Origin of the sequence: Rhizobium leguminosarum (assembly GCF_010668065.1) — a bacterium.
In the GTDB taxonomy this organism is placed as follows: Bacteria; Pseudomonadota; Alphaproteobacteria; order Rhizobiales; family Rhizobiaceae; genus Rhizobium; species Rhizobium leguminosarum_S.
This window is the reverse complement of the sequence record NZ_WUEN01000017.1, coordinates 57,102-112,252: the sequence shown is the minus strand read 5'-3', so window position 1 is coordinate 112,252 and position 55,151 is coordinate 57,102. Positions and strand designations below refer to the sequence as shown.

Genomic DNA, 55,151 nt, shown 5'->3' with positions numbered 1-55,151 from the left:
GTCGTAGCCTCGCAAAAGGCCCCTCCCCAACCCCTCCCCACAAGGGGGAGGGACTTATTGCGGCACCGCCTCGCTTATCTGAAATGTCGAAAAGTTGGCAGACGGCGCAACAGGTTAAGCCCCTCCCCCTTGTGGGGAGGGGTTTGGGGCGGGGTCTTTGCCCCACTCATCAAATAATAACGTGCGAGCCCAGTTCCACCACGCGGTTGGCCGGCAAGCGGAAGTAATCCGAGGGATTGGCGGCGGCGTTGGCGAGCGCGATGTAAAGCCGGTCCTGCCAATAGGGCATGCCCGACTTGGCGTCCGGCACCAGCTTGCGGCGGCCGAGATAGAAGGAGGTCGACATGATGTCGAACTTCAGTCCGGTCTTGCGCAGTGTCGCCAAGGCCTGCGAGACGTTCTGCGATTCCATGAAGCCGAAGAGCAGTTCGACCCGGGAGAAACGCTCGGAAATCTGCTCGACCCTGTAGCGGTCTTGGCTCGGGACGCGCGGTTTGTTGATCGTGCGGATGGTCAGGATGACGTTGCGGTCGTGAAGCACATGGTTGTGCTTGAGATTGTGCAGCAAGGCGGCGGGGGCCGATTCCGGATCGCTGGTCAGGAAGATCGCCGTGCCTGGAACCTGGGCCGGCGAATGTTCGCTCTTGCGCTCGATCGAGCTGACGAAGGAGGCGAGCGGAATATCGGTGTGGCGGGTCTTTTCCATCAGGATCGCCGAGCCGCGACGCCAGGTCCACATGACGACGGTAAAGGCCGTGGCGATCATGATCGGGATATAGCCGCCGTCGTGGATCTTCAAAAGGTTGGCGCCGAGGAAGATCAATTCGAGCACGACCAACGGCGCAAGCGCGATCACCGCGACGGGAAGCGACCAGTTCCAGCGGGCGCGGACGAACTCGAAGGCCATGATCGAGGTGACGACCATGGCGCCGGTGACGGAGATGCCATAGGCGGTCGCCAGCGCGTCCGATGTCTTGAAACTGAGGACCAGGAAGATGACGCCGATGAACAGCACGGCATTGACCGAAGGCACGAAGATCTGCCCGGTATTGGTTTCCGAGGTGAAGAGGATTTCCATGCGCGGCAGGAAGCCGAGGTTGATGCCCTGGCGCACCATCGAGAAGGCGCCGGTGATGACCGCCTGGCTGGCGATGATCGTCGCGGCGGTCGCCAGGATGACGACCGGCAGCAGCGCCCATTTCGGAAACATCAGATAGAAGGGATCGGACATCGTCATCGGATTGCCGAGAACCAGCGCTCCCTGCCCGAGATAGTTCAGCGTCAGCGCCGGGAAAACCAGCAGGAACCAGGCCCACTGGATCGGGCGACGGCCGAAATGGCCAAGATCGGCATAGAGCGCCTCGGCGCCCGTCACCGTCAGGAAGACGGCGCCAAGCACGACGATGCCGTAGAAGCCCTCATGCAGCAGGAAGGCGACGGCATAATAGGGATTGAAGGCGGCAAGGATGCCGTAATCGTCCGAAATATGAGAAATGCCGGCGGCGGCCATGACGAGGAACCAGACGGCGGTGATCGGGCCGAAGAACCTCGCGACGGCGCCGGTGCCGCGCGATTGCACGACGAAGAGCAGCGCCAGGATCACCACCGAGATCGGCACGATGTATTCAGAGAGCCTGGGTGTGACGAGCTTCAGGCCTTCGACGGCCGACAGCACGGACAGTGCCGGCGTGATCATCGCATCGCCGAGGAAGAGTGCTGCGCCCATCAGACCGAGCAGCATCAGGATGGCGGTGTGGCCGTTGGCGGTCTTCATCAGCAGGGCAAGCAGCGACAGCGTGCCGCCCTCGCCGTCATTGTCGGCGCGCAACAGGAAGAGCACATATTTAATGGTGACGATGATCGTCAGCGCCCAGATCATCAGCGAGATCAGGCTGATGACTTCAAAACGGGTGACGCCGTCATGGGCCACGGGCTTCAGCGCCTCGCGAAAGGCATAGAGCGGGCTGGTGCCGATATCGCCGTAGACGACGCCGACGGAACCCAGCGCGAGATAGAACAGCTTTCGCGGCGTCATATGGCGTTCGTTCGGATGGCTCTCTTCGGACATGAAGTTGCAACAGGCTCCTCAGAGCCAGCCTTTCCAGCGAAAAAAGAAAAAGGGGATGACGGCGGATATCACCATCAGGGCCAGCGAATAGGGATAACCCGCGGCCCAGGTCAGCTCCGGCATGACCTGAAAGTTCATACCATAGACGGAGGCGACCAATGTCGGCGGCAAGAATACCACCGAGGCAATCGAGAAAATCTTGATGATCGAGTTCTGCTCGATGTTGATCAGCCCGAGCGAAGCATCGAGCAGGAAGGTGATGTTGGCGGCGACGAAGGAAGCATGCTCCGATAGCGACTGGATATCGCGCGAGACGGTGCGGCAGAGTTCCTTCGCCTCGCGGTCCTGCTGGATCGCCGGGACGGTGTGGAAGAACGTCAGCAGGCGGGAAAGCGAACCGAGACTGTCGCGCACCTTGCTGATCATCCGGTGATGGCCGGCGATATCGCGCAGCTTCTCCTCGAGATAGTTCGAGGGCTTGCGCACCTTCCTTGCCCGGTCGCCGAAGACATGCATCGACAGGATGTCGAGGCGCGAGACGGAGATCTCGAGGATCTCGGCGGTGCGGTCGACGATCGTCTCCAAGAGCTTGGCGAGAAGGGCGGCGCCGCTGCGCCAGTTTTCCGGCAGCCGATGAAGGGCGGCGATGAACAGTGCAAAGGATTTCGGATGGGCGTAGCGGATGGTGACCAGGCGGTTCCCAGCCAGGATGAAGGCGACGTCGGTCAGCGTCGGTACGTCGGTGTCAGCCTTCCAGAGCAGCGAGGCGGTCATGAAGACGGCGTCGTTTTCGACATAGAGACGGGCGGAAGGCTCGATATCCTTGAGGTCGTCGCGGGTCGGAACCTCGATGCCGAGAACCTTCTCGACATAGAGTTCCTCGTCGCGGGTCGGCTCGATCATGTCGATCCAGACGACATCCTCGGGAAAGGATGTGGCATGCGACAGATCGCGGATCTCGACCGACCTGCAATTGGAACAGTAAGCGGTAATCACCGGTCGTCTCTCCGCCTGCATCCAACCTTAAAGGCCGGCATGCGCGTTGTGCTCAACCGCATCGCAGTTCCCAATCCTTCGATCGACAAGACAACTCCGAACTTGCAGGCGGGCCGGCCTCTTCGAAACGAAGACAGCCGTCACTGAGCAACTGCAGCAAAACGCCATCATGGCGCCGCGGCATATGAAGCAAAGCCGTGAAATAATCAAGACATCTTCCGTGAAGCGCGGCTTTTCACCACGTTTCCCCCTCAATTTGGGGTATCCGGCGCGGCGATTCGGCTCGCTCAAGCACCTCGCATCGAACCCGATTCATGCGACGCGCGTCAGCTCTTTGTTTCATGCATGCCGTTATCCCGGAACCGCTGCACACTTCCGGGCGACATGCATTATTCAAAGACGATTGTCGGCGCCGGGCGTTGGGACTGGCCAGCGACCTGCTCCCAGACCTTGGCGGCGATGCCGCGATAGATGCCGGCGACAACGCCGTTCGGCTCGGAGGCGACGAGCGGCGTGCCGGCGTCGGAGGTTTCGCGGATGTTCATCGTCAGCGGCACTTCGCCGAGGAAGGGCACGCCGATGCGCTCTGCCTCCTTGCGGGCGCCGCCATGGCCGAAGATGTCGTAGCGGGTGCCGGTATCCGGGGCGATGAAATAGCTCATATTCTCGACGATGCCGAGCACCGGCACCTCGACCTTGCGGAACATGTTGAGGCCCTTGCGGGCATCGATCAGCGCGAGATCCTGCGGCGTCGAGACGATGACGGCGCCGGCAAGCGGCACCTGCTGGGCCATGGTCAATTGGGCGTCGCCGGTGCCGGGCGGCATATCGACGACGAGGACGTCGAGTTCGCCCCAGGCGACTTCGCGCAGCATCTGCAACAGCGCCGACTGGACCATCGGCCCGCGCCAGATCATCGCCGTCTCCTCATCGACAAGGAAGCCCATCGACATGACCTTGAGGCCATAATTCTCCATCGGATTGATGATGCGGCCATCGATCTGGGTCGGGCGGCCGGATATCTTCAGCAGCCGCGGCATCGAGGGACCATAGATATCGGCATCGAGAATGCCGACACGAAGGCCGTTGGCGAGCAGGCCGAGTGCGAGATTGACGGCGGTGGTCGACTTGCCGACCCCACCCTTTCCCGAGGCGACGGCGATGATGGCGCCGATGCCGGGCACACCGATCTTGCCGGCGCGCGGCGGCTGTTGAGGAGTGTGAGCGTGGCCCGCATGATCATGTTGGTGATCGTGGCCGGCATGGCCGTGAGGCGGGTTCGGCCGGGCAGCCGGCGCGGCGGCGGCGGCCTTCTTGTCGGCGGTCAGTGTGACGAGGGCACCCTTGACGCCCGGCATTTCCTTGATGACGCGCTCGGCGGCCAGCCGCATCGGCTCCAGCTCCTTGGCGCGATCGGCCGGGACGGTGATGGAGAAATAAACCTTGCCGTCGGAGATGAAGACGTCGGAGACCATGCCGAGCTCGACGATATCGTGCTCGAGATCGGGTCCACGCACGGTCTTCAGCGTTTCGAGAACCTGTTCCTTGGTGACGTCGGCCATTCCACCCTCACTGCTTCTTTTCAGATCACAGATAGTGGAGACGGAAGCCTTCGCCAAACAAAATCATCGGCAGGACAATCGATTGCCGGCGCGCCAAAAGAGCGCCGGGGAGAATTGGCAATCCGTTGCGGCCATCAAGTCCGCCGGGCTTTCGCCCTGATGGCCGCAACGGTCTCCCCGAGAACCGGCGCAATCCGGGGCGAACTAGAGCAAGCCGAAAAAAAGACCAGCGAAAAGTGAACGGGAAAGACGAAATCGCAGACAGCCGGGAAAGAAGCGGTGCCAAAACGCAACAACCGCCGCCGACACCGAAGAGCCGGGAGAAAAGCGGCATCGGCGTCGGGCAGCGGTGTGTCGGCCGCGCCATTTCCTGGCGCTGGTCTCAAAGTCCCCTCTGGACCTCTCGCATCAAGAGATGCAGAAAGCGTGCCAGATGGAAAATCAGGGAAAAGACCGCAAAAGCGCTTGCGACAGCCCTTCAGCAGGAAAGATATGCCTACGCGCTGGGCGGCTTCGAAAGCAGTCGGTTGTTTTTTGCAACTTATTTGATCAGGCCGATGCGCAGCGCCTTGGCGACCGCCTGGGTGCGGTTGACCGTGTCGAGCTTCTTAGTGGCGCGGTTGAGGTAGTGATTGACCGTATGCTCGGACAGGGTCAGGATTTCGGCGATTTCGGCACTGGTCTTGCCGGCCGCCGTCCAGTTGAGGCAATCGATCTCGCGGTCGGTCAGCGTGTCCGTCATGCGCGTATCGAGGTTGCGGATCTCGGCAAGCCTGTCGAAAACATGGATGGCGATGTAGCAGAGCTCGCGCATCTCGGCCGGGCTGAAGGGTTCGCGGTCGCCGGCGAAAGAGACGGCGCCGCGTAGGCCGGAGGGCTCATGCGTCGGGAAATAGGCGCAGCGCATCATCTTGAAACGTTCGAACAGGGAGGCGACGAGAATGGACTTGCCGTCGTCGCGCGACCAGTTCTGCCGCGACATGTCGTAGAAGAAGGGCCGCGCGGATGTTCTCAGCCGCCTCAGGACCGGGCTGTTCACCATCAGGCCCTCCTGGTCGTAAAGCGCCAGAAGCTCGGCCGGCCAGCTGGTGATGACGGTGCTGCCCTGAAGATCGAAGGAGGTGATCGGCGGCAGGTTGAGAACCATGAAGGCACGGCTGCGATAGGCCTCCGTCACGCGTTTCATGAAACGGAAAATATCGAACTGGGTCTTCAGGCCCGCTATTTCCTTGATATAATCGTCTTCTTCCGTGGATGTTTGCGACAAGGGTGCCATCACATTTCTTCATCTTCGGCACAGCGGCCGGCAAACCGTTTGCGAAACCTGCCCGCCGCGGCCGGCTCGATTGCATCGGGAAACGACGATCGCTGGTTGGAATCGGCTTCAGCGTTGAGCGTTCGGCCGGTGAATGGTTGTAGATTTCGCGGACCGTTCTAGTTGTGGTGATTCGCCGGAAAATCTCAATATCGCGCTCATCATAAGCATGCTCTGTGATCGCGTCCAGCAGCGGGCCGATTGTGATTTTTTCCGTCAGCGGCGCGGACCGAGCCGGACGCGCATGCCCTCCATGATCCTGACAGCCGCCAGCTGAACGGGAACGGCCCATTGGTGCAGAAGTTCCATCGACAAGCGATAGGCCGGGCCGGTAATCGAAATGCCCCCCATAAAGGTCCGATCCTCCGACCAGACGGGTGCGGCAACGCAGCAGATGCCGGCCTCATGCTCCTCGCGGTCGAAGGCATAGCCCTGATCGGCAATCTCGCGGATTTCGGCAAGCAGCGTTTCGGCAGAGACATGGGTCGAGGCGGTAAAGCTGGTGAAGCGCAGGCCGGCGACGAGATCGATGAGGCTTTCGGCCGGCAGCAGCGAAAGGGCGGCCTTGCCGACGCCGGTGCAATAACAGGGCGAGGCATTGCCGATCTGCGAATACATGCGCACCGGCTGACGGCCTTCGACCTTATCGAGATAGATGATCGACTGCCCCCTGAGGACGCCGAGATGCACCGTCTCGCCGGTTGCCTGCTGCAGATCTCGAAGGTGCGGTTCGGCAATCAGGCGGAATTCGTTGCGCGCCCAGCTGCGGGCGGCGAAATCGAGCAGGCGCAGGCCGGGCGCATAACGGCCGTCGCCATCGAGCTCGAGCAACCCCTCCTCCACCAGATGGGTGAGCTGGCGATGCAGCGTGCCGCGCGGCTGGCCGGCAAGGGCCAGGATATCGGTGAAACGCAGCGGCGCATCGGCATGGGTGACGAGATCGAGCAGAACCATCAGTTTGCCGAGCGTGCCGGTCTCGCGTGCCTGTGCTGCGCCGCCGCCGTTTGAATCCATTGCATCATCCACCCTTGACAGAAAGGGCACTGTAATTCGATAATTCCATATAGTCAAATTAAGTTCCAAATAATGGAACAACGATACGGTCGGGAGGCGACGGTGACCATAATGCCAGCAGCACAATTTCCCGAGTTCAAAGACCGAGCCGTGCTCGTGACCGGCGGCGGATCGGGCATCGGTGCTGCGATCGTCGAAGGTTTCGCGCGCCAAGGCGCCAAGGTCTCGTTCATCGATATCGCCGAGGCCGCCGGCCGCGAACTGGCCGAAAGGCTGTCGCGGGAGACGGCGCATCCGGTCTCCTTTTACCATGCCGATCTGCGGGACATCGCGGCGATCCGGCACACGGTCGATAGCGTCATTGCCAGCTCGGGGCCGATCCGCGTGCTGGTCAACAATGCCGCCTGGGACGACCGTCATGAATTCGACGCGGTGACCGAGGCCTATTGGGACAACAACCAGGCGGTCAACCTCAAGCATGTGTTCTTCACCTCGCAGGCAGTCGTGCCGTCGATGCGGGTGGCCGGCGGCGGGGCGATCATCAATATGTCGTCGATCGCCTTCAAGCTGAACATGGGCGGCTTTCCCGCCTATGCGGCCGCCAAGGCGGCGGTCGTCGGGCTGACGAAGAGCATGGCGGGCAGGCTCGGACCGGAGAACATCCGGGTCAACTGCATCCTGCCCGGCATGGTGGTCACCGAGCGGCAGATGCAGCTCTGGCTCACCGAGGAGAGCATTGCGCGCTCGGTCGAGGACCAATGCCTGAAGGTCGCGCTCAAACCCGATGCGATCGTCGGCCCCTGCCTGTTTCTTGCATCCGACTGTGCGGCGGCGATGACCGCCCAGTCCCTGATTGTCGATGGAGGCGTTCTGTAATGGCAAATCCCGCTTATGTCGCGGTGGACTGGGGCACCAGCAGCTTTCGGCTCTGGCTGATCGGTCGGGACGGCACCGTCCTTGCCGAACGCCGCAGCGGCGAAGGCATGACGAGCGCGGCAAAGACCGGCTTTTCCGCGGTGCTTGCCGGCCATCTCGCCGCCATCGAGGCGCCGGAAAACCTGCCGGTGATCGTCTGCGGCATGGCCGGCGCCAGGCAGGGCTGGGTCGAGGCCGGTTATATCGACGTGCCGGCGCCACTTGCCTCGATCCTGAGCGGGGCGGTCTCCGTTCCCGGCGAAAGCCGCGACATCCGCATTCTGCCGGGCCTTGCCCAGCGGGACATGGCGACGCCCGACGTCATGCGCGGCGAGGAAACCCAGCTTCTCGGCGCGCTCGGCCGCGCAAGCTCGGGCGCGCAGGCGGTCTGCATGCCCGGCACGCATTCGAAATGGGTGCATGTGACGGACGGCAAGGTGACCGGCTTTTCGACCTTCATGACCGGCGAGCTTTTCGACGTCATCAGCAAACACACGATCCTTTCGCATGCCGTGGCCGGTGCGGAAGACCAGCCGGCGGATGCGGCAGCCTTCGAGGCCGCGGTCTCGGCCGCTTTCGCACGCCCGGCCCTTGCCTCCAACCTGCTCTTTGCCGCCCGTTCCGGCCAGCTCCTGCACGGGATTTCTGCCGCTGCCGCGCAAGCCCGGCTTTCCGGTACGCTGATCGGCCTCGAAATCGCCGGGGCGCTGCAGGATGCGGCAAACGGCACCACCATCACCCTCGTCGCCTCCGGGCGCCTGCAGGCGCTTTACGAACAGGCCTTCAGAACCCTCTCCCTTGCCTTCACCGCCATTGACGCCGACGCCGCCGTGCGCCGCGGGCTTTCGGCCGCTGCCGAAGCCATCTGGCCGAATTGAGAAAGCTGACACGATGAACCGTATCCCCTTCCCCGACGTGAAGCGCCCGCTGATCGCCATCCTTCGCGGCATCCGGCCTGACGAGACTGAAAGCGTCGTCGGTGCTTTGATCGACAATGGCCTGACGGCGATCGAGATCCCGCTCAACTCGCCGGAGCCGTTCAAATCCATCGAGATCGCCGCGAAGATGGCGCCGGCCGAAGTGCTGATCGGCGCCGGCACGGTGCTGAGCGTCGAGGCGGTCGACAGCCTGCATGCGGCCGGCGGCAAGCTGCTGGTCACGCCGAATGTCGAGCCGGAGGTGATCATCCGGGCGCGCGAATACGGCATGGTGACGATGCCGGGCGTCTTCACGCCGACCGAGGCGCTGGCGGCTGCGCGCGCCGGCGCCACCGGTCTCAAATTCTTTCCGGCCAGCGTGCTCGGCCCTTCCGGCATTACGGCGATCCGGGCAATCCTGCCGCCGGAGCTGATGATTGCCGCCGTCGGCGGTGTCTCGGACAAGAATTTCGGCGATTATACCAGGGCCGGCATCTTCGCCTTCGGCCTCGGCACCAGCATCTACAAGCCAGGAATGACCGCATCAGAGGTTGCCGAGCGCGCCAAGGCGACCATTTACGCCTATGATGCAGCCATTGGGAGCGTGAACGTATGACCGATATCTATGAGTTCGAGGGCAAAACACTTTGCAATACCAATTCCGTTCTCGGTGAAGGCCCGACCTATGATCCCGACAGCAATACCGTCTGGTGGTTCAACATCCTCGGCAAGGAACTGCACGAGCTCAATCTTTCGACGGCTGTGAAAAAGGTGCATCCGCTGCCTGTGATGGCGAGCGTGCTTGCCCGCATCGATGCCGGGCGGCAGCTGATCGCGACGGAAGAAGGGCTTTTCGTGCGCGATGTGGCAAGCGGCAACCTCACCTTCTACGCCGCCCTCGAAAACGACAGGCCGGAAAACCGTTCGAACGACGGCCGCACGCATCCTTCGGGTGCGCTCTGGATCGGTACGATGAGCAAGCGGGCGGAAAACCAGGCCGGCGCTATCTATCATGTCGCCAGCGGCAAGGTGACGAAGATCTTCAACGGCATCAGCATCCCGAATTCGATCTGCTTCTCGCCTGACGGCACGGTCGGCTATTATACGGATTCCCGCATCAACCGGCTGATGCGCGTCATGGTCGATCCGTTGACCGGCCTGCCCTCGGGCGAGCCGATCGTGCTGGTCGACAGCATGGACGACCCCGGCAGCATCGACGGCTCGGTGGTCGATGCCGACGGCTATCTGTGGAATGCGCGCTGGGGCGCCGGCGTCGTCGACCGCTATAGTCCGGACGGTCTGCGCATCTCGCGCTATATGGTTCCTGCCGTCCAGCCCTCCTGCCCAGCCTTCATCGGCGTCAATGCCGACCGGCTTGCGGTAACGACCGCCTGGGAGGGGCTGGACGAGGATGCCCGTTCGGCGCAGCCCAGTGCCGGCGCGCTGCTGGAACTCGGCATCGACGTCAAAGGCGTGTTCGATCCCGTCTATGTAATCTGATTTTTGCTTGTCATCGGTGATCAGAGGCGCTCCCCACCGGGGCGCCTTTTCTCGTTTCAGCGGCTGCCCTTCGATAAAGGTTCCGTGAAAATCGAAAATTTTTCCGTGTTTTCAACCGGAACCAATCACTCCACCAGTCATTTTCCCTTCGAACTGGCGCGGTGACGAGACCTGAGAAACAGGTATTGCCGGGTCAGCGATCGCTCTAGAAAAAAACGAAGGTAGGTTCGAAATGACACGCAAACTCTTGACGACCGTTGCCGCTGGCGCACTGTTTGCCACGGCTTTCGCACCGGCGGCATTCTCGCAGACGGCACCGCAGCCTGCGGACCCCGCCGCTCCGACCCAGGCGGCTCCTGCCGATCCGGCAGCACCGAAGCCGATGACGCCTGATGTCACCAAGCCCGCAGGCGATGCCGCACAGGCTCCGGCCGCAGCACCGACGGCGGACACGGCTCAGGCCGGCTATCTGACGGAACAGTCTCCGGACCAGGTCAGCGCCAACACCTATATCGGCCAGTCGGTCTATAACGGCAACAATGAAAGCATCGGCAGCGTCAACGACCTGATCCTCAAGAAGGATGGCGGCATGGTTGCCGCAATCGTTGGCGTCGGCGGCTTCCTCGGCATCGGTGAAAAGAACGTCGCCGTGCCGATGGAAAAGATCACAGTCGCGCAGAACACCCAGGACGGCAGCGTCAAGCTGACGACCAGCGAAACGGCTGAATCGCTGAAGGCCGCACCTGAGTTCAAGACGCTGGCAATGCAGTCGGCCGAAAAGGCTCCGGCTGCGACCGGTACCGATACCACGGCGACCGGCTCGACCACGCCTAAGTAATCCGTGCGCGGTAGTATAGCGTAGGCGATGGCGCTCCCAGGGGCGCCATCGTTTTATGCGCTGGCACGCTCCGCCATGGTCGGATCGTAATAATTCTCGTGCAGGAAGCGCAGCGTGGCAATGCCGTCGGCCGGACGGCCGAAGTGATAGCCCTGGCCCATGCCGCAGCCGAGCGTGCGCAACTTCACTGCCTCGGCATAATCTTCGATGCCTTCCGCCACGACTTCCAGCTCCAAGCCCTCGCACATGGTAAGGATCGCCTTGATGATGTGTTCGGAGGCGCGATCGGAATTGATGCGCGAGACGAAGGCGCGGTCGATCTTGATCTTGTCGAAGATGAAGTCGCGCAGGCGCCCGAGGCTCGACTGACCGGTGCCGAAATCGTCGAGCGAGATGCGCACACCGGCGGCGCGCAGATCGGCGATGATGCGGTGAGCGGTATCGGCCGAACTCATCACCGCCGTCTCGGTGATTTCCAGTTCCAGGCGATGCGGATCGAAGCCGACGCGGCCAAGGATCGACAGGACGCTGCTGCTCGTGCCCGGATCCATCAGCTGGGCCGAGGAAAGATTGAACGACAGGAAGAGTTCGCGCGGCCAGGAAAGCGCTGCCTCGGCGGCTTTCCGCAACAGCGCCTCCGACAGTGCGTCGATGAAGCCGCGCTCCTCGGCGAGCGGCACGAAGACGCCGGGCGATACGAAGCCGAGATCGGGATCGTTCCAGCGGGCGAGCGCCTCGAAGCCGACGACCTGATTGTTGGACAGCGAGACGATCGGCTGGAAATGCACGTCGATCGCGTCGGAAATGATGGCGTTTCTGAGCGCCTGCTCCAGCTGCGTCGCTCGCTTCATCTCCTGGGCGATCTCGCGCGAATAGACGGTGATCTGGCCGCGGCCGCGGCGCTTGGAACGGTATAGGGCGGTTTCGGCGCTCTTCAGCAGTTCCTCGCAATCCTCTCCAGCGAAGGGATAGATGGAAAAGCCGAGGGAGGCGGAGAGACGGACGTTGCGGTCGCCGAGGTCATAGGGCGCCGACAGCACCTCTCGGATCATCTGGCCGAATTTCTCGGCACTCGCCCGTTCGAAGATCAACGGCAGCACGAAGGCGAATTCGTCGCCATCGTGGCGGGTGACCAGCGCGCCGTCAGGAATGCAGGCCCTGAGCCGATGGGCGACCTGGCAGAGGATTTCATCGCCGGCTGTCGAGCCGAACAGATCGTTGATCGGCTTGAAACTGTCGAGGTTGACGATGCCGATGGTGAAGGGGGCCGGATCGCTGGCGCGCTCGGAAGAGATCTGCAAGACCTTGTCCCGCATGCGATTGCGGTTGCCCAATCCGGTCAGCGGATCGGTATAGGCCATCGCCTGAAGCTCATTCTGACCGACGGTCAAGAAAGCTATGTCCGCCGATTTCATCATCCAAACCCGAGCTTTCCTCCGGAGCCATGCAGAAGAATGACCGGCAGGTCTTAACAATTCGATAGTAAATCAGCGGCATAGCCGCCTGAACCTCCCCAAAATCTAGGGAGTTGACGGGTATTTTGGCGCCTGCACACTTTTGCGCGACATGCTTCAGTTTCGGGCCCGCATGGCCTCATTCATTAGATATTTCTGAAACACAGTCTCCAGCATGTCAGGGCTGACGGGTTTCATGATGACGTCGTCCATGCCTGACTTGACGCATTCGGCGCGGTCACGCTCGAAGGCCTGGGTGAGCACGCCGATGATCGGGGTGCGGATGCCACCGCCGGTTTCCTCCATCTGCCGGATGAGGCGCGCGGCCTCGAAGCCGTTAAAGCCCGGCAGGGAAATATCCATCAGCACGATCTGCGGCCGGTGCTCGGCCCAGAGGCGCACGGCCTCGTCGCCAGTCGCCGCAAGCATGTGGCGATAGCCGAGACCTTCGAGGATCTGTGAAAAGACGATCTGATTGATATCATTGTCTTCGGCGACGAGAACCTGCAGGCCGACCGGATCGTCGGAAATGGTGATTTCCCAATCAGCATCCGAACCGGCGGCGCTGCGGCTGTTGCGATTGAAATGGCGGGCGATCTGGAAGGTGAGCTCGTTGGCGATCTGGAAACCGTCCATGACGAGCGCCGGGATGCCGTATTGCTCGGCAAGCTCGAGGCAGCGCATGCCCATCTGGTTATCGATGATCAGAAGATCGAGCGAGATGCCGGAGGAGGTAGCGATTTCCAGGAACCGCTCCTCTTCATCCTCGCCGCGGACCGAGCAGGATTCGAAGCCGTATTTCGTCAGCGTCCGCAGCGCGGCGGTCTCGGCGGCGAGGTCGGCCGTGACGACGAGGACCTTGCGGCCGGAGAAATTCTCCGGAACGATCGCTTCCATCGCCGCCGGTTCGCGCCGTGCGATGCCGCTTGGTACCGGCACATAGGCGCGGCGATAGCTTTGGTTGCTCGAGGCGGTGATCGCAGACGCTTGGCCGAACTCGTCGAGATCGGCGCCGTCGCGCGGCAGATCCTGCATGGTCGACACCAGGAAATAGCGGCCAGGCTTGCCGATGCGGTGCTTGCGGCTGACGATATCGCGCTCGATGCCGTCGCGGGAGATCTGCCGCTGACGGGAGACGGACATCTCGCCGGTTTCCAACACATGGCGGTCGCTTTCCTCGAAGCGCTTGGCGATCTCTTCTGAAAAAAGATCACCGCTCTTGCGCCCGAGCACCTCGTCGGCGCTTGTCTGATATTTCTCGCAGAAGGCGAGATTCACCGCGACATAGGTAAGGTTGCGGTCCTTGACGAAGAGCGGGAACGGTAGATTGTCGAGAATGTCCTCGGTGAGCTGCACCCGCTCCAGATCGGAGCGCCACTGCTCTTCGCGCTTCTTGTTCTCGGAAATATCGGAGATGATGGTGACGCCGTAACCGCCCGGCAGCCTGCGCTTGACGAAGCGGACCCAGCTATCGGCACCGTGGCGCTCGACGGCGTCGAAGCGCTCGCGCCAATGCGATGCGATTTTCTGCGACAGCCAGTCTTCGCGGCTCAGCGAGCCACCCTGCCTGACATCATACTGTTGGCGAATGCCGGTGTCGTACATCGCGCCGAGGAAATCGCGAAGCCGCGTGCCCGGCTTCAGCATCTCGGCGGGAAGCGGAAAGAATTCGAGGGTCTGGCGGCTTGCGAAGATCAGATGATCGTTCTTGTCGTAGATGATGAAAGCTGCGGAAAGGCTGTCGCACACCACATCGAAAAGCGCCGTCTGCAGATCGGCCTCGGCGGGAGACCCATCCATTTCTGATGATGTGTCCGCCTTTTCGAAGCCGGCACTCATGCTATTGCGTCCCACATCTGTTCGATTTCGCAGCTTCCGGAGGTATGTGATTAGAAATGCCATTTTTATGTTAAAACCGGCTTAACATTACCTATTCCCAAATTTGGGGGAGCCCAGGATCACGTTTCGGGAAAGCCTGTCGAAACCCCTTCCCTCCGGCCCGCGAATCCCCGAAAATAGCCCATGGCCATCAGACAGCTTTCCGAAACGCTCATCAACCAGATCGCCGCCGGCGAAGTCATCGAACGGCCGGCGAGCGCTGCCAAGGAACTGATAGAAAACGCGCTCGACGCGGGCGCGACGCGCATCGAAATCGCCACGTCAGGCGGCGGCAAGGCGCTGCTGCGCGTCAGCGACAACGGCTCGGGCATGGACGCGGCCGATCTGGAACTGGCGGTCAGGCGCCACTGCACCTCGAAGATCTCGGAGACGCTCGAGGATATCCGCACGCTCGGCTTCCGCGGCGAGGCGTTGCCCTCGATCGGCTCGGTCGCAAGGCTCAGCATTGCAAGCCGCAGGCGCGACAGTGCCGGTGGCCACGAGATTGCCGTTGCCGGCGGCAAGATCGCGCATCTGCGCCCGGCCGCCGCCAATCCCGGGACGATCGTCGAAGTGCGCGACCTGTTCTTCGCCACACCCGCCCGGCTCAAATTCCTGAAGACGGAAAAAGCCGAAGCCGGCGCCATCACCGAAATCGTCAAGCGCATGGCGATTGCCTTTCCCGCCGTGCGCTTCGTGCTGTCGGGCTCGGACCGCACGACACTGGAATTCCCGGCGACCGGCGACGACCATCTGGCGCGCATGGCGCAGGTGCTCGGCAAGGAATTCCGCGACAACGCCATTGCGCTCGACGCCATGCGCGAAGAGATCTCGCTCACCGGCTTTGCCGGCGTGCCGACCTTCAATCGCGGCAACTCCGCCCATCAATATGCCTTCGTCAACGGCCGGCCGGTGCAGGACAAGCTGATCCTCTCGGCGATCCGCGGCGCCTATGCCGAGACGATCCCTTCCGGCCGTTATCCGGTGGCGGTGCTGGCGATCAGGCTCGATCCCGCTCTCGTCGACGTCAACGTGCATCCGGCAAAATCCGACGTGCGATTCCGCGACCCTGGTCTGGTGCGCGGCTTGATCGTCGGCGCCATCCGTGAGGCCTTGGCGCGCGACGGCAGCCGGGCGGCGACGACCGGGGCGAGCGACATGCTGCGCTCCTTCCGCCCCGGCTTCCAGCCGCACGCTCAACGGCCGCAGACCCCATGGTCGGCCGAGACGTCGCCCTCCCGGCCCTATCAGCCGACAACGGGTTTCGGCGAGCGGCCACAGGCGTCTTTCGACGGACTTTCTATGCCGACGGCGCGGGCCGAGCCGCAGTTTTCGCCGCAGCCGGCCGCCCCTGAACCGACCGCGCGATATCCGCTCGGCGCGGCGCGGGCGCAGATTCACGCAAACTACATCGTCGCCCAGACCGAGGACGGGCTCGTCATCGTCGATCAGCATGCAGCACATGAGCGGCTGGTCTTCGAGGCGATGCGCAAGGCGCTGCATTCGAAGCGGCTGGCCTCGCAGGTGCTGCTCATCCCCGAGATCGTCGATATACCGGAAGAGGATTGCGACCGACTGATGCAGCATGCGGCCGAGCTTTCCGAACTCGGCCTTGCGATCGAGCGTTTCGGCCCAGGGGCAATCGCCGTGCGCGAGACGCCGGCGATGCTCGGCGAGGTCGATGCGCATGGGCTGATCCGCCAGCTTGCCGACGAGATCGCCGAGTGGGACACGGCGTCGGGCCTATCGGCCAAGCTCGAATATGTAGCGGCAACCATGGCCTGCCACGGATCGGTGCGCTCCGGACGGCGGCTGCGGCCGGAGGAAATGAACGCGCTGCTGAGAGAAATGGAAGTGACGCCCGGCTCCGGCCAGTGCAATCACGGCCGGCCGACCTATATCGAATTGAAGCTCAGCGATATCGAGCGGCTTTTCGGCAGAAGCTAAAAAAGCTGGAAAAGCAAGCCTTTCGGGAGTATGGCAAACAGATGACAGACTGCAGGGAACGGAGCGCATGAATTTGTTCGAAGGGCACGGAAACCGCGAGGCGAAGATCCGGTATCTCGATGGCGATTTCCAGATTCTCTCGCCCGGCTCCTATGTCGTCTGCGCGATGACGGGGAAACAGATCCCGCTCGACGAATTGCGCTACTGGAGCGTCGCCCGGCAGGAGCCCTATGCCGACGTGATCTCGGCCATCGATGCCGACAAACGCGCCGGCGTGCTGCCGAACCAGCGGCGCTAGATGTTGCGATCCGCGTCGGAGGTTCTGGCTGAGATGGTTCTCCGGTCTACAGCCCGGAGCTGCTGCAGGGAGAATATCCGCTCCGGTCGCCCGGCGACTTGAAATATCATAGGCTCATCCGACAACGTCCGTATCGACTGGCCCACGTGGCTCCGGGCCGCAGGACGATATCATTCCCGACAGCGGGGAGGTTTGACTCCCCGCCTACGCGATCGACATAGGGCAACGGTTCACTTGAATTTTGCCATATTCTCAGGCGTCACGAGCGCAGCGCCGGAATCGATCAAAGACTCAACCTTCTCTCCGCGAATCGATTTTACCAGCGCATCCACACCGAGTTCTGCCATCTTGGTGGGGAACTGCGCCACCGACGCATCCTCGACTCCACTCTTCAGCGCTTCCTCTTCGCCGCAGCAGAAGTCGAAACCGACCAGCACAATCTTGTCATTGGCAGTGCCAGCGTTCTTGATTGCGCGCGCCGCGCCAGCAGCGGGCGGGCCGCAAGCGGCATAAATGGCCTTGAGATCCGGGTTCTTCGTGAGCAGATCCTCGGCGACACTGATCCCGAGCTCCTCGGTGCAGTTTGTTGCGCCTTTCCCGACGATCTTGACGTCAAGGCCGTTCAGCCCTTCAAGCATACCGTTTACGCGGTCATCAAGCGCTGGCACCCCGGGCACGCCCTCGAGAATCCCGAGCGTATCGCCGGCATGAAGAACAGTTTTGAGATATTCCCCTGCGATTTTGCCCGCGGCGAAGTTATCGGTCGTGGCAAGCGCCGTCCTGCCTTTCCAATCCGGAATATTGTTATCCATCAGCACGACCTTGATACCGGCCGCCACCGCCTTGTCCAGGGCAGTGGACACGGTGGGATCGACGGGCGTGAGGGCAATACCCTGCACGCCTCGTGTCACCATGGACTCGATCTGTGCAATCTGGCCCTCGATGTCGGTTGCCGACGTACCCTGCCCGTAGATAATCTCGACGCCGGGATTTCTCTTTGCATAATCTTTGGCGGCGTTCTCCATTGTTGCGAAGAACGGTACTGGGAATTTGGTTATAAAGCCGAGCTTCACCGGCTCCTGCGCCAAGGACGGGACTACAGCGACGGCCAGGAGCGCAAGAGCTCCCAGCAGGGATTGCAGTTTCATGATACACCTCCCATGTTTCGACCGCCCTCCTCTAGAGCGATCTCTTTGTCCGCTGCCCCAAAGAAGCAGCGATCTCCCTTAAGCCTCGGCGCCGACAATCATCGCGACAAGGTCCTGCTTGTTCGCTTGCGTTGGCTTCAGTTCACCCACCTTGCGCCCCTGCCGTAGCACAACCGCCCGATCGGCGATTTCGACGACATGCTCCATATTGTGCGTGATGATGATCACGGCATTGCCGTCGGCTTTGAGCTGATTGATAAGGGCAAGAACCTGGCGAGACTCGCGAAGACCGAGGGCGGCCGTTGGTTCGTCAAGGACCACCAGCTTGCGCGCAAAAACAATGGCGCGCGCGACCGCGATAGCCTGTCGCTGCCCCCCAGACATCAGCGCGACCGGCGCGTCGAATCTCGGCAGCTTAACCTTCAGGCGATCGATGACACTTGCTGCCTCCCGCTTCATCGCGCCCGTGTTGAGGAAGCGGAGCGGACGCGGCAGCCAGGAGGGGAAAGAGATTTCTCGTCCGCAATAGAAATTCTGTACGGGGGTCAGGTTGTCGAAAAGCGCCAGATCCTGATAGACGGTTTCAATACCGGCGCGGCGGGCAGCCGCCGTTGAATGGAGCGAAACAGGCGCACCATCCACGAGGATCTCTCCTTCGTCGAGACTATGAAGCCCACTGATGCATTTGACGAGCGTCGACTTGCCGGCGCCGTTGTCACCCAGGAGAGCGGTTACCTCACCCGAATACGCATCAAAGCTTACTTTTTTCAGGGCATGGATCGCGCCAAAGCGCTTCTCGGCGTTTCGAACCGAAAGTGCCGGTGTGGTGGATGCCGGGTTCATTGTACGCTCGCCGATTGAAGCACGCGTGCACGCGCCTCGAGATGGTTACGAAGCACGTCGGCCTCTACGGCTATGACGATGACGAGCCCAATCGCGATCATTTGAAAGAACACGTCGACGCCGAGAAGGTTAAGGGCGTTGCGGATGACGCCGATCAGCACGGCGCCGATCAGGGCGTGGCCGAGATGGCCTCGTCCGCCAAGGAAGCTTGCGCCCCCGATAATCACCGCAGCAATCGTGTCGAGTTCCAAAAGATTGCCGTAGATTGGCGAGGCTGCGGCGGTCCGTCCTGCGAGCAGCACCGCGCCGACACCTGCACAAAAGCCGCAAATAATGTAGGTTGCGAGCAGAACGCCCTTTACCGGGATACCCATGCTTCTGGCGGCATTCGGCGCGCCGCCGACCGCATAGATCCATCGGCCAAAGACCATCGACTTCGTCAGGATCAGAAAAAGAAGCCCGAACATCGCAACGGCAAAGAAGGAATTGGGCACACCAAGCGTCGTACCGCCGCCGATCGCGGTCACTGCATCGGGCATGCCGCGCATGGTGGTGTGGCCGGGCGCCAAGGCAAGTGCCAGACCGCGGCAGATACTCAAGGTCGCAAGTGTAATGATAAAGGGGTGTGGCAGCCGGCCATAGACAAAGACCAGGCCGTTGACCGCACCGATAGCAGCGCCGGCAAGCAGCATGGCCATAATGACGACGATCGAGGAATCAACCTGCTGATAGACAAGTCCGCCGATGACTGTTGCCAGCGCAAGATTCGAGCCGACAGACAGGTCGATGCCGCGCGTCAGGATTACGAGTTGCTGCCCCATTGCCACAACAGCAATCACTGCTGTCTGCGCCAGGATGTTCCCCAGGTTAACGGGCTTTAGAAAAGCCGGCGTGATCAAACTGACGACGGCGATGAGCATAATCAGGATCAATAGAGGGCCAAGGCTCAATAGCTTCAGCCCGAATGTGATGCCGGATTGTCTCGGCTGGAAGCTTGCATCTTGCGAACCACCAGGCCGGGACGAATTCTGAGGCAGAATCCCGGAGTCTTCCAAATTCCCCTAGCCTCCCCCGTTTTTTATACATAAGAAACATATGATACACGTGCGTCAAATTGTTTTTTATGGATACCTAATCATACCTGGAGTTGCGCCGTGAGAACGGATACGACTTTCAAGCGGGCATTCAATGATATGATCGATATCATTGGGACTCTCGATCTTGGGGCGGAATTGCCGTCCGAAAATGCACTGCGCACCCAGCTTGGCGTGAGCAGAACAACGGTGCGGAAGGTGCTGGCGGGGATGTCCGCACGTGGGATCATCATATCTGAAGCGCACAAGCGGATCATACGTGAGCAGCCGCGGCAAAAAGAGCGCTATCCGAAGAAAGAGACCTTGGCAATTTCGGAACAGGTCGAGACGAGCTTCATGGAATGGATGCTGCGCGGTGATGCCTGTCCGGGCACAGAAATCAATGAGACGGAATTAGCTCGGAAATTCGGCGTCGCGACAACGATTGTCCGTGAGTTTCTCAATCGATTTCAGAAATATGGGCTGATCGAGAAGCGTCAGAATGCAGGCTGGGTTTTTAAAGGGTTCACAGCCAGTTTCGCACTCGAACTGTTTGAGATCAGAGAGATGTTCGAAATGCGCTCCGCACGGCTTTTCGCTGCCCTGCCCGACGGGTCGCCCGTCTGGAAACAGATCCAATCTATGCGGGCGGCACATTTGGAACTGCTCGCGGATATCGACGCTCGGTTTCAGGATTTCTCGGAGCTGGACAGCCGTTTCCACCGGCTGATTACCGCAGTCGCGCCAAACCGCTTTATCGAAAGCTTTCAAGACGTGATAACCATGGTCTTCCACTATCACTATCAGTGGAACAAGCGTGATGAACGCGCGCGGAATGAGGTCGCCATCCGGGAACATCTCGCCCTGATCGAAGCCCTCGAAAGCCGCAGTATCGCCTTGATCGATCGCGCATGCCGGTTGCATCTGACATCCGCCCGCGAAACTTTGCTTCACTCGATCGCGTGATAGCGTTGCATGTACAGATGTGCGCAGAACGAGGCGTTTTGCAGCAGCCTGTCAGAGCGGTTCAGCCTTTACTGGTATCGCTTTAACCCCGGCCTTCATCTCCCGCAGCCGCCGCTCGCGGCAGGCGACGATCGCCCGGTCGATGATGAGGCTTGGGGCGAGGTGATCCTCGAAGACCATGTCGACCTCGATCACCCGGCTCTTTTCGACGAGCCGCGCCGCCTTGCCGTGATGGCCGGAAAGGCGGACGAAATCTTTGGAGGTGGTGACGATCAGGAGACCTTGACGCTCGGCGGTCGTCAGGATGTCGTCGATCTCCTCCTCGGTCAGGTGCTCGTGATCGCCGAAGGATTTGGCAACGACGATCTCGGCGCCTCGTGATTCAACCGTGCGGAAGAATTTGGCGGGATCGGCAATGCCGGCAAAGGCAAGCACCTTGGTGCCGGCCAGCGTGTTGTCGCCGCGGACTTTCAGCGATGCGGTGAAATAGGGCTTTGCCGCGCGCGCCGCCATGCGGACGATCCTGTCGGCGGCGTTGCCCCCACCGACCTTCAGCAGGGCAGTCGCAGAACGCAGCTGCTGGCGGATCGGCGCGCGGACCGGGCCACCCGGCACGATATGGCCGTTGCCGAGGCCGCGCGTCGCGTCGATGACGAGCAGGGCATAGTCGATCGCCAGCCTGGCACTCTGGAAACCGTCATCCATGATGATGAGATCGGCGCCCTCTGCTACCAGGCGCTGAGCACCATCGACGCGCCGGCGGGAAATCACCGTCAGCGCTTCCTGAGCAAGCAGCAAGGGCTCGTCGCCGACGGCAATCGCCCGGTGATGATCGGGGTCGACCACGGTGGTCACATCGAGCGAGCCGCCGTAACCTCTGCTGAGAAAGCCGGGCTTCAGCCCTTTTACCTTGGCGGCGCGGGCAATCGTCAGCGCCGTCGGCGTCTTGCCGGCGCCGCCGACGGTGAAATTGCCGACGCAGATAACCGGGATGGGAACGGAGGCGCGGCGCGCATGGGCCATGCGGTGGCCGGCGATACGGCCATAGAGAAATGAAAGCGGCAGCAGCAGCCAGGCCCGCCAATCGGCTTTCCTCCACCAGAACGGTGGCGCTTCAGATATCATCTTGCCGTCCCGCTCCCCTGTCCGGCTTGTTCTCACGCAATCCCTTGGGAAAGTCGCTGCACGCTTTTCCCGGCAAAACCGCTGTGCACTTTTGCTGGAATTGCTTTAGCCACAGCCAGTCCCCTGCTTTTCGACCGACCGGATTGAGAAGCCAAAACCTGAAAAAATGCAAGCCCTTACCCGTCAGGCCGGCTGCAGGTCCGGCAGCAGGGTCTCGATGGCGGTGATATCGTCGAGCACATGATCGGCCGCGGCGGCAAGCGTCTCCCGCGAACCGGTGCCGGTCAGTACCGCGATCCTCAGGCCGGTGCCGGCATTCAGACCCATGTGCAGATCGTGGTTATTGTCGCCGACCATGGCGACCTCTTCAGGCGAAAGACCGGTCGCAGCGCAGAAGCCGAGCACCATGCCCGGCTCCGGCTTGACGCCGAAACCGCTGTCATAGCCGGCGATGTAATCGATATAGCGGGCAAAACCGAAACGTTCCGCCGTCTGGCGGATCGACCGCTCATTGTCGCTGGAGGCGACACCGAGCTTGAAACCGCGTCGATGCAGCCGCTCGAAGAAGCCGGCGAGGTCGGTCACCGGCACGGAAAATTCGGCGGCGCTGGAAAAGAGGGCGTCGAGGCGGATCGTCAGCTCGCCGACATCGACCATCGAGCCCGCGGCAACGAGACCCTCGGCGATCTGGCGGGTATTGCCGGCGGCAAGCAGGCTGTCGGGAACGATATGGCCGGTAACCGGATCCATGCCGCAGGCCGACAGCAGCCGGTTGGCGAGAAGTTCATCCCCTTTGGCGGCGATACGGGCAAGCTCGCGGTTGACCGGCAGCCAGCTCTCGTCATAGTCGAGCAGCGTGCCGTCCTTGTCGAAGAGAATGCCTTTGATAGGGGACGCTGCCGACATCTTCGCTCCTCAGGCCTGGGCCACGGCCTTGGGCAGCAGCCGCGCCTTAACCGTCAGCGGATTGATATAGGGTTCCAGCCCCTTTACCGTTGCCGTCAGCGCGCCGCGCATCTCGTGCACGGCGGTGATGCCGGCCTCGATCATGTTGCGGCGGGCGTCGTCGTTGATCAGCAGATAATGCACGCCCTTGGCCAGCATTTCAGTATCGCGCACCATGCGGGCGCTGCCGCTGCGGGCAAGCTTCTGATAGGCATCGCGGAAATTCTGCACATGGCCGCCGGATAAAATGGCGCAGCCGAGCATGGCGGGCTCCAGCGGGTTCTGGCCGCCTTCGGCAAAGAGCGAACGGCCGACGAAGGCGATTTCCGTCAGGCGGAGATAGAGGCCCATTTCGCCGATCGTATCACCGAGGAAGATATCGACATCGGCAGACAAGACATCGTCGCGGGTGCGGCGGGCGACCTTCAGCCCCTGCTTGACCAAGGCTGCCTCGATCTCGTCGCTGCGCTCGGGATGGCGCGGCACGATGATGGTCAATTGATGGTCGCGCTCCCTGAGCGCCCGGTGAACGATGGCGGCGGCATTCTCCTCGCCGTCGAAGGTCGAGATCGCCGCCCAGGTCTTGCGCTCGCCGATCTGCTTCTTGTAGCGAGCGAAGACCGCGCTGTCATACGGCGGCGCGTCGGTATCGACCTTCAGATTGCCCGAGGTGATGACAGGGACGGCGCCCAGATCGCGGAAACGTTCGGCATCGACATCCGACTGGGCGATGACGAGGGCGAGATTCTCGAACAAGGCTTCGGCGATCGCCGGGCGGCGGCGCCAGCGGGCAAAGGAGCGGTCCGACATGCGGGCATTGATCAGGATCTGCGGAATGCGGCGGCGGCCGAGCTCCAGCACCGTTGCCGGCCAGATCTCGGATTCGGCGATGATGGCGCAATCGGGCTGCCAATAATCGAGGAAGCGGCTGACGGAGGGCTTCAGGTCGAGCGGCACATATTGATGGATCGCTTCCTGGCCGAGACGCTCGGCGGCGAGCTTGGCCGAGGTGATGGTGCCGGTCGTCAGAATGACATGGATGTCGCGGCGGCGGATTTCGCGGATCAGCGGGATGACGGCATTGGTTTCACCGACGCTTGCGGCGTGAAACCAGATGAGTGGGCCCTGCGGCCGGTTGGCGCTCGGATAACCGAAGCGTTCCAGGCGGCGGGCCCGGTCTTCCTTGCCCTTGGCCGTGCGGTAGGTGATATAGAGGCCGACGACAGGAGAGGCCACGGTTCCCGCCAGACGGTATGCGTTCAGACCGAACCGCGCCATCCGGGAACTCATCGCGCCAGCCTCCGATCAAAACCGATCGACATCAAACCCATTCCCTAATTATCGTTGCGGCCGCAATGGCCGATTAATTTGTTCAGAATGCGTCAAACAATCCGGATCGACGGGCGCGCCCGATGCAGCAAAGCCCGCTCGACGAGCGGCCGGCCGGCGGCACTTGCCAAGCTCAGCCCTTGAGCTTTTCCTGCGGATCGAGCAAACGATGCATGTGGACGATGAAGTAGCGCATATGCGCATTGTCGACCGTCTGCTGCGCCTTCGACTTCCAGGCCGTCAGCGCCGTGGCATAATCCGGGAAAATGCCGACGATATCGAGACCCTGCAGATCACGGAACTGAACGTCATCGAGGCTTTCCAGTTCGCCGCCAAAAACGAGATGCAGAAGCTGCTTTTTGTCACCGGAATCAGTCATTTTTTGTTCTCTTTCTGCCTATTCTCCTCCGCCACCCATCTGCGGGATTTTGACGGAAACGTCAACTGTCTCGTCGCCCCGCAAAGGCCGTGAGGAATTCCTCGAGGCGAGGCGTTGGCGCCGCACAGAGGACCTTGTGGGTGACTTCCGCGCGATTGTAGACGATCGCCCGACCTTCGATATCGACGAGCCGGCCGCCGGCGCAGACAAGGATCAGATCGGCAGCGGCAAGGTCCCAATCATGTGAATTGCCCTTGACGAAGGTGCCTTCGAGACGACCGTCCGCCACCATGGCGATGCGATAGGCCAGCGAGGGAATGTATTTCTCGCGCGTCACCCGGTCTTGGAATTCCGGCGGAAAGGTCTTCAGCAGGTCTTCGCCGATCGCAAGGCGGCTCATCTCTTCCGAGCCGGCGGCCGAGACGGTGAAGGGGACGCCGTTCTTCAGCGCCACGCCGCCCTCGACAGCCTCATAGAGCTCCTCGAGCGCCGGGGCATAGAGCACGCCGGCGACCGGCCGGCCGCGATGAACCACCGCGACGCTGACGCACCAGACCTTCTGCCCGCCGAGGAAAGCGCGCGTCCCGTCGATCGGATCGATGATGAACAGCGTCTCGCGCGAGAGACGGTCGGCATCGTCATCAGTTTCTTCCGACAGCCAGCCATAATCCGGCCGGGCCTTGCGCAGGATGGTCTCGAGCGTCTTGTTGGCGGCGAAATCGGCGGCGCTGACGGGAGAACGGTCCTCGTTCTTCCACCAGACTTCGGGAGACTGGTTGAAGAAGCCGAAAGCGACGGCGCCCGCCTCTCTCGCGGCATCGGCGATCAGCGTGAGATCGCTCTGCCAGCGGGCCTTTTCCTTATCGCTCATCCCGTCAATCCGTTTCTCAGCGCCCTGCTAGCGTCATACCTTCGATGGCGAAGGTGGGGGCGGCGACGCCAAATTTGCGGTCGATGTCATTTGCCAGCGTCAGGCGCATGAACATCTCCTTGAGGTTCGAGGCGATCGTCACCTCGGAGACCGGGAAGGTGAGTTCGCCGTTCTCGATCCAGAAGCCGGTGGCGCCGCGGCTGTATTCGCCGGTGATCATGTTGACGCCGTGGCCGATCAATTCGGTCACATAAAAACCGTTGCCGACGCTGCGGATCAGATCCTCCGGCGAGATATCGCCGGGTTCCAGGGCAAGGTTGGTGGAGGAAGGCGAGACGGCGGTGCCGCCACGCACGCCGCGGCCGTTGGTCTCCAGACCCAACTCGCGCGCGGTCGAGGTCGAGAGGAACCAGTGCTTCAGGACACCATCCTCGATCATCACCAGCCGCTCGCCGGACACGCCTTCGCCATCGAAGGGCCGCGAGGAAGGGCCGCGCACGATCAGCGGATCATCGGTGATCGACAGGCCTGACTTCAGGATCTGCTGACCCATCTTGTCGCGCAGGAAGCTGGACTTGCGGGCGACGGAAGCACCATTGATCGCACCGGCGATATGGCCGACGAAGCCACGGGCGACACGCGGGTCGAAAATGACCGTGACGTCCTTGCCGGTCGGTACCTGGCGCGGATTGACGCGCTTGATCACCCGTTCGCCGGCGCGACGGCCGATTTCAGCGGGATCGTCTAGTTCGGCGTAATAAAGGCGGCTGTCATAATCATAGTCGCGCTCCATGCCGGTGCCTTCGCCGGCAATCACGCTGACGGAGTGGCCGAAACGCGAGGCCATGTAACTGCCCTCGAAACCGTGCGAGGTGGCAAGAACGAGGCCGCCCATGCCGGCGGAGGCGCCGGCGCCGGAGGAATTGGTGACGCCCTTGACCGCAAGGGCTGCTGCTTCCGCGGCAAGACCCGCCTCGCGCAGCATCTCGGAGGAGACCTCGGTGGTATCGAGCAATTGCAGGTCGGGATAGCTTCTCGAAAGGCTCGCCTCATCCGCCAGGCAGGCAAAGGGGTCTTCCGGGGAAACCTTGGCCATGGCGACGGCGCGTTCGGCCAGCGCCTGAAGATCGAAGCCCGGATTGGCCGAAACGCTGGCGACGCGCTGGCCGATGAAGACGCGCAGGGAAAAATCGTCGCTTTCGGAGGATTCCGTGCCCTCGACCTTGCCGAGGCGAACGCTGACCGATTGCGAGCGCGACCGGACGACGACGGCGTCGGCGGCATCGGCCCCTGCCTTCCTTGCCAGATCGATCAATTGACTTGCGCGGGAAAGAAGTGTCGAGGAATCAATTTCAGAGGACATGATTTGGCCTTTCCTTCGGCTTCCATTTATTGTGCACTCTCCCAAGCATCAAGGCCGCCGTCACCGATTCTTTATCGGGGCTGCCTGCTTGCTCCCCGCCGTCGAAAGAAATTGTCAGCATGTCAGCGCCCAATGCCTTTTTTTCCGAAACGATCCTGCTGCTTGGCGGGGCGGTGGTCGCCGCTCCGATCTTCAAGAAACTCGGGCTCGGCACGGTGCTCGGCTATCTCGCCGCCGGCATCGTCATCGGCCCGGTCTTCCACGGCATCACCGATGGCGAACAGATCCTCGCCGTCGCCGAACTCGGCGTCGTCTTCCTGCTCTTCATCATCGGACTGGAGCTGAAACCCACCCGCCTCTGGCAGATGCGGCGCGATATCTTCGGCCTCGGCACGGCGCAGGTGGTGCTGACGGGACTGGCGCTGACCGCGCTTGCCTGGTTTTCCCAGGTGCTCGACGGGCGCGGCAGCATCGTTGCCGGATTTGGCCTGGCGCTGTCTTCGACCGCCTTCGCCATGCAGATCCTCGAGGGCGACGGCGACGTCAATACGCGATACGGGCAGCGCTCCTTTTCGATGCTGCTGTTCCAGGACCTGGCGATCGTGCCGCTGCTGGCGCTGATCACCATCCTCGACGGCGGCGACAAGGGCAGCAACGCGCCGCTGTTGGATTTCGCTGTGGCCGTCGGCGCCGTTGCGGCGATGATCGTCATGGGGCGCTATCTGCTGACGCCGCTCTTCCAGATCATCGCCCGGACCGGCGCGCGCGAAGCAATGATCGCGGCTGCCCTCTTCGTCGTCATGGGATCGGCGAGCCTGATGCAGCTTGCCGGGCTTTCGATGGCGATGGGCGCCTTCCTATCCGGCGTGATGCTTGCCGAATCCTCCTACCGGCACGAGCTGGAGGCGGATATCGAGCCGTTCCGTGGCGTGCTGCTCGCTATCTTCTTCATCGCCGTCGGCCTATCGCTGGAGCTCGAGGTTCTCGCCGACAACGCGCTCTTCGTCATCGTCGCCGTGCCTATCGTCATGGCCGTCAAGGCGATCGTCATCTACGGGATCTGCCGGATCTCCGGCTCTTCGCACGACGATGCGATCCGCATCGCCTTCCTGCTGCCGCAGGGCGGCGAATTCGGCTTCGTGCTGTTTACCACCGCGGGTGCGGCCGGGCTGATGTCGACGAGCACAGCCTCACTGCTGGTCGCAATCGTCACGCTGTCCATGGCGCTGACGCCGATCGGCTCGGCGCTTTCGAAGCGGCTGCTCAACGGCGACGAGCAGGAGGAACTGGACGAGGATTTCGAGGGAGCCGGCGCCGACGTGCTGATGGTCGGCTTCTCGCGTTTCGGCCAGATCGCCGCCCAGATCCTGCTTGCCGGCGGGCGCAGCGTCACCGTCATCGATTTTTCGGCCGACCGCATCCGCCAGGCCTCCTCCTTCGGCTTCCGCATCTATTTCGGCGACGGCGCCCGCAAGGACGTGCTGCGCTCGGCCGGCATCGACCGGGCGAAGATCGTGCTGGTCTGCACGCAGAAGAAGGAAATCACCGACAAGGTGGTGGAACTGGTGCAGGCCGACTATCCGCACACAAGGCTCTACGTGCGTTCCTACGACCGCATCCATTCGATCGAACTGCGCAACAAGGGCGTCGATTACGAGCTGCGCGAAACGCTGGAATCGGGCCTTCTCTTCGGACGGCGAACGCTGGAGGCGCTCGGCGTTTCCGAGGTCGACGCCTACGAAATCGGCGAGGATATCCGCAAGCGCGACGAGGCGCGCCTGATGCTGCAGGTGTCCGAAGGGCTGCAGGCCGGGCGCGACATGCTGTTTTCCCACCCAGTCCGCCCCGAACCGCTGGTCAAGCCGAAGCGTGCTGCCGATCCCTTCGAGGACGATCCGCTGGCCGGAACCGCGGATGCGACGGCGGATGCCTGATCGCCCCTGACCGGCTTGCGAAATTGACGCATTGAATATCAAGGGGGCGGCGTTTATCAAACGTCCGATCGGAGCGATCCAAGAGGGAAACTTGATCAGACGGACGAGACAGATCGAACAATGGGCGCTGCGCATCCTGTGCGCGGTCGCACTGGTGTTCGTCGGCTTCGCCCATCAGCTACCCGCCGCAGCGGCTGGCGAATTTGATCCGGCTGAACTCGCCCAATATGTGCTTCCGGACGGGTCACTGCCGACGCTTTGCGTCACCACGACGGACAAATCCGGTCAGAGCCGACACGACAAGGCGCATTCGCATGGTTGCGAAGCCTGCCGGATCGGAGCCTCCATCCTCCTGCCGGCGCCGACGGACATCGCCGGTGCTGCCATACCCTTTGCGGTGACGGTTGAATTGCCGATCCGGACCGAGGCCTTCCATCGCCAGCTTTTCCCGCCCAATACCGGTCCTCGGGCTCCTCCTGCCGATCCGATCCCTGCCTGAACTTCGCGTTGCGGCAGGCGCCGTGACGCGCCTTTCAACGCCGGCCGAGCTGCATGCGTGCCGTCGGTCGTGGATACGGATCCGTTCTCATGTCGACTATTACTGCTGCCGAACCGGCAGAGGATGCCGCAGACGGCGTTTCGCTCTACCGTGCCATCTGGCGCTGGCATTTCTTTGCCGGGCTTCTCGTCATACCCTTCCTGCTCAATCTGGCCGTTACCGGATCGCTCTATCTCTTCAAGGACGAGATCAACAGCACCTTCTTCGGCTACCGCTACAGTGTCCAGCCGGCTGGCGAAGCGCTGTCGCCGGAGCGGATCGCAGAGATCGCCGCCTCCGCCGTGCCGGGCTCAACCGCGACATCCTACAAGGACCCGGTCCTGCCCGAGCGATCGGCCATCGTCACCCTCTCCAGCGATGCCGGCTCGATGCTGGTCTTCGTCAACCCCTATGACGGCAAGGTGCTCGATGTGGTCGGATCGACCGACGAGTTCAATTATGTCGTCAAGCGCATCCACAGCCTCGCCTATTTCGGCACCATAACGAACCGGCTGATCGAAATTGCCGGCGGCTTTGCCATGGTGCTCGTCGTCACCGGCATCTATCTCTGGTGGCCGCGACGCCAGACGGGCGGCGTTGTCAGCGTGCGGGGAACGCCCGGCCGCCGCGTTTTCTGGCGCGACCTGCATGCCGTGACCGGTGCCTTCGCCGGTGTCCTGATCTTCTTCCTTGCGATGTCAGGCATGCCATGGTCGGCCTATTGGGGGGCGAACGCCAATGCCTGGCTGACCGAACACGGCCTCGGCTATCCGGTCCAGCTCTGGGACCAAGTGCCGAAGTCGCGAAAAGTCACCGAGGATATCCTTCCGAACAGCGGCTGGACCGTCGAGAAGGCGCCGGTCCCGCTTTCCGATATCGCCGCCGCGCAATCAGCCAGGCCAATCGGCCTCGACAAAGCCGTGGAGATCGCCAAACGGCTGGGCATGGCGCCGGGCTTCGACGTGGCGATCCCCTCCGACGAGACGGGCGTCTATACCGCCTCGCTCTTTCCCGACGATCTTGCCGACGAACGCACGCTCCATATCGACCAGTATTCCGGCAAACCATTGATCGATATCGGCTTCGATCAATATCCGTTCCTCGGCAAAGCGATCGAGTGGGGCATCAATGTCCACCAAGGACAGGAATGGGGGCGTTTCAACCAGCTGCTGATGCTCGCAACATGCCTTGCAATTGTGCTCAGCTGCGTGACCGCCGTCGTCATGTGGTGGAAACGTCGCCCGATCGGCCGCCTCGGCGTGCCACCCATGCCGCCAAAGCCTTCGATCTATTACGGCCTGTGGGTGATTGTCGGGATATTCGCCATCACCTTTCCGATGAGCGGGCTCGCGATTCTTGTCATGATCGCCTTTGACCAGATCGTCGTGCGGTTCGTACCGTTGCTGAAACGTGTTCTCGCTTGAAGGAGGCCATCAAATGAAGAAGATCATCGCTATTCTTGCCGGCGTGCTGCTTGCGTCCATGGCATCTGCGGATGACGATCCGCAACAGGCGATCCCGGCGAGGCTGAAGGTGATGTTCGAAAGGCCAGACAAGCCGCTCGATATCGCCCCGGTCGTCGTTCAGGGCGATTGGGCGATCGTCGGCTGGCGGCAGGACGGACGCGGCGGACGGGCCCTGATGAAAAAGACGCATCACGGCTGGAGCATCTATCTCTGCAGCGGCGACAGCCTGAAGGATACCGCGACGCTGGAGACGATCGGGCTCTCCGCAGTTGACGCCGCCGGGCTGGCTGCGAAACTGAAGAATGCCGAGGCCGGCCTCGATTCTTCCGCGCTTGCGCTGTTCTCAAGCTTCGAGGGCACGGTGATGATGAATGAGGCTTCAAACGGCGCGGGTCATACCGGCCATGAGGGCCATGCCCAGTGAAGCAAAGAAATAGCTAGCGCTTCAGCCGAGCCTCGATTTCCCGGTCAAGGGCGAATTTCAGGTCGTCCTTGACGCCGACGGACATGGCAAGGACTTCACGGGCCTTGAGGAAATCCATGACGCCGGTGCGGCCGACGGTCGGGCGCAGGAAGATATGCGGCGGGCGAAGCTTCAGCTTCAGCGAGATCGCCGTCTGCATCATCAGCTGACCGGAACCGAAGATGCTCTCCATGCGGTTCGGAATATGCGTGCCGTCACCTTCCGGCGCGCCGACGACATCGATGCCGACGACGATGTCGGCAAGATCCATCAGGCATTCATAGGGCACCGGATTGCTGATGCCGCCGTCGATCATCACGCGGTCGCGCAGGCGCACCGGCATGAAGACGGCGGGGATGGCGGAAGAGGCCGCGAGCGCCGGGAACAGCTCACCCTGTTCGATGATGACTTCGCACTGCCCGTAATAATCCGTGGTGATCACCTTCATCGGGACCAGCAGATCCTCGAAGCGGGCCGGCAGCTCGGACGGCAGGAAGGCTTTCAGGATCCGCTCCAGATTGAACTGGCCGATGCGGATACCCTTGGCCACCGCATCGCGCACCGTCGCCGGCCTCAGGCCCCAGATGCGGGCGACGACGGCCGTCTTGTTGCCGACGGTCGTCAGCGCATGTTCGCGGATTTCGGCGCCTGACATGCCGGCCGCCATGCCGGCCGCCATGATCGCGCCGATCGACGAGCCTGATACCGCCACCGGGCGGATGCCGAGTTCATCGAGCGTCTCGATGACATGGATATGGGCAAGTCCGCGCGCACCGCCGCCGCCAAAAGCGACGGCGACCGTCGGCACATCGCTGATCGCAGGCAATTTCGGGCTGATGATCTCTGCCTGCTGCACGCCCGCCCCCGCTTATTGCGGCTGATATCGGAAGAAATGCACCCTCGTATCGCCAAAGATGCGGCTTTCGAGGAAAACATAGGAAGGATGCACGGAAACGACAATATCGGCGCGTTCTTCCAGCACCGCGATTGCGCCAGGCCGCAGCCAGCCGCCCTCGACCGCCGCCGCCATCGCCTTTTCGCCGAGACCCTTGCCATAGGGCGGGTCGGCAAAGAGCACATCGAAGGGTTCGAGATTGCCGACGCTGCCGAGATCGGTCGCATCCCGGCGCAGGATGCGTGTGCGGCCATGCAGGCCGAGCGCATCGATGTTCTCCCAAAGCAGCGCCCTGCCCTCGACGCTGTTTTCGACGAAGAGCGCATGGCGACAGCCGCGTGAAACCGCTTCGAGGCCGACGGCGCCGGTTCCGGCAAAAAGGTCGAGAATCCGGGTGCCATCGACGCATTCCGGATAGGCATGGCTCAATATATTGAACAGGCTCTCGCGCGTCCGGTCGGCAGTCGGCCGGATCTCGTTGGATTTTGGCACGGCGAGAGGCCGTCCGCGAAACTCACCGCCGACGATCCGCACCGCGCGTCATTCCTTTTCCTTTAGCACCACCTCTGGACGGCCCGCCCGCAGGCCTGTCGCCGCCCGGTCTGTCACCGCCCGGCTTGGCGCCTTTCGGCTTGCCGGAAAAACTCTTGGCCCCACCAGGCTTGGCCCCACCGGGCTTGGCCCCAAAGCCCTTGCCGCGCGGCCTGTCACCAGAAGGCCTGTCGCCCGAGGGCTTGTCGCCGAACGATCTTTCGCCGCGCGGACGCTCGGAGCGGCCCTCGCCAGCAAAGCTTCTGGCTGCCCGCGGGCGTTCGTCACCGTCCTCGCGCGGCCTGCGATCAGCACGCGGCTTGTCGCCGAAGGGGCGATCCCCGCGCGAGGGACGATCACCGAACGGCCGGTCGCCACGCGGACGCTCCGAACGGCCCTCACCGGCAGAGCTTCTCGCGGCACGAGGACGCTCGTCACCGTCCGTACGCGGTTTGCGATCACCGCGCGGCTTGTCGCCGAAGGGCCGATCCCCACGCGAGGGACGATCACTGAACGGCCGTTCGCCGCGCGCCGGGCGGTCGCCAGAACCGCGGTCTTCGCGGGCGGGGCGATCACCAAAGCCGCGCTTGCGGCCGAAGCCCTCGCCCTCATCCTTGCGGCGGGGCTCTTCGCTCGAGCGGATCCACTCGCCATCCTCTTCGCGCACGCGGTTCACCTGGGTGCGCGGGCGATCTTCGATGCGATCATTCTTTGCCGGCACCGGCTCGCCGCGCCGACGCGCGGTCTGCGCATTCTTGGCAGCTTTCGCCGCGGCTTTTTCGCCGAGCGGCCGGGCGCCCGGCGCCATCCAGACATTGGCGCTGCGGCGCTGGCCGAGCGGCTGCGGACGCTTCGGCTTCTCGTCGTCCCGGCGCCCGCCGTCACGGCGATCGTCCTCTTTGCGCGCGCCACCGTGGCGATCGTCGCGCTTGGTGTCGAGGCGGCTCAGCGCCCGCTCGCGCTTGTCCTCGTCGCGGCGCGGACGCTCGCGCCTTTCAGGTGCTGCGGGCTCTGCCTCTTCCTCGGCAGCGACCGCCGCCGCATTGTAGATCGGCGCGTCGAAATTCGCCTTGGCTTCCTCGATGAGGCGCGGGCCGAGCTGGTCGCGCAGTGTGCGGCCGCGCACTTCGACGACATGGCCTTCCGGCAGGTCGCCGAGCTGGAACGGGCCATAGGAAATGCGGATCAGGCGATTGACGTCGAGGCCAAGCGCGCCGAGCACGTTCTTGATTTCGCGGTTCTTGCCTTCGCGAAGACCCATGGTGATCCAGACGTTCGAGCCTTGCGTGCGGTCGAGCGTCGCCTCGATCGAGCCGTAGAGCACGCCGTCGACGGCAATGCCGTCCTTCAGCTTGTCGAGCGCGTCCTGATCGATCTCGCCATGGGCGCGGACGCGGTAGCGCCGCAGCCAGCCGGTCGCCGGCAGCTCGAGCGCGCGGGCGAGACCACCGTCATTGGTCAAGAGCAGCAGGCCTTCGGTGTTGATGTCGAGGCGGCCGATCGACATGACGCGCGGCAATTCTTCCGGCAGGTTGTCGAAGACGGTCGAGCGGCCTTCCGGATCGGCATTGGTGGTCACGAGGCCCGCGGGCTTATGATAAAGCCACAGCCTGGTGCGCTCGATGCCGCGGATCGGCACGCCGTCGACCTCGATGCGATCGGCGAGCGTGACGTTGACGACGGGGGTTTCGAGAACCCTGCCGTTCAGCGTCACACGGCCTTCCATGATCATGCGTTCGATGTCGCGGCGGGAGGCGACGCCGGCACGCGCCATCACCTTGGAAATGCGTTCAGCCTTGGCCTCGCCATCGGTCTCAGCGGCGACCGCGCGGGCGGCCGCAGGCTTTGCCGGCTTGTCGCCGTCCGCCTTCGGGCCGGCTTTCGACCTGATATCCCGTGAAAGGGGCTTTGCGCCCGGGCGTTTTGGCTTGTCTTTGGGTGTCATTTGTTGTTTGCCTGCCTTTTGGGCCTGTCTATCAGGTCACGCATCTGCGGTTAAGTGGAAATTCTTGCGATCGTGAAGACAAATCGTTTCATGGAGATGGCGCTCGACGAAGCGCGTGCCGCCGGAGAACGCGGCGAGGTGCCGATCGGCGCCGTCGTCGTTGTCGACGATATTGCCGTTTCACGCTCGGGAAACCGCACGCGCGAGCTCAAAGACGTGACCGCGCATGCCGAAATCGCCGCGATCCGGCTCGCCTGCGAAGCGCTCGGACAGGAACGTTTGGTCGGCGCCGATCTCTACGTGACGCTGGAGCCTTGCACCATGTGCGCAGCAGCCATCTCGTTTGCGCGTATCCGCAGGCTCTATTACGGCGCCGAGGACCCGAAGGGCGGCGCCGTCGACAATGGCGTGCGATTCTATGCGCAGCCGACCTGCCACCACGCCCCGGAGGTCTATTCCGGCTTCAACGAGGTCCAGTCGGCCGATCTGCTGCGAAAGTTCTTTTCGCAAAGGAGAGAGGCGCCGTAATCCCAGCGTCTTTGCATGCCGTCATGCTCAACCTCGAGCCACCGCTGCCCGATTTGTGCCGATGGCTGCCCCTCACCCTAACCCTCTCCCCGTAAAAACGGGGCGAGGGGACGTGCCAAACGCGGCGTCGAGATTGAGGAAACCGGTGCGGCATGTCCCTTCGCCCCGCGAGCGGGGAGAAGGTGCCGGCAGGCGGATGAGGGGCTGATCGGCGATGTCACAAGACATTTGAACCAACCGGACAGCCGTGCCGAGGAAAGCCGCTATTGCAGGAGGTTCCACCACTGCTTGCCGGTGTTGGCGACAGCTGCATCCTTCTTGCGCTTCTTCTGCTTCTTGAGCTCGGGCTCGCCGACATCATCGAGCTTTGCCGGATCGTCGACAGTGCGGTAGCCGGGCGGCGGATCGGATATATAGCGGCGCTGGTCGACATAGGAGCCCTTCTGCAGGGCACGGGCTTCACGATAGGCCTTGGTCTGGGCTTCCGTCGTGCGCCGGCCGCCTTCGATCGCAGAGCTGGCGAGCGGCGAGCGGTAATTCGGATTGTCCGAATTCGCGTCGGCTTCCGAAACGAGACGAGCACGCGTCTCCTCCGGCGATTCAAGCCATTGCGGATTGTCCTTGTTGGCGACCGTCGGCTGCGGCGCAACGAGGGTCTCTTTCTGAGCCTGCGCCGGCAGCACCAGCGTCGGACGCGGCGTGTACTTGACGCCCTTGTTCTTCGGGTCAGGGCCGGTCAACGACACGGACTGGCCGAGATCGTCGGTCAACTGTTCCATGGCGGTCTTGTCGGTGCCGTAGGTCGGGCTGCTGGCGCAACCGGACACCAGGGAGCATCCCGCCACTACAACAGACAGGCAGGCGCCCATACGGAACCAATGCGTTGCTAACATGAAAACCCTTCCAGCCCTGCCGGTGCAATCGTCGCCCAACCGGACAACCGTCCCCCTGACGCAAAAATCCGGCCATTTTCAGGCAGCTTTTACCGGATGAACCGCGAAAACGCAATTCACCCGGCAATATTCTTCACTTGAGGGCGGCAAGCTCGCGAAGGGCGGCGGCATCGCGGGCCGAAACATCGGGATATTTCGGATCGGAACCGACATCCCTGGTGATGCGCCATGAGCGGGCGCATTTCTCGCCCTCTGCAGGCTTCGGCACGACGCTGACCTCCGGCACCTCAGCCAGGCGGAAGGCATTCACCGGTCCTTCGCCGGCCTTGATCTCGATTGCCGAGGTGATGCAGACCTCGGTGAAGTCCTGGCCTTCCAACGCCTTCAGCAGTTCCGGATCGGCGATATGAACGACGGGAGCCGCTTCCAGCGAGGAGCCGATGCGCTTGTCCTTGCGCTCGATTTCCAGAGCGCCGGTCACAACCGAACGCACTGTACGGATCTTCTTCCACTTCTCGGCCAGGGCATCGTTGCGCCATTCCTTTGCAACCGGAGCAAACTGCTCCAGATGCACGGAAACGGCGGACGGATTGCGCGACAGCCAGGCCTCCTCGGTGGTGAAGGGCAACATCGGGGCGAGCCAGGTCACCATGCAATCGAAGATCTGGCGGATGACGTGCAGGCTGGCGCGCCGGCGCAGGCTCGACGGCGCGTCGCAATAGAGCGCATCCTTGCGGACATCGAAATAGAAGGCCGACAGCTCGACATTGGCAAAATCGATCAGCGCGCGGGCGATCTTCTTGAAGTCGAAGGCATCGTAGTTCTCGCGCACCAGCTCGTCGAGTTCGGCCAACCGATGTAGCATAAGCTGTTCCAGCTCCGGCAGGTCGGGAAGCGCGATCTCCTCGCCCTTGTCGTGGGCAAGCGTGCCGAGCATCCAGCGGATGGTGTTGCGCAGCTTGCGATAGGCATCGACATTGGTCTGGATGATCGTCTTGCCGACGCGCAGGTCGTCGGCATAATCCGAGGTCATCACCCAGAGGCGCAGGATATCGGCGCCGGCATCCTTCATCACTTCCTGAGGTGCGGTGACGTTGCCCTTCGACTTCGACATCTTCTCGCCCTTCTCGTCCATGGTGAAACCATGGGTGAGGACGGCATTGTAAGGCGCACGGCCGCGGGTGGCCGCCGATTCCAGCAGCGACGAATGGAACCAGCCGCGATGCTGGTCGGAACCTTCGAGATAAAGGTCGGCCGGCCACTTCAGGTCCGGGCGGTCTTCGAGCGTGAAGGTGTGCGTCGAGCCAGAGTCGAACCAGACGTCGAGGATATCCATGACCTGGGTCCAGCGGGAATGGTCGTGGTCATTGCCGAGGAAACGCTCCTTGGCGCCTTCGGCAAACCAGGCGTCGGCGCCCTCATGTTCGAAGGCTTCGAGGATGCGGCCGTTGACGGCTTCGTCGATCAGGACCTCGCCCTCATCGTCGGCGAAGACGGCGATCGGCACGCCCCAGGCGCGCTGGCGCGAGAGCACCCAGTCCGGACGGCCTTCGATCATGGCGCGCAGGCGGTTCTGGCCGGCGGCGGGCACGAAGCGCGTGTCGTCGATCGCACCCAGAGCGCGCGAACGCAGCGTCGTGCCGTCGGCAAGGGTCTTGTCCATATAGACGAACCATTGCGGCGTGTTGCGGAAGATGACCGGCTTCTTCGAGCGCCATGAATGCGGATACTGGTGCTTCAGCCGGCCGCGGGCAAAGAGTGCGCCGCGGGCGATCAACTCTCTGATGACGCGGTCGTTGGCATCGCCCTTCTTGCCGTTATCGTCGATGACGCGGGCGCCTTCGAGGCCGGGGGCGTCGGCGGTATAGAAACCGCCGTCATCGACGGGGAACGGGATTTTAGTGTCGATGCCGCGGGCCTCAAGCGTGCGGACAGCCGACATCCAGGCATCGAAGTCTTCGCGACCGTGGCTGGGTGCGGTGTGCACGAAGCCGGTGCCAGCGTCATCGGTGACGTGGTCGCCATCGAGCAGCGGCACGCGGAATTCATAGCCGCCGTCGAGACCCTTGAAGGGATGCGCACAGGTCATCGCTGCGAAGTCGGCCGCAGAGACATCGCTCAAGCGCTTGTACTGCAGCTTGGCCTTGGCGAAGGATTCCTCGGCCAGCTTATCGGCAAAGATCAGCTTTTCGCCGGGACGCGGACCAAAATCGTTCTCGGCGGCAGTCACCTTGTAGAGACCGTAGGAAACACGCGCGGAAAAGGAGACCGCTCGGTTGCCGGGGATCGTCCAGGGCGTGGTCGTCCAGATGACCACGAACGCATCCTTGAGCGCGGCCGGACCTTCGACGACCGGGAATTTCACCCAGATCGTGTCGCTCTCATAATCCTGGTATTCGACCTCGGCCTCTGCCAACGCCGTGCGCTCGACCACCGACCACATGATCGGCTTGGAGCCGCGATAAAGCTGACCGCTTGCGGCGATCTTCAAGAGTTCGCCGGCGATGCGCGATTCCGCGTGAAAATTCATCGTCGTATAGGGATTGTCGAAGTCGCCCTCGATGCCGAGACGCTTGAACTCTTCCGCCTGGACCTTGATCCAGCCGGCGGCGAATTCACGGCATTCCCGGCGGAATTCGTTGACCGGGACCTCGTCCTTGTTCTTGCCCTTCTCGCGGTATTTCTCCTCGATCTTCCATTCGATCGGCAGGCCGTGGCAATCCCAGCCGGGCACGTAATTGGCGTCGTAGCCGCGCATCTGGAACGAACGGTTGATGACGTCCTTGAGGATCTTGTTCAGCGCGTGGCCGATATGGATGTTGCCGTTGGCATAGGGCGGGCCGTCGTGAAGGACGAATTTCTCGCGGCCAGCGGCGGAAGCGCGCAGTTTCTTGTAGAGACCCATCTCCTGCCAGCGCTTGACGAGTTCCGGCTCCTTCTGCGGCAGGCCGGCGCGCATGGGAAAATCGGTCTCGGGCAAATAGAGGGTCTTCGAATAGTCGATCTTTTCGGCTGTGTCGGTCATGTCTGACAATCGTTTTCTGGCGGCCCAGGAAGGGGCGCAACGGGCGTGAAATAGCTGGTGACGGAAGCGCTCGTATCCAAGCGCCAAAAACCCGGACCTTCCGGCCGCTTAGCGCGCGCGGAAGGCCGGGCCGATAATTCGCATCATCATTGCCAGCCGATATTTCTTCATCGCGCCGGTTCATAGGCGTTTTTGCCGGGAAAAGGAAGAGGCCGGCTTGCCACAACGGAAGCAATTGAAGATGGCGCCAAATGCGCATATATATTGGGGCAAGTGGCATAGAGGTTGGCAATGCTCGGTTTTCTTCAGACATCAGACTCGATGACCATACGCGAGCGCCTCGAGATCGCTTCGCACGGCTCCGTCCAGGTTTATGACGGAGCGATGGCATTGAAATTGACAGAGCTCGGCTTTTCCGTGGAGGAAATATATCGTTTCGTCGCACCGCGCCGAACTCTGGCGAGACGCAATGCAAACGGCGAGCCGCTGACGGTCGAGGAAAACGACGGCGCATTGCGTATCGTGCGGATTGCGGAGATGGCTAAGCGCATTTTCGGCGACGGAGCCGTTGCGTTCGATTGGCTGCGCAAGCCCAATCGCGGCATGGACGGCATCGCGCCGATCGATCTGCTGGAATCGGAAACCGGCGCCCGCCTCGTTGAGCAGGCTCTGCACCAGATTGACCACGGGATTTACGTCTAGGCGATGATCTTATGGCGAATCTCGAATTATGCCGATCTTTCCGGACGCGGCGGGCTGCTTGCACCGGGACGATGGCATCATCAGGGAATTCCCGTCGTCTATTGCTGTGATCACCCGTCGACTGCGCTCCTCGAAATTCTGGTACAGGTCGATCTGCATCAAATTCCGAGAGATTTTCAGCTCCTGAAAATCCATTGCCCGGATAACATCGAAACCTTCGATATCGGGATCGATCCTGCTGCGATCAACCAGACCAGCCTGACGCGCGACCGTGGCAGCAAATTACTGGAAGACAATGATTTCTGTCTCCTGCGTGTCCCATCGGCAATCATGCCAGAGGCCGCGAATATTCTTATCAATCCGCGTCATCCGGACGCGTCGCGCCTGACAATCGAAAAAATGATCCGCTATCCTTTCGACAGCCGACTATTGCGCTGAGGAAAAGCAGAGTTTCTGATCAAGAGCGCCGATTGGCTTAACACCCGCAAGCAGTGCCCTCGCCTCTTCCTCATCGCGTTTGATCTGGGCGACGAGCGGATCGAGGCCGTCGAATTTCAGCTCAGGGCGGAGATAGCCGAAGAACGAGACGGAGCAGAGCTGGCCGTAGAGATCGCCGCTGAAATCGAAAAGATAGGTTTCGAGCAGCGGTGCGCCGTTTTCCGTCACCGTCGGGCGGCGGCCGTAGCTTGCGACGGCATCGTGGAGCGTGCCGTCCTGGCGGCGGAAGCGGACGGCGTAGATGCCGGCGGCAAGATCGACCTCCGGCGGCAAGCGCATGTTGGCCGTGGGAAAACCCAGCTGCCGGCCGAGCTTTTCGCCATCGATCACTTCAGCTTCCACCGTATAGCGGTAGCCGAGCATGCCGGCGACTTCGCTGACATTGCCCTCCTTCAAGAGCGCGCGGATATGGCTCGAAGAGACGACATCGGCGTTTTCGTCGCGAAAGGCATCGATCAGCGTGACGCCGAAGCCGTAGGTATGGCCGGCATTCATCAGGAAGGCGGGACCGCCCTCGCGGCCGCGACCGAAATGGAAATCGAAGCCGGTGACGACTTCGGAGGCGCCGAGCCAATCCTTCAGGATCGAATGGATGAAATCATCGGCCGAGCGCTGCGAGAATTCGTAATCGAAGGGATATTCGATGACGGCGCTGAAGCCCAGCGTTTCCAGGATGCGGGCCTTCAGCGGCGCGGGCGTCAGGCGGAAGACCGGTGCCTGCGGCCGGAAGACCGTGCGCGGATGCGGTTCGAAGGTCAGCACCAAAGCGGGGATACCGCGGGCCTTGGAGATTTCGAGCGCCCGGCTCAGCACCGACTGATGGCCGCGGTGCACGCCGTCGAAATTGCCGATGGCAATGACGCCGCCCTTCAGATGGGCGGGCAAGGGTTCCCGGGTTTCATTGCGGTGGAAGACGGTCATCGGCTGGCTTCTCTTCATGCAAGGCGTGTCTTCATGCAAGGCGGGGCATCCACCACTTCGGCGCGGCGTTTTCCCGTTCGAGATAGGCGTTGAGGATCGCCTCGTCGGTCTCGCCGTTGAGAGTATATTCCTTAGCGTGGATACCGCCGCTGATGTAGAGGAGGTCGAGGCCGTAATTCAAGGCGCCGCGCACATCGGTCGGCATGCCGTCGCCGATCGCCAGCACGCGATCGACGGGGAAATCGCCGCGAAGCTCGCGGGCAGCCGCAAGCGTTGCCTCGTAGATCGGCCGGTGCGGCTTGCCGGCGATGCGGGTGCTGCCGCCGAGCTGCTCGTAATAGGCGGCCATGGCGCCGGCGCAGGGGATGATGCGATGACCGCGCTCGACGATGAGGTCGGGATTGGCGCAGATCATCGGCACGTCGCGGGCTTTGAAATCGAGAAGCATATCGGTGTAATCCTCCGGCTTCTCGGTCTCGTCGTCGAAAAAGCCGGTGCAGACCAGCGATTGCGCTTCGCCCGCCGGCCGGCGCTCGACGCCAATGCCTTCGAGCAGCGCCTTGTCGCGCTCGGGGCCGAGCAGAAAGACGGTCTTCGGCCCTTCGGCGATCAAGCCGCGCGTGACGTCGCCAGAGGTGACGATCCTGTCATAGGCGCTGTCGGGAACGCCGATCTGGCGCAGCTGCTCGACCACCTGCCAGGAAAGGCGCGGCGAATTGGTGATGAGGACGACGGCGAGGCCGCTGTCGCGTGCCGCTTCAAGGGCTGCGGCCGCCTTCGGGAACGGATCGACGCCGTTGTGAACGACGCCCCAGACATCGCAGAGCACCACATCATAGTGACCTGATATCTCCGAGAAGTTTTCTATCCGCTTGGCCATTCCGATTTCCCGATTTGCTTCAGTCACCGGTGACATTGCAAAGGCGCAAGGCGATGGCAAGGCATTTTCTTCGCTGCCGGGCCAACGCGAAGAGCTCGAACGGCGGTCCGGCGAAGCGGAAGGACAAAGGGTTTGGACGATTATCGCCAAGCGGCAGATCGCCGAGCGCGGACGAGTTCGGCAAAGTTCGGCCGCGCCCAGGTTTCGGCAGCAATCTTCGACTATTCTCCGGCCTCTTCACAATTCCGGCACAAAAATTCGTGATTGCTCTCATTGACTCCTCTCGGAGCCATCCCTAAATGCTCGTCGCTAGCACTCATCGCAAGGGAGTGCTAACATCTATCCATGTGGGCCACTCCGGTCCGCGAATGTCATTCGATCGAGGGATTAGACAATGGCAAGCACCAACTTCCGCCCCCTTCACGACCGCGTCGTTGTTCGCCGCGTTGAGTCCGAAGCCAAGACTAAGGGCGGCATCATCATTCCCGATACCGCCAAGGAAAAGCCGCAGGAAGGCGAAATCGTCGCCGTCGGCTCCGGCGCACGCGATGAGTCCGGCAAGGTCGTCGCACTCGACGTCAAGGCTGGCGACCGCATCCTGTTCGGCAAGTGGTCCGGCACCGAAGTCAAGATCGACGGCGAAGACCTTCTGATCATGAAGGAAGCCGACATCATGGGCATCATCGGCTGATCGGCCGACCTGCTTTCCCGAAATGGCTGACGGGCCTTTTGCCCGAACAACTCGAATTCAGGAGTTAAGAATATGGCATCTAAAGAAATCAAGTTTGGCCGCACCGCGCGCGAAAAGATGCTGCGCGGCGTCGACATTCTCGCCGATGCAGTGAAGGTCACGCTCGGCCCGAAGGGCCGTAACGTCATCATCGACAAGTCCTTCGGCGCGCCGCGCATCACCAAGGACGGCGTTTCCGTCGCCAAGGAAATCGAACTCGAAGACAAGTTCGAAAACATGGGCGCCCAGATGGTCCGCGAAGTTGCTTCGAAGACCAACGACATCGCCGGCGACGGCACCACGACGGCTACCGTTCTTGCCCAGGCGATCGTTCGCGAAGGCAACAAGGCCGTTGCAGCCGGCATGAACCCGATGGACCTGAAGCGCGGCATCGACCTCGCTGTTGCGGACGTCGTGAAGGATCTCCAGGCCAAGGCCAAGAAGATCTCGACTTCGGAAGAAGTTGCACAGGTCGGCACGATTTCGGCCAATGGCGACAAGCAGGTCGGTCTCGACATTGCTGAAGCCATGCAGAAGGTCGGCAACGAAGGCGTCATCACGGTTGAAGAAGCCAAGACCGCCGAAACCGAACTCGAAGTCGTCGAAGGCATGCAGTTCGACCGTGGCTACCTCAGCCCCTACTTCGTGACCAACCCGGAAAAGATGATCGCCGACCTCGAAGACGTCTTCATTCTCCTTCACGAGAAGAAGCTCTCGAACCTGCAGTCGATGCTCCCGGTTCTCGAAGCCGTCGTTCAGACCGGCAAGCCGCTCCTCATCGTCGCTGAAGACGTAGAAGGCGAAGCCCTGGCAACGCTCGTCGTCAACAAGCTGCGCGGCGGCCTGAAGATTGCTGCCGTCAAGGCTCCTGGCTTCGGCGACCGCCGCAAGGCCATGCTCGAAGACATCGCCATCCTGACGGGCGGCACTGTCATCTCCGAAGACCTCGGCATCAAGCTCGAATCCGTCACGCTCGACATGCTCGGCCGTGCCAAGAAGGTTTCGATCTCCAAGGAAAACACCACGATCGTCGACGGTTCGGGCGCCAAGACCGACATCGAAGGCCGTGTTGCCCAGATCAAGGCCCAGATCGAAGAAACCACCTCCGACTACGACCGCGAGAAGCTGCAGGAACGTCTTGCCAAGCTCGCTGGCGGCGTTGCCGTCATCCGCGTCGGCGGCTCGACGGAAGTCGAAGTGAAGGAAAAGAAGGACCGCATCGACGACGCGCTCAACGCGACCCGCGCTGCCGTTCAGGAAGGTATCGTCCCCGGCGGCGGTATCGCTCTGCTCCGCTCCTCCACGAAGATCACCGTCAAGGGTGCAAACGACGACCAGGAAGCCGGCATCAACATCGTTCGCCGCGCCCTGCAGTCGCTCGTTCGTCAGATCGCTGAAAACGCAGGCGACGAAGCCTCGATCGTTGTCGGCAAGGTCCTCGACAAGAACGAAGACAACTACGGCTACAACGCCCAGACGTCCGAATATGGCGACATGATCGCCATGGGAATCGTCGACCCGCTCAAGGTCGTTCGCACGGCGCTGCAGAACGCTGCTTCTGTCGCATCGCTGCTGATCACCACCGAAGCCATGATCGCCGAACTGCCGAAGAAAGAATCGGCTGGCGGCGGCATGCCGGGCGGCATGGGTGGAATGGGCGGAATGGACATGATGTGATAGGCGAAAGCCATCACTGACCACCATTCCGGCATCCGGAACAGGAAGGGCGGCCCTCGGGTCGCCCTTTTCTTTTGATCAAGACGATTCGACGTGCGGCACAGTGATTTGCATAGCCGACGAACGCCTGTCCCGCTCCCTCTTACAGGTCCTGGGCACGAAGCTTGCGCCAAACTTGCGCTGCCTGCGTATTTCTCAGCCTGCCGACATGCGAGAGATCGCAATGCTGCTGCAACATTTCCCGCCTGACGTTGAGTGAAAACGTTTGCAAAGCTCTCAAAGATGATCTTCCCATGCCAATTCTCGAGAAATAGGCCGAAGATATAGGCATCCCCAGAAATGAGGCCGATCCGAATACCCCTTAAAAAGCCGTTGCCGTTTGTCCAAAAGCCCCTATAAATCCGCGCTGCAATTAAAGCGCGCCCGGCGATAATTTTTCGCCAATAGACGAGGCCGGAGCGCGGAAGGCGATACGTGAACGTTCGGCTTCGAGGGGCTCCGGTTACGGAGGCCAGATGGCCGTGGCAATAATCGCCGGATGAAGCGCGGGCATCATGCCCGCTGCTGCGTGATCCTGTTTCTTTGTGTTTGCCGAGCGTGCGGCGAGAGCCGCATCCGAACGGGAGAACGCCTTGTTTAAGATCGCCAGAGCCAATGCAGCCGTACCTTTGACGCCCGGCTCGTTTGATGACGCCAATCAAAATCACGAGATGTTGGCGCAGTTTTCCGTTTCCGAAGCCTGGACTGGAGATTTTTCGAGCGGCATGCTCCGTCTCGGCGAGTGGAGCGCGATGCTGCACGGCGTCGCCGCACCGGAATGCGGACTCTTAAGCTTGATCCGCTGCTATGATACCAAGGACCGCATCCACATATTGGAGCTGTTCGAGCAGGCGGCAACGCTTTGCTCCTCCTTCTGTTTTTCGACGACGATCATCATGCCGAACGGCTTTCGCCAGCCGCTCTTCTGCATGGGCGAGTCCAACGGTCTGGAAGAAAAATTCAGCGGCAGCATGGTCGGCGTCTTCGTCTTTCCGCGCTTCAAGCTGGAAGGCGCAAAGCAGATCACAAGTCGGCGATAGGCCGGAAATCAAGATAAAAGGCCGCCTCGAGGGCGGCCTTCGTGCCTTCCGGCGATCCGTTCGCTACTCCGGCTTGACCGGTATGTTGAGGCCCCTGGCACTTGCCGGACGAGCGATGCAGCGTTCCAGCCAATCCGAGACGGCCGGGAATTTCGCGTAGTCGAGAACCCCGCGGCCGCCATAGAAAATATCGGCACCGCGAACCCAGGTGAAGGTGGTGATGTCGGCGATCGTATACTGATCGCCCATGATCCATTGACGACCCTTCAGCCGGTCATCGAGCACGCCGAGCAGCCGTTTGGATTCATCGCGATAACGCTCGACCGGATAGGAATTGTTGGCGACCTTGTCGGCGGCGAATTTATGGAAATGCCCGAACTGGCCGAACATCGGGCCGATACCCGCCATCTGGAAAAACACCCATTGGATGGTTTCGTAGCGGCCGGCGGCATCAGCAGGGATGAGCTTGCCGGTTTTTTCGGCGAGATAAAGCAGGATCGCGCCGGATTCGAAAAGGCCGATCGGCTTCCCGTCCGGACCGTTCGGATCGATGATCGCCGGAATGCGGCCGTTCGGGTTGAGAGATTCGAATTCCGGCGACTTCTGCTCGTTGGCGGCGAAGGAAATATAGTGCGCCTCATAGGCGAGCCCGAGTTCTTCGAGGGCGACTGAGACCTTCACCCCATTCGGCGTCTGCAGGGAATAGAGCTGGATAATGTCGGGATTTTTCGCCGGCCAGCGCGTCGTGATCGGAAATGCGGAAAGATCTGCCATCGGATTCTCCAAGTTGGGCGCCGACCATAAAAACCGGGCTCGGCAAAGGCAAGCAGGCGGCAGCTGTAAAGAGAGCGTTCAATATTAGTGAACGAAGTGTTCCCTTTCGTTTATCTTTCCACAACGCAAGAAAAGAGCGACATAGAGGCATCCGAGGTCGAACCGGTGCTGGGGCACCAAGATCTCCAAAGTCCTTGAAACGGAGACAACGTCCATGTCGAACAACGTCATCATCCTGATTGCCCGTATTCTTCTTTCCTTCATGTTCATCCTTTCCGGCTTCATGAAGCTCACCGATCCTGCCGGTACTGCGGGCATGATCGCCGGTGCCGGCCTGCCGGCAGCAACCCTGCTGGCCTATGTCGCAGGCCTTTTCGAACTGCTGGCCGGCCTTGCGGTTCTCACAGGCTTCCAGGTCCGCATTGCCGGCTGGCTGCTCGCCGCCTTCTGTGTCTTCACGGGCATTGCCTTCCACCTGCCCTACGCGAGTGGCACGGAACTCGTGAACATTCTCAACCAGATCATGGTCATGAAGAATATCACGCTGGCCGGCGCGTACATACTGCTCGCCACCGTCGGTGCCGGCGCCTACTCGCTCGACGCCCGGCGCGGCGCCTACGCAGCCGCCTGACACCAGCAGATATCCTCCCGGACATACAGAACCCGCCGTCATCCGACGGCGGGTTTTTCTATGCCTTTATGACTGAGATCAGAGGGCGGCGCGCACTGCGTCGATGATCGCCTGCACAGCGGGTTCGCCGGCGTGGCTTTCCTTGCGGGCGCGCACGAGGCAGGCCTGCGAATGCAGGATGACACCGTCCTGGAGCACCTTCAGGTGGTTGGCGCGCAGCGTCGAGCCGGTGGAGGTGATATCGACGATGATATCGGCCGAGCCCGCGGCGGGAGCGCCCTCGGTGGCGCCCAGGCTTTCGACGATGCGATAAAGCTGGATGCCGTGCTGGCTCGAAAAGAACTGCTGGGTCAGCCGCCAGTATTTGGTGGCGATGGCCAGGCGCCGGCCGTGGCGGGCGCGGAAATCGGCGGCAACATCGACGAGATCGGCCATGGTGTCGACATCGAGCCAGATCTCCGGCACAGCGACGACGACATCGGCATGGCCGAATCCGAGGCGGGCGCAGAATTCGACACGCTTGTCGACCTCGGCAAAACCTTCCCGCATCAGATCCTCGCCGGTGACGCCGAAATCGACAGTGCCGTTGCCGATTTCACGGGAGATTTCGGACGCCGAGAGGAAGGCGATCTCCACATCATCCCAGCCTTCGACGCGGCCGCGATAGGAGCGGTCGTTACCAACAGCCGAGATCGTCATGCCGGCGCGTTCGAAGATCGCCGAAGCGTCTTCCTTCATCCGGCCCTTGGAGGGAAGCGCGATGGTGATGGTCATGCGGCTGCCCTTTCGGTTTCGATGCGGTCGAGCCAGAAAGAGAAGCCGACGGCCGGGATGCGGTCCGTCGCACCGAGGAAGGTCAGGAGCCGGTCGAAACGGCCGCCGCCGGCGAGAACCGCGGTCGAACCTTCGACCGTCACCTCGAAGACGAGGCCGGTGTAATAATCGAGCGGCCGTCCGAAAGCGGCGCGATAGTCGAGGCAGGAAAGATCGACGCCGGCATTGGAAAGCGCCGCGACCCGGCCATTAAAGCGCGAGAGCGCATTGCCGAGTTTCAGGCCGGCAGCATCGGCAAAACCGGAAAGGGCTGCGGAAGCATTGATAAGCGGCACGTCGAGCGACAGGAACTCTTCCAAAACACGGAAGGCCGCATCGTCGAGGCGCGTTTCGGACAAGATGAGCTTTTCCTTGAGCCGTCGGGCGATCTCCAGGGCCGAGCGGCCGGCATTCGTCGAATAGCCGGTCTTCTGCATCTCCCGCTCGAGATGGGCGACCAGCGCCTGCTCGTCGCCTGATGCGACAAGCCTGGCGATATCGTCGTCCAGCCCGGTGACGAATTGCGGGCTGACGAGGCTGGCAAGCAGTGCTTCCAGCTGCGTCATATTGCCGAAGGCGTGGATCAGGCGCTTCTGCCAGCCGAGCGGCAGGCCGAGCGCCTGGACGACAGCCTCGAACACCGCTTGGTCGCCCAATGTCACGGCTAAGCGGCGGCCCGGCAGCAGGCGGGCGAGAATGCCGGTGGCATCGCCGATGGCGCGGGCGTCGGCGTTGGACAGGTCGATATCGCCGAGATCCTCGATGCCGGCCTGATAGAATTCATTGGCGCCGTCGCGGCGCTGGCGGAAAACCTCGCCGAGATAGGCGTAACGCTTCGGCGTGCCGGTCGCCGTCTCGATGTGGCGCAGACAGACAGGGATGGTGAATTCAGGACGCAGGCAGAGGCTGGCGCCGGTTTCGCTCTCCGTCATGAAGATGCGGCGGCGCAGATCTTCGCCGGCGATATCCAGGAAAGGTTCGGCCGGCTGAATGACAGGCGTATCGATGCGCTCGGCGTTGCGCTCGATGAATTCGGCAATGAGGTCGTTGGCGAATTCGGGGAGGTTGATCAGGGGCATGCTGCGCTCCGAATAATAAGCGACGGGCGTGCCGCAAATGCCTCAGACATTCGCCGCTCGCTTCCGATCCTCGGCCTGCGCGGCAAGGATTTCCTTCACCTTGGCGACGAGGTCGGCTTCCGGGACCGTCTCCTGCGCCACGCGCGCCTCGCGCCAGCTGGCATTGTCTTCAATCTCGCCGGAGAGCCGCTTGCCTTCGATCAAATCCTTGATCTGCACGACGCTTGTCGCGCGCTCGTCGCCGCCCTGGATGATGGCGACTGGGCAGCCGCGGCGATCGGCATATTTCAGCTGATTGCCGAACTTCTTCCAGTTGCCCTGGAACATCTCGGCGCGGATGCCGGCGGCGCGCAGTTCCTGCGTCATCTTCTGATAGCGGCCCATTGCCTCGACGTCGCCGTCCATGACGGTCACCAGCACCGGCTCGATGACCTCGCTGGCGCCGAGCTTGCCAAGGTTTTTGAGTGCCGTCATCAGCCTGGAGACGCCGATCGAAAAGCCGGTCGCCGGAACCGGCTGGCCCATGAAGCGGGAGACGAGGCCATCATAACGACCGCCACCGCCGACTGAACCGAAGACGACCTTTTCGCCCTTTTCGTTGGTGACGTCGAAGGTGAGTTCGGCCTCATAGACCGGGCCGGTATAATATTCGAGGCCACGGACGACGGAGGGGTCGATCTTGATGCGGTCAGGGCCATAGCCGGCGCTGGTAACCAGCGCACCAATGAAATTCAGCTCCTCGACGCCTTCGCCACCCCTGGCGGTTCCCGCAACCAGCTCGGCGAGGCGGGCAGCGCTTTCGGCATAGTCCTTGATGCCGACGAAGAACAGCACTTTGTCGATCTGCTCCTTGTCGAGACCAGCACCCTTGGTGAAGTCGCCGGATTCATCTTTGCGGCCGGGACCGAGCAGCAGGGCCACGCCCTCCGGGCCGAACTTGTCGAGCTTATCGATAGCGCGCAGCACGTTGAGCCGCTGGCCGGCCTTGTCGTCGCCGCCGAGACCGATCGCTTCGAGCACGCCATCCAGAACCTTGCGGTTATTGACGCGAATGAGGTAATCGCCGCGCTTGATGCCGAGGGCTTCCAGCGTATCGGCCATCATCATGCACATTTCGGCATCGGCCTGAACGCCAGGCGCGCCGACGGTATCGGCATCGAACTGCATGAACTGGCGGAAACGGCCTGGGCCTGGCTTCTCGTTGCGGAAGACGTAACCGGCGCGATAGGTGCGATAGGGCAGCTGGATCTCGTTGAAATTCTCGGCGACATGACGGGCGAGCGGCGCCGTCAGGTCGTAACGCAGCGACATCCATTGCTCGTCATCGTCCTGCAGCGAGAACACGCCCTCGTTCGGCCGGTCGCTATCGGGCAGGAACTTGCCGAGCGCATCGGTATATTCGAACAGCGGCGTTTCGAGCGGATCGAAACCATAATGCTCATAGACTTCCCGGATCTTTGCCGTCATCTCGTTGACGGCGCGGATATCGTTGGCCGTCCGGTCGACGAAGCCGCGCGGCAGGCGGGCCTTGAGCTTTTGCGGTTTCTTCTGCTTGTCGTTCATTTCCGGGGATTCCACTGACTGTGACAGTGGCGGTTTCCTAGCGGATTGGGCGGGGAGCGGCAAGGGCGAAGGGTCTTGATGTCTAGAGCATTTCCGTTTTTCTCCGAGTCACGGAAATGCTCTATCTCTTTGTTTCTTTGCAATTCCGGACGCAAAACCGCTGCGCACTTTTGCTGGAATTGCTTTAGGCGAGAATCGATTGAACGAAGGAGCTCCATCAGAAATGCGGATATGCTCATGATCACTGAGGCGCTTCTCTATGCCGCGACCTTGCCGCTGACCGGCAAGCCGCATCGAAAGTTCATCCGCTATTCCGTCAATCTCTGGTCGCGGGCGGGGCGCTGTGCGGCGGATTGGGCCGAACATGAGGAGATGAGCCGGAAGGCGATCCTGGCGGCGACGGCCGATCTCAGGCAGAAGCGGACCGCGGTCGTGCTCGGTTCCGGCCTGTTGCGCGACGTGCCGATCGAGGTGCTGGCGCGAGATTTCGACACCGTCGTTCTGGTCGATCTCGTTCATCTCGCCTCGGTGCGCCTGTGGCTGTCGGCCAAATTCTATCGCAATGTCCGGCTGATCGAGCGTGATCTCTCCGGCTATGATGACCTTGCCGCCGGCCGCGAACCCGAACCGCTCGGCTTCCTGCGCGCTGTGCCCTATCTCGATCTGGTGGTTTCCGCCAACCTGTTGTCGCAGATCGGTCGCGGCGTGAAACGTCGCCATGAAGCCGAGGCCGGGCGAATGCCTGAAGACACGGTGGAAGGGCTGATCGCAGCGCATCTGACCGGGCTTTCCGGGTTTCCCTGCCGCAGCTGCCTGGTGACCGACATCGCCTATGCCGTCATCGACGGCAACGGCAGGACGCATGAAGAGGCCGACCTGCTGCATGGCGTCTTGCCGCCGCCGGCAAAAGCCGCCTGGGCATGGCCGGTCGCGCCGCTCGGCGAAGAGAGCAAGGATTATAGGATCGAGCACAAGGTCATTGCCGCCTGGTGACCAGGATGTGATCGCCGGTCGGCTTGGTTTGCATCAGGCATTCGCCTATAAAACACCATGCGCACGCTCGCTCTCATCACGATGTTGCTCGGCTGGCTGGTCTACAGCGCCATGTCCGCATGGGCGGGCTGCCCGACCTGTGCGTCGATGGATGCGCCGGTCGTCGTCGAAAACGGCATGCACCATCAGATGGCTGGCATGGATAGGCATGAGGATACGGCCGATCCGTTGAAAGACCCTTGCGCCACCGGGAACTCCGCGCATATGCCGCTTTGCGCCGCCTGTCTTCTGCTGCCAGCAACGGTGACGGTCATGGATGGCGGAAAGTCCATTTTCGGCTATCCCGCCCCAGCGCTTGCCCGCGCCCTGGACGACGACAAGCCGACGCCGCAGCCGCCCCCTCCCCGACTGTCCTGACACCACGACTATCCATGCCAATCGGGTGGCCCAGCCGCCCGGCAAACCTATTGTCAGACAGAGGAAGGAACTCTCATGTCTTTGAAAATCATCACCCTCACCGCAATGCTCGCCATCATTGCCGCTCCCGTCCTTGCCGAAGACAAGCCGATGGACATGAGCAAGCCGATGGGCAACCACGATGCGGCGAGCCACGCCTTCAGCGAGGCGAACGCCAAGATGCACAAGGATATGATGATCGACTATAGCGGCGATGCCGATGCGGATTTCGTCCGCGGTATGATCCCGCATCATCAGGGTGCGATCGATATGGCCAGGATCGAGCTGCAATACGGAAAAGATCCCGATATCCGCAAGCTGGCCGAAGCCGTCATCAAGGCGCAGGAAACCGAGATCGCCGAGATGAACGCCTGGCTCAAAGCCCACGGCAAATAATCGATCGTCGATGAAAAGGGGAACGCCGGAAATGTCAGGTGTTCCCCAAGACTTATGTTGGCGCGATCAGTCCTTCGGCTCGAAATCGGCCGGGCGGCGGCCGGCGCCCTGTCGCGCCAGCATCCAGCCCGGATATTCCGGCGCAAGCGCGCTCACCTCGTCGAGCTTCTTGATATCGTCTTCATCGAGCTTCAGCTTGACGGCGGCAAGGTTCTGGTCGAGCTGGTCGACACGCTTGGCGCCGATGATGACTGTGGTGACGAAGGGCTTGGCGAGGATATAGGCGAGCGCCACGGTGGCGACGCTGACGCCGTGCTTTTCGGCGACTTCGCGCATGACGGCGACGCAGGCCCAGGCCTTGTCCTTGTCGACGGGCGGGAAATCGAAACTGGCGCGGCGGCCTTCGCCGTTGCCGGGCGCGCCGGGACCATACTTGCCGGAGAGCAGACCGCCGGCGAGCGGCGACCAGACCATCAGGCCGAGCTTTTCCTCCTGCATCATCGGCACGATGTCACGCTCGAGATCGCGGCCGGCGATGGAGTAATAGGCCTGCACGGTTTCAAAACGGGCAAAGCCGCGGCGTTCGGAGAGGCCGAGCGCCTTGGAAATGCGCCATGCCTGCCAGTTGGAGACGCCGATATAACGCACGAGGCCGCGGGAAACGAGATCGTCAAGAGCGCGCAGCGTCTCCTCGATCGGCGTCACCGTATCGGTCGCGTGGATCTGATAGAGGTCGATATGATCGGTCTGCAGGCGCTCGAGGCTCGCCTCGACCGAATCCATGATGTGACCGCGCGAGGCGCCGCGGTCGTTCGGCTTGTCACCCATGACGCCGTAGACCTTGGTGGCGATGACGACGTCCTTGCGCTTGATGTCGAGGTTCTTCAGCGCCTGGCCGAGCAGCCTTTCGGACTCGCCGGATGAATAGACGTCGGCCGTGTCGATGAAATTGACGCCGGATGCAAGCGAGCGCTCGACGATCCGGTCGGCGGCATTCTGATCGACGTCGGCGATGGCGCCCCACATACTGCCCTGTTTGGCTTCGCCGAAGGTCATCGTGCCCAGGCAGATTTCCGAGACGAAAAGTCCCGTATTTCCGAGTTGATTGTAACGCATGGTCGAAAAATTCCTTTGTGTCTGCCGCAAGAGGGGCTTGCGAACTCAAGAACTTCATTTTTTGATTATTGGCCTGCATATGACAGGCACAGCCGTGGCTGGCTGCAAGGTGAGGCGATTTTCATGTAGTGCGGCGGCGGCGCTTTTCAACGCCGTAGCTTGGCTCTGCGGAGGCGGATGCCCTTGTCTCGACACAGGCCGCCGATAGATTGCCGGCCATATTTTAAGAGGTGCGCATATGACGACGCGACCACTGACCACGATCGGCTTCGATGCCGATGATACGCTCTGGCAGAACGAACAATATTACCGGCTGACGGAAGCCCATTTCACCGGGCTTCTTGCCGATTTCGCCGAAGGACCGAAAATTTCCGAGCGGCTGCTGGAAGCCGAAAAACGCAACCTTCGCCACTACGGCTTCGGGATCAAGGGCTTCACGCTGTCGATGGTCGAAACCGCGATCGAGATCACCGAGGGCAAGGTTCCGGCGAGCGTCATCGCCAAGATCCTCGATACCGGCCGCGATCTTCTCAACCATCCGGTCGAGACCATGCCGCATGTGCGCGACACGCTGGAAGCGCTTGCCGGCAAATACCTGCTTGTCATGATCACCAAGGGCGATCTCTTCGACCAGGAGCGCAAGCTTGCCCAATCCGGGCTCGGCGACTTCTTCGATGCCGTCGAGATCGTCTCCGACAAGACGGCCGTCACCTATCGCCGCATCTTCGCCAAGGTCGGCGATGGGCCGGAGCGGGCAATGATGGTCGGCAATTCGCTGAAATCGGACATCGTGCCGGCAATCGCCGCCGGCAGCTACGGCGTCTTCGTGCCGCACGAACTGACCTGGGTGCTGGAACATGTGGACGAACCGAAAGAGGCGCCGCGTTTCCGCAAGATCGACCACCTCGGCGAATTGCGCGACCTGATCGCCCGGCTCGGCTAAGCCGGGCGCTACCTCTGCCTCATTGCGGTTTCGGCGGAGCCTTCGGGAACAGCGAGGGGCGCTCCGGCTCGGCCGGCGGTTTCGGCTGCTGCGGAGCAGCCGCCAGCGGCTCGATCAGAATGCTGAAGGGAGCGCCGAGACCGCGGCGCGGCGAGACCTTGGAATAATAGGGACGCAGCAGCCAGGTGGCGTTTTCCTTGATCGTCGTCTCGAAGCTCATGCCGTCCTCGTCGGTGCCGAAGAAGGCTTCGTCATCGGGTTTCGACAGGTCGAAAATCGCCAGGAAGGCAAATTTGCTCTTGGTAGAAAAACTGATCTTCAGGTGCTGGCCGGCGCGCACCGGCAGCGTATAGACATGGCCATTGCCGAACTTCGTCCAGCCCTTCAGCTGCATGGTGACGGCCGGGAATTGCAGCTTCTCCAGCTTTTCGCCGGGATCGAGCTGCGGCGTCTGCGCCATGGCGGAGACGGTCAGGAGGAAAAGGGCAGCGGCGGCGATCAGTGTTCTCACGGAATGATCTTTCATGGGCGAACCAGAGCGGTGCGCATCGCCTCGACCTCGGGCCGGCAGAAGCAGCCTTGCAGATGATCGTTGACGAGACCCATCGCCTGCATGAAAGCATAAACTGTGGTCGGGCCGACAAAGGTCCAGCCGCGTTTCTTCAGATCTTTCGAAATGACCACCGATGTCGGCGTCGTCGGATTGGCGATGATATGCTCGCGGTCGACCACCGCCGGCCGCTCGTTATGGCCGGGTTCGTAGCGCCAGAAATAATGGGCGAGCGAGCCGAATTCGTCCCTGAGCTCGATTGCGCGCTCTGCATTGTTGATGGTCGAGACGATCTTGCCGCGATGGCGGATGATGCCGGCATCGGCAAGACAGCGAGCGACATCCCCTTCGCCGAAGAGGGCGACCTTTTCGAAATCGAAACCTGAAA

54 protein-coding genes (1 of these 54 only partly in view) are annotated in these 55,151 nt (G+C 61.8%); 24 read left to right on the top strand and 30 right to left on the bottom strand.

What is annotated here, in order from left to right; all coding sequences use genetic code 11:
• Positions 1–169 precede the first annotated feature (169 nt).
• The 5 genes from GR198_RS31265 to GR198_RS31245 form a co-directional block, all read right to left on the bottom strand.
• Positions 170–2,068: a potassium transporter Kup gene (locus tag GR198_RS31265; protein ID WP_164070219.1), complete on the bottom strand. Its 1,899-nt coding sequence runs from the start codon at positions 2,066–2,068 to the stop codon at positions 170–172.
• Between the two features lie 18 nt (positions 2,069–2,086).
• Positions 2,087–3,064 carry a magnesium transporter CorA family protein gene (locus GR198_RS31260; RefSeq protein WP_164070218.1) on the bottom strand — a complete coding sequence of 326 codons (978 nt, stop codon included), beginning with the start codon at positions 3,062–3,064 and terminating at the stop codon, positions 2,087–2,089.
• Positions 3,065–3,453: 389 nt separating this feature from the next.
• On the bottom strand, positions 3,454–4,626 hold the full coding sequence (locus GR198_RS31255; protein WP_029872622.1) for an Mrp/NBP35 family ATP-binding protein: 1,173 nt from the start codon (positions 4,624–4,626) through the stop codon (positions 3,454–3,456).
• Between the two features lie 541 nt (positions 4,627–5,167).
• Positions 5,168–5,902 (bottom strand): helix-turn-helix transcriptional regulator, encoded by a 735-nt coding sequence (locus GR198_RS31250; protein WP_164049671.1) that lies wholly within the window; start codon positions 5,900–5,902, stop codon positions 5,168–5,170.
• 255 nt (positions 5,903–6,157) lie between these two features.
• Entirely contained in the window at positions 6,158–6,955 is a 798-nt protein-coding gene (locus tag GR198_RS31245) for an IclR family transcriptional regulator (protein WP_164070217.1), read from the bottom strand.
• 111 nt (positions 6,956–7,066) lie between these two features.
• Here GR198_RS31245 and GR198_RS31240 point away from each other — a divergent pair, with 111 nt between their 5' ends.
• The 5 genes from GR198_RS31240 to GR198_RS31220 all read left to right on the top strand — a co-directional run bounded on the left by GR198_RS31240 (position 7,067) and on the right by GR198_RS31220 (position 11,125).
• Positions 7,067–7,831, top strand: coding sequence for an SDR family NAD(P)-dependent oxidoreductase (locus GR198_RS31240; RefSeq protein WP_164070222.1), 765 nt, complete (start codon positions 7,067–7,069; stop codon positions 7,829–7,831).
• The gene (locus tag GR198_RS31235) at positions 7,831–8,748 is read left to right on the top strand and encodes a 2-dehydro-3-deoxygalactonokinase (RefSeq protein ID WP_164070216.1); all 918 of its coding nucleotides are present in this window, start codon (positions 7,831–7,833) and stop codon (positions 8,746–8,748) included. The genes GR198_RS31240 and GR198_RS31235 overlap by 1 nt, the downstream gene beginning before the upstream one ends.
• A gap of 13 nt (positions 8,749–8,761) precedes the next feature.
• Entirely contained in the window at positions 8,762–9,403 is a 642-nt protein-coding gene (locus GR198_RS31230) for a 2-dehydro-3-deoxy-6-phosphogalactonate aldolase (RefSeq protein WP_164070215.1), read from the top strand.
• Positions 9,400–10,287 (top strand): SMP-30/gluconolactonase/LRE family protein, encoded by an 888-nt coding sequence (locus GR198_RS31225; RefSeq protein ID WP_131601174.1) that lies wholly within the window; start codon positions 9,400–9,402, stop codon positions 10,285–10,287. The genes GR198_RS31230 and GR198_RS31225 overlap by 4 nt, the downstream gene beginning before the upstream one ends.
• Positions 10,288–10,519: 232 nt before the next feature.
• Positions 10,520–11,125 carry a PRC-barrel domain-containing protein gene (locus GR198_RS31220; protein ID WP_131601176.1) on the top strand — a complete coding sequence of 202 codons (606 nt, stop codon included), beginning with the start codon at positions 10,520–10,522 and terminating at the stop codon, positions 11,123–11,125.
• Positions 11,126–11,178: 53 nt separating this feature from the next.
• Here the strand turns inward: GR198_RS31220 and GR198_RS31215 are convergent, their stop codons facing one another.
• Positions 11,179–12,543, bottom strand: a complete 1,365-nt coding sequence (locus tag GR198_RS31215) for a putative bifunctional diguanylate cyclase/phosphodiesterase (protein WP_029872615.1) — start codon at positions 12,541–12,543, stop codon at positions 11,179–11,181.
• A 153-nt stretch (positions 12,544–12,696) separates the two neighbouring features.
• On the bottom strand, positions 12,697–14,418 hold the full coding sequence (locus GR198_RS31210; RefSeq protein WP_131601178.1) for a response regulator: 1,722 nt from the start codon (positions 14,416–14,418) through the stop codon (positions 12,697–12,699).
• Between the two features lie 183 nt (positions 14,419–14,601).
• On the opposite strand from GR198_RS31210, the gene mutL reads away from it, so the two are divergent.
• Together mutL and GR198_RS31200 are read left to right on the top strand one after the other, a co-directional pair.
• Positions 14,602–16,404 (top strand): DNA mismatch repair endonuclease MutL, encoded by a 1,803-nt coding sequence (mutL, locus tag GR198_RS31205; protein WP_164070214.1) that lies wholly within the window; start codon positions 14,602–14,604, stop codon positions 16,402–16,404.
• A gap of 67 nt (positions 16,405–16,471) precedes the next feature.
• The gene (locus GR198_RS31200; RefSeq protein ID WP_003545832.1) at positions 16,472–16,702 is read left to right on the top strand and encodes a DUF2093 domain-containing protein; all 231 of its coding nucleotides are present in this window, start codon (positions 16,472–16,474) and stop codon (positions 16,700–16,702) included.
• A 230-nt stretch (positions 16,703–16,932) separates the two neighbouring features.
• On the opposite strand, the gene GR198_RS31195 is transcribed toward GR198_RS31200, so the two are convergent.
• From GR198_RS31195 to GR198_RS31185, 3 genes are all read right to left on the bottom strand, one after another.
• Entirely contained in the window at positions 16,933–17,850 is a 918-nt protein-coding gene (locus GR198_RS31195) for a sugar ABC transporter substrate-binding protein (RefSeq protein ID WP_164070213.1), read from the bottom strand.
• A gap of 78 nt (positions 17,851–17,928) precedes the next feature.
• Positions 17,929–18,693 (bottom strand): ATP-binding cassette domain-containing protein, encoded by a 765-nt coding sequence (locus GR198_RS31190; protein WP_164070212.1) that lies wholly within the window; start codon positions 18,691–18,693, stop codon positions 17,929–17,931.
• Positions 18,690–19,748: an ABC transporter permease gene (locus tag GR198_RS31185; RefSeq protein WP_204328885.1), complete on the bottom strand. Its 1,059-nt coding sequence runs from the start codon at positions 19,746–19,748 to the stop codon at positions 18,690–18,692. The genes GR198_RS31190 and GR198_RS31185 overlap by 4 nt, the downstream gene beginning before the upstream one ends.
• Positions 19,749–19,847: 99 nt before the next feature.
• On the opposite strand from GR198_RS31185, the gene GR198_RS31180 reads away from it, so the two are divergent.
• Positions 19,848–20,732 (top strand): GntR family transcriptional regulator, encoded by an 885-nt coding sequence (locus tag GR198_RS31180; RefSeq protein ID WP_164070211.1) that lies wholly within the window; start codon positions 19,848–19,850, stop codon positions 20,730–20,732.
• A 51-nt stretch (positions 20,733–20,783) separates the two neighbouring features.
• On the opposite strand, the gene lpxK is transcribed toward GR198_RS31180, so the two are convergent.
• The 6 genes from lpxK to GR198_RS31150 all read right to left on the bottom strand — a co-directional run bounded on the left by lpxK (position 20,784) and on the right by GR198_RS31150 (position 26,744).
• Positions 20,784–21,857, bottom strand: a complete 1,074-nt coding sequence (gene lpxK / locus GR198_RS31175; RefSeq protein ID WP_164070210.1) for a tetraacyldisaccharide 4'-kinase — start codon at positions 21,855–21,857, stop codon at positions 20,784–20,786.
• A 183-nt stretch (positions 21,858–22,040) separates the two neighbouring features.
• Positions 22,041–22,763 (bottom strand): HAD family hydrolase, encoded by a 723-nt coding sequence (locus GR198_RS31170; RefSeq protein ID WP_164070209.1) that lies wholly within the window; start codon positions 22,761–22,763, stop codon positions 22,041–22,043.
• Positions 22,764–22,772: 9 nt separating this feature from the next.
• On the bottom strand, positions 22,773–24,092 hold the full coding sequence (gene waaA / locus GR198_RS31165; protein ID WP_029872606.1) for a lipid IV(A) 3-deoxy-D-manno-octulosonic acid transferase: 1,320 nt from the start codon (positions 24,090–24,092) through the stop codon (positions 22,773–22,775).
• 172 nt (positions 24,093–24,264) lie between these two features.
• Positions 24,265–24,510: a DUF4170 domain-containing protein gene (locus GR198_RS31160; RefSeq protein WP_029872605.1), complete on the bottom strand. Its 246-nt coding sequence runs from the start codon at positions 24,508–24,510 to the stop codon at positions 24,265–24,267.
• Positions 24,511–24,571: 61 nt separating this feature from the next.
• Complete coding sequence (locus tag GR198_RS31155; protein ID WP_164070208.1) at positions 24,572–25,381, bottom strand: 3'(2'),5'-bisphosphate nucleotidase CysQ; 810 nt, start codon at positions 25,379–25,381, stop codon at positions 24,572–24,574.
• 16 nt (positions 25,382–25,397) lie between these two features.
• A complete protein-coding gene (locus GR198_RS31150; RefSeq protein WP_164070207.1) occupies positions 25,398–26,744 on the bottom strand; it encodes a TldD/PmbA family protein in 1,347 nt (448 codons plus the stop codon).
• Between the two features lie 119 nt (positions 26,745–26,863).
• Between GR198_RS31150 and GR198_RS31145 the strand changes: the two genes are divergently transcribed.
• From GR198_RS31145 to GR198_RS31130, 4 genes are all read left to right on the top strand, one after another.
• Positions 26,864–28,678 (top strand): monovalent cation:proton antiporter-2 (CPA2) family protein, encoded by a 1,815-nt coding sequence (locus GR198_RS31145; protein ID WP_164070206.1) that lies wholly within the window; start codon positions 26,864–26,866, stop codon positions 28,676–28,678.
• A gap of 91 nt (positions 28,679–28,769) precedes the next feature.
• On the top strand, positions 28,770–29,177 hold the full coding sequence (locus GR198_RS31140) for a hypothetical protein (RefSeq protein WP_164070205.1): 408 nt from the start codon (positions 28,770–28,772) through the stop codon (positions 29,175–29,177).
• 89 nt (positions 29,178–29,266) lie between these two features.
• Positions 29,267–30,640, top strand: coding sequence for a PepSY-associated TM helix domain-containing protein (locus GR198_RS31135; RefSeq protein ID WP_164070204.1), 1,374 nt, complete (start codon positions 29,267–29,269; stop codon positions 30,638–30,640).
• 13 nt (positions 30,641–30,653) lie between these two features.
• Entirely contained in the window at positions 30,654–31,106 is a 453-nt protein-coding gene (locus tag GR198_RS31130) for a copper uptake system-associated protein (protein ID WP_164070203.1), read from the top strand.
• Between the two features lie 13 nt (positions 31,107–31,119).
• On the opposite strand, the gene GR198_RS31125 is transcribed toward GR198_RS31130, so the two are convergent.
• The 3 genes from GR198_RS31125 to GR198_RS31115 are packed head-to-tail and all read right to left on the bottom strand — an operon-like array spanning position 31,120 to position 34,516.
• Positions 31,120–32,001 carry a patatin-like phospholipase family protein gene (locus GR198_RS31125; protein WP_003556842.1) on the bottom strand — a complete coding sequence of 294 codons (882 nt, stop codon included), beginning with the start codon at positions 31,999–32,001 and terminating at the stop codon, positions 31,120–31,122.
• A 12-nt stretch (positions 32,002–32,013) separates the two neighbouring features.
• On the bottom strand, positions 32,014–32,574 hold the full coding sequence (rsmD, locus tag GR198_RS31120; RefSeq protein WP_029872598.1) for a 16S rRNA (guanine(966)-N(2))-methyltransferase RsmD: 561 nt from the start codon (positions 32,572–32,574) through the stop codon (positions 32,014–32,016).
• A complete protein-coding gene (locus GR198_RS31115; protein ID WP_164070202.1) occupies positions 32,555–34,516 on the bottom strand; it encodes a pseudouridine synthase in 1,962 nt (653 codons plus the stop codon). The genes rsmD and GR198_RS31115 overlap by 20 nt, the downstream gene beginning before the upstream one ends.
• A 90-nt stretch (positions 34,517–34,606) precedes the next feature.
• Here GR198_RS31115 and GR198_RS31110 point away from each other — a divergent pair, with 90 nt between their 5' ends.
• Positions 34,607–35,044, top strand: a complete 438-nt coding sequence (locus GR198_RS31110; protein ID WP_164070221.1) for a nucleoside deaminase — start codon at positions 34,607–34,609, stop codon at positions 35,042–35,044.
• Positions 35,045–35,307: 263 nt separating this feature from the next.
• Here GR198_RS31110 and GR198_RS31105 read toward each other — a convergent pair whose 3' ends face one another.
• Together GR198_RS31105 and ileS are read right to left on the bottom strand one after the other, a co-directional pair.
• Positions 35,308–35,937 (bottom strand): hypothetical protein, encoded by a 630-nt coding sequence (locus GR198_RS31105; RefSeq protein WP_025393332.1) that lies wholly within the window; start codon positions 35,935–35,937, stop codon positions 35,308–35,310.
• 133 nt (positions 35,938–36,070) lie between these two features.
• Entirely contained in the window at positions 36,071–38,962 is a 2,892-nt protein-coding gene (gene ileS, locus GR198_RS31100) for an isoleucine--tRNA ligase (protein WP_164070201.1), read from the bottom strand.
• 291 nt (positions 38,963–39,253) lie between these two features.
• Between ileS and GR198_RS31095 the strand changes: the two genes are divergently transcribed.
• Both GR198_RS31095 and GR198_RS31090 read left to right on the top strand, forming a co-directional pair.
• The gene (locus GR198_RS31095; protein ID WP_164070200.1) at positions 39,254–39,664 is read left to right on the top strand and encodes an antitoxin Xre/MbcA/ParS toxin-binding domain-containing protein; all 411 of its coding nucleotides are present in this window, start codon (positions 39,254–39,256) and stop codon (positions 39,662–39,664) included.
• 3 nt (positions 39,665–39,667) lie between these two features.
• Positions 39,668–40,102, top strand: coding sequence for an RES family NAD+ phosphorylase (locus GR198_RS31090; protein WP_164070199.1), 435 nt, complete (start codon positions 39,668–39,670; stop codon positions 40,100–40,102).
• On the opposite strand, the gene GR198_RS31085 is transcribed toward GR198_RS31090, so the two are convergent.
• A complete protein-coding gene (locus GR198_RS31085) occupies positions 40,091–41,083 on the bottom strand; it encodes a bifunctional riboflavin kinase/FAD synthetase (protein ID WP_029872593.1) in 993 nt (330 codons plus the stop codon). The genes GR198_RS31090 and GR198_RS31085 overlap by 12 nt on opposite strands.
• Before the next feature lie 31 nt (positions 41,084–41,114).
• Complete coding sequence (locus GR198_RS31080) at positions 41,115–41,963, bottom strand: TIGR01459 family HAD-type hydrolase (RefSeq protein WP_164026736.1); 849 nt, start codon at positions 41,961–41,963, stop codon at positions 41,115–41,117.
• Here GR198_RS31080 and GR198_RS31075 point away from each other — a divergent pair.
• The 4 genes from GR198_RS31075 (at position 41,956) to GR198_RS31060 (ending at position 45,449) form a co-directional block, all read left to right on the top strand.
• Positions 41,956–42,240: a hypothetical protein gene (locus GR198_RS31075; RefSeq protein WP_164070198.1), complete on the top strand. Its 285-nt coding sequence runs from the start codon at positions 41,956–41,958 to the stop codon at positions 42,238–42,240. The genes GR198_RS31080 and GR198_RS31075 overlap by 8 nt on opposite strands.
• A 117-nt stretch (positions 42,241–42,357) precedes the next feature.
• Entirely contained in the window at positions 42,358–42,654 is a 297-nt protein-coding gene (groES, locus tag GR198_RS31070) for a co-chaperone GroES (RefSeq protein WP_003545797.1), read from the top strand.
• A gap of 72 nt (positions 42,655–42,726) precedes the next feature.
• The gene (gene groL, locus GR198_RS31065) at positions 42,727–44,370 is read left to right on the top strand and encodes a chaperonin GroEL (protein ID WP_012756206.1); all 1,644 of its coding nucleotides are present in this window, start codon (positions 42,727–42,729) and stop codon (positions 44,368–44,370) included.
• A 632-nt stretch (positions 44,371–45,002) separates the two neighbouring features.
• Positions 45,003–45,449, top strand: coding sequence for a hypothetical protein (locus GR198_RS31060; RefSeq protein WP_003545785.1), 447 nt, complete (start codon positions 45,003–45,005; stop codon positions 45,447–45,449).
• Positions 45,450–45,512: 63 nt separating this feature from the next.
• Here GR198_RS31060 and GR198_RS31055 read toward each other — a convergent pair whose 3' ends face one another.
• Positions 45,513–46,223 carry a glutathione binding-like protein gene (locus tag GR198_RS31055; protein ID WP_164070197.1) on the bottom strand — a complete coding sequence of 237 codons (711 nt, stop codon included), beginning with the start codon at positions 46,221–46,223 and terminating at the stop codon, positions 45,513–45,515.
• Positions 46,224–46,437: 214 nt separating this feature from the next.
• Here GR198_RS31055 and GR198_RS31050 point away from each other — a divergent pair, with 214 nt between their 5' ends.
• The gene (locus tag GR198_RS31050; protein WP_003545783.1) at positions 46,438–46,854 is read left to right on the top strand and encodes a DoxX family protein; all 417 of its coding nucleotides are present in this window, start codon (positions 46,438–46,440) and stop codon (positions 46,852–46,854) included.
• A gap of 78 nt (positions 46,855–46,932) precedes the next feature.
• Here the strand turns inward: GR198_RS31050 and hisG are convergent, their stop codons facing one another.
• Genes hisG through hisS form a run of 3 tightly spaced genes read right to left on the bottom strand, consistent with a single transcriptional unit; the run spans position 46,933 to position 50,309 of the window.
• Complete coding sequence (hisG, locus tag GR198_RS31045; protein ID WP_164070196.1) at positions 46,933–47,628, bottom strand: ATP phosphoribosyltransferase; 696 nt, start codon at positions 47,626–47,628, stop codon at positions 46,933–46,935.
• Complete coding sequence (locus GR198_RS31040) at positions 47,625–48,746, bottom strand: ATP phosphoribosyltransferase regulatory subunit (RefSeq protein ID WP_130667370.1); 1,122 nt, start codon at positions 48,744–48,746, stop codon at positions 47,625–47,627. The genes hisG and GR198_RS31040 overlap by 4 nt, the downstream gene beginning before the upstream one ends.
• A gap of 42 nt (positions 48,747–48,788) precedes the next feature.
• Complete coding sequence (gene hisS / locus GR198_RS31035; RefSeq protein ID WP_164070195.1) at positions 48,789–50,309, bottom strand: histidine--tRNA ligase; 1,521 nt, start codon at positions 50,307–50,309, stop codon at positions 48,789–48,791.
• Between the two features lie 231 nt (positions 50,310–50,540).
• On the opposite strand from hisS, the gene GR198_RS31030 reads away from it, so the two are divergent.
• The 3 genes from GR198_RS31030 (at position 50,541) to copM (ending at position 52,154) form a co-directional block, all read left to right on the top strand.
• Complete coding sequence (locus tag GR198_RS31030) at positions 50,541–51,302, top strand: hypothetical protein (RefSeq protein ID WP_204337280.1); 762 nt, start codon at positions 50,541–50,543, stop codon at positions 51,300–51,302.
• Positions 51,303–51,359: 57 nt separating this feature from the next.
• Complete coding sequence (locus GR198_RS31025; RefSeq protein WP_130738863.1) at positions 51,360–51,719, top strand: hypothetical protein; 360 nt, start codon at positions 51,360–51,362, stop codon at positions 51,717–51,719.
• Between the two features lie 75 nt (positions 51,720–51,794).
• Positions 51,795–52,154, top strand: a complete 360-nt coding sequence (gene copM / locus GR198_RS31020; RefSeq protein ID WP_130738862.1) for a CopM family metallochaperone — start codon at positions 51,795–51,797, stop codon at positions 52,152–52,154.
• A 66-nt stretch (positions 52,155–52,220) separates the two neighbouring features.
• Here copM and GR198_RS31015 read toward each other — a convergent pair whose 3' ends face one another.
• A complete protein-coding gene (locus GR198_RS31015; protein WP_164070194.1) occupies positions 52,221–53,270 on the bottom strand; it encodes an aldo/keto reductase in 1,050 nt (349 codons plus the stop codon).
• 238 nt (positions 53,271–53,508) lie between these two features.
• On the opposite strand from GR198_RS31015, the gene GR198_RS31010 reads away from it, so the two are divergent.
• The gene (locus tag GR198_RS31010) at positions 53,509–54,213 is read left to right on the top strand and encodes an HAD family hydrolase (RefSeq protein WP_164055477.1); all 705 of its coding nucleotides are present in this window, start codon (positions 53,509–53,511) and stop codon (positions 54,211–54,213) included.
• Between the two features lie 19 nt (positions 54,214–54,232).
• On the opposite strand, the gene GR198_RS31005 is transcribed toward GR198_RS31010, so the two are convergent.
• Positions 54,233–54,739 (bottom strand): hypothetical protein, encoded by a 507-nt coding sequence (locus tag GR198_RS31005; RefSeq protein WP_017959138.1) that lies wholly within the window; start codon positions 54,737–54,739, stop codon positions 54,233–54,235.
• Positions 54,736–55,151, bottom strand: the 3' portion of a protein-coding gene (locus GR198_RS31000) for a DNA-3-methyladenine glycosylase I (RefSeq protein ID WP_164070193.1). Its footprint extends 214 nt past the window's final position; 416 of the gene's 630 nt are visible here — the last part of the coding sequence; the start codon falls outside the window, past its right edge; it ends in the stop codon at positions 54,736–54,738. Before GR198_RS31000 ends, GR198_RS31005 begins: the two co-directional genes overlap by 4 nt.

Excerpts from the sequence above, each read along its gene's own strand:
- lpxK (WP_164070210.1), bottom strand. The coding sequence starts at position 21,857 with ATGATATCTGAAGCGCCACCGTTCTGGTGGAGGAAAGCCGATTGGCGG.
- GR198_RS31225 (WP_131601174.1), top strand. The coding sequence starts at position 9,400 with ATGACCGATATCTATGAGTTCGAGGGCAAAACACTTTGCAATACCAAT.
- GR198_RS31030 (WP_204337280.1), top strand. The coding sequence starts at position 50,541 with ATGCTCATGATCACTGAGGCGCTTCTCTATGCCGCGACCTTGCCGCTG.
- mutL (WP_164070214.1), top strand. The coding sequence starts at position 14,602 with ATGGCCATCAGACAGCTTTCCGAAACGCTCATCAACCAGATCGCCGCC.
- GR198_RS31130 (WP_164070203.1), top strand. The coding sequence starts at position 30,654 with ATGAAGAAGATCATCGCTATTCTTGCCGGCGTGCTGCTTGCGTCCATG.
- groES (WP_003545797.1), top strand. The coding sequence starts at position 42,358 with ATGGCAAGCACCAACTTCCGCCCCCTTCACGACCGCGTCGTTGTTCGC.
- GR198_RS31245 (WP_164070217.1), bottom strand. The coding sequence starts at position 6,955 with ATGGATTCAAACGGCGGCGGCGCAGCACAGGCACGCGAGACCGGCACG.
- GR198_RS31230 (WP_164070215.1), top strand. The coding sequence starts at position 8,762 with ATGAACCGTATCCCCTTCCCCGACGTGAAGCGCCCGCTGATCGCCATC.
- GR198_RS31135 (WP_164070204.1), top strand. The coding sequence starts at position 29,267 with ATGTCGACTATTACTGCTGCCGAACCGGCAGAGGATGCCGCAGACGGC.
- GR198_RS31145 (WP_164070206.1), top strand. The coding sequence starts at position 26,864 with ATGTCAGCGCCCAATGCCTTTTTTTCCGAAACGATCCTGCTGCTTGGC.
- waaA (WP_029872606.1), bottom strand. The coding sequence starts at position 24,092 with ATGAGTTCCCGGATGGCGCGGTTCGGTCTGAACGCATACCGTCTGGCG.
- GR198_RS31095 (WP_164070200.1), top strand. The coding sequence starts at position 39,254 with ATGCTCGGTTTTCTTCAGACATCAGACTCGATGACCATACGCGAGCGC.
- GR198_RS31050 (WP_003545783.1), top strand. The coding sequence starts at position 46,438 with ATGTCGAACAACGTCATCATCCTGATTGCCCGTATTCTTCTTTCCTTC.
- GR198_RS31170 (WP_164070209.1), bottom strand. The coding sequence starts at position 22,763 with ATGTCGGCAGCGTCCCCTATCAAAGGCATTCTCTTCGACAAGGACGGC.
- GR198_RS31055 (WP_164070197.1), bottom strand. The coding sequence starts at position 46,223 with ATGGCAGATCTTTCCGCATTTCCGATCACGACGCGCTGGCCGGCGAAA.
- GR198_RS31250 (WP_164049671.1), bottom strand. The coding sequence starts at position 5,902 with ATGGCACCCTTGTCGCAAACATCCACGGAAGAAGACGATTATATCAAG.
- GR198_RS31160 (WP_029872605.1), bottom strand. The coding sequence starts at position 24,510 with ATGACTGATTCCGGTGACAAAAAGCAGCTTCTGCATCTCGTTTTTGGC.
- copM (WP_130738862.1), top strand. The coding sequence starts at position 51,795 with ATGTCTTTGAAAATCATCACCCTCACCGCAATGCTCGCCATCATTGCC.
- GR198_RS31085 (WP_029872593.1), bottom strand. The coding sequence starts at position 41,083 with ATGACCGTCTTCCACCGCAATGAAACCCGGGAACCCTTGCCCGCCCAT.
- GR198_RS31005 (WP_017959138.1), bottom strand. The coding sequence starts at position 54,739 with ATGAAAGATCATTCCGTGAGAACACTGATCGCCGCCGCTGCCCTTTTC.
- GR198_RS31105 (WP_025393332.1), bottom strand. The coding sequence starts at position 35,937 with ATGTTAGCAACGCATTGGTTCCGTATGGGCGCCTGCCTGTCTGTTGTA.
- GR198_RS31090 (WP_164070199.1), top strand. The coding sequence starts at position 39,668 with ATGATCTTATGGCGAATCTCGAATTATGCCGATCTTTCCGGACGCGGC.
- groL (WP_012756206.1), top strand. The coding sequence starts at position 42,727 with ATGGCATCTAAAGAAATCAAGTTTGGCCGCACCGCGCGCGAAAAGATG.
- hisS (WP_164070195.1), bottom strand. The coding sequence starts at position 50,309 with ATGAACGACAAGCAGAAGAAACCGCAAAAGCTCAAGGCCCGCCTGCCG.
- GR198_RS31240 (WP_164070222.1), top strand. The coding sequence starts at position 7,067 with ATGCCAGCAGCACAATTTCCCGAGTTCAAAGACCGAGCCGTGCTCGTG.
- GR198_RS31115 (WP_164070202.1), bottom strand. The coding sequence starts at position 34,516 with ATGACACCCAAAGACAAGCCAAAACGCCCGGGCGCAAAGCCCCTTTCA.
- GR198_RS31025 (WP_130738863.1), top strand. The coding sequence starts at position 51,360 with ATGCGCACGCTCGCTCTCATCACGATGTTGCTCGGCTGGCTGGTCTAC.
- GR198_RS31255 (WP_029872622.1), bottom strand. The coding sequence starts at position 4,626 with ATGGCCGACGTCACCAAGGAACAGGTTCTCGAAACGCTGAAGACCGTG.
- GR198_RS31190 (WP_164070212.1), bottom strand. The coding sequence starts at position 18,693 with ATGAACCCGGCATCCACCACACCGGCACTTTCGGTTCGAAACGCCGAG.
- GR198_RS31215 (WP_029872615.1), bottom strand. The coding sequence starts at position 12,543 with ATGATGAAATCGGCGGACATAGCTTTCTTGACCGTCGGTCAGAATGAG.
- GR198_RS31110 (WP_164070221.1), top strand. The coding sequence starts at position 34,607 with ATGGAGATGGCGCTCGACGAAGCGCGTGCCGCCGGAGAACGCGGCGAG.
- ileS (WP_164070201.1), bottom strand. The coding sequence starts at position 38,962 with ATGACCGACACAGCCGAAAAGATCGACTATTCGAAGACCCTCTATTTG.
- GR198_RS31235 (WP_164070216.1), top strand. The coding sequence starts at position 7,831 with ATGGCAAATCCCGCTTATGTCGCGGTGGACTGGGGCACCAGCAGCTTT.
- GR198_RS31155 (WP_164070208.1), bottom strand. The coding sequence starts at position 25,381 with ATGAGCGATAAGGAAAAGGCCCGCTGGCAGAGCGATCTCACGCTGATC.
- GR198_RS31015 (WP_164070194.1), bottom strand. The coding sequence starts at position 53,270 with ATGCGTTACAATCAACTCGGAAATACGGGACTTTTCGTCTCGGAAATC.
- GR198_RS31220 (WP_131601176.1), top strand. The coding sequence starts at position 10,520 with ATGACACGCAAACTCTTGACGACCGTTGCCGCTGGCGCACTGTTTGCC.
- GR198_RS31150 (WP_164070207.1), bottom strand. The coding sequence starts at position 26,744 with ATGTCCTCTGAAATTGATTCCTCGACACTTCTTTCCCGCGCAAGTCAA.
- GR198_RS31010 (WP_164055477.1), top strand. The coding sequence starts at position 53,509 with ATGACGACGCGACCACTGACCACGATCGGCTTCGATGCCGATGATACG.
- GR198_RS31210 (WP_131601178.1), bottom strand. The coding sequence starts at position 14,418 with ATGAGTGCCGGCTTCGAAAAGGCGGACACATCATCAGAAATGGATGGG.
- GR198_RS31200 (WP_003545832.1), top strand. The coding sequence starts at position 16,472 with ATGAATTTGTTCGAAGGGCACGGAAACCGCGAGGCGAAGATCCGGTAT.
- GR198_RS31265 (WP_164070219.1), bottom strand. The coding sequence starts at position 2,068 with ATGTCCGAAGAGAGCCATCCGAACGAACGCCATATGACGCCGCGAAAG.
- GR198_RS31080 (WP_164026736.1), bottom strand. The coding sequence starts at position 41,963 with ATGGCCAAGCGGATAGAAAACTTCTCGGAGATATCAGGTCACTATGAT.
- GR198_RS31195 (WP_164070213.1), bottom strand. The coding sequence starts at position 17,850 with ATGAAACTGCAATCCCTGCTGGGAGCTCTTGCGCTCCTGGCCGTCGCT.
- GR198_RS31040 (WP_130667370.1), bottom strand. The coding sequence starts at position 48,746 with ATGCCCCTGATCAACCTCCCCGAATTCGCCAACGACCTCATTGCCGAA.
- hisG (WP_164070196.1), bottom strand. The coding sequence starts at position 47,628 with ATGACCATCACCATCGCGCTTCCCTCCAAGGGCCGGATGAAGGAAGAC.